51 protein-coding genes and 1 riboswitch (2 of these 52 only partly in view) are annotated in these 56446 nt (G+C 63.0%); of the genes, 36 read left to right on the top strand and 15 right to left on the bottom strand.

Annotated features, from left to right (window positions below; genetic code table 11):
- Positions 1–1025, bottom strand: the 5' portion of a protein-coding gene (gene thrC, locus KOM00_RS13375; RefSeq protein WP_216499439.1) for a threonine synthase. Its footprint begins 358 nt before the window's first position; only the first 1025 of its 1383 coding nucleotides appear in the window; the start codon lies at positions 1023–1025; its stop codon lies beyond the left edge, outside the window.
- A gap of 417 nt (positions 1026–1442) precedes the next feature.
- Between thrC and rimP the strand changes: the two genes are divergently transcribed.
- The 20 genes from rimP to KOM00_RS13275 all read left to right on the top strand — a co-directional run bounded on the left by rimP (position 1443) and on the right by KOM00_RS13275 (position 22786).
- A complete protein-coding gene (gene rimP / locus KOM00_RS13370; RefSeq protein WP_216499438.1) occupies positions 1443–1922 on the top strand; it encodes a ribosome maturation factor RimP in 480 nt (159 codons plus the stop codon).
- 42 nt (positions 1923–1964) lie between these two features.
- The gene (gene nusA / locus KOM00_RS13365; RefSeq protein ID WP_216499437.1) at positions 1965–3119 is read left to right on the top strand and encodes a transcription termination factor NusA; all 1155 of its coding nucleotides are present in this window, start codon (positions 1965–1967) and stop codon (positions 3117–3119) included.
- Position 3120: 1 nt separating this feature from the next.
- The gene (locus tag KOM00_RS13360) at positions 3121–3714 is read left to right on the top strand and encodes a DUF448 domain-containing protein (protein ID WP_216499436.1); all 594 of its coding nucleotides are present in this window, start codon (positions 3121–3123) and stop codon (positions 3712–3714) included.
- Positions 3715–6600: a translation initiation factor IF-2 gene (gene infB, locus KOM00_RS13355; protein ID WP_216499435.1), complete on the top strand. Its 2886-nt coding sequence runs from the start codon at positions 3715–3717 to the stop codon at positions 6598–6600.
- A gap of 201 nt (positions 6601–6801) precedes the next feature.
- The gene (locus KOM00_RS13350; protein WP_216499434.1) at positions 6802–7161 is read left to right on the top strand and encodes a ribosome-binding factor A; all 360 of its coding nucleotides are present in this window, start codon (positions 6802–6804) and stop codon (positions 7159–7161) included.
- Positions 7142–8110, top strand: coding sequence for a DHH family phosphoesterase (locus tag KOM00_RS13345; protein WP_216499433.1), 969 nt, complete (start codon positions 7142–7144; stop codon positions 8108–8110). The genes KOM00_RS13350 and KOM00_RS13345 overlap by 20 nt, the downstream gene beginning before the upstream one ends.
- A 2-nt stretch (positions 8111–8112) precedes the next feature.
- Positions 8113–8997: a tRNA pseudouridine(55) synthase TruB gene (gene truB / locus KOM00_RS13340; protein ID WP_236026959.1), complete on the top strand. Its 885-nt coding sequence runs from the start codon at positions 8113–8115 to the stop codon at positions 8995–8997.
- Between the two features lie 128 nt (positions 8998–9125).
- A complete protein-coding gene (gene rpsO / locus KOM00_RS13335; RefSeq protein WP_129127510.1) occupies positions 9126–9392 on the top strand; it encodes a 30S ribosomal protein S15 in 267 nt (88 codons plus the stop codon).
- Between the two features lie 185 nt (positions 9393–9577).
- Positions 9578–11668 (top strand): polyribonucleotide nucleotidyltransferase, encoded by a 2091-nt coding sequence (pnp, locus tag KOM00_RS13330; RefSeq protein WP_216499431.1) that lies wholly within the window; start codon positions 9578–9580, stop codon positions 11666–11668.
- 53 nt (positions 11669–11721) lie between these two features.
- Positions 11722–12978 (top strand): M16 family metallopeptidase, encoded by a 1257-nt coding sequence (locus KOM00_RS13325; protein ID WP_216499430.1) that lies wholly within the window; start codon positions 11722–11724, stop codon positions 12976–12978.
- On the top strand, positions 12978–13418 hold the full coding sequence (dut, locus tag KOM00_RS13320) for a dUTP diphosphatase (protein WP_216499429.1): 441 nt from the start codon (positions 12978–12980) through the stop codon (positions 13416–13418). The genes KOM00_RS13325 and dut overlap by 1 nt, the downstream gene beginning before the upstream one ends.
- A gap of 195 nt (positions 13419–13613) precedes the next feature.
- Positions 13614–14717: an aminopeptidase gene (locus KOM00_RS13315; RefSeq protein WP_216499428.1), complete on the top strand. Its 1104-nt coding sequence runs from the start codon at positions 13614–13616 to the stop codon at positions 14715–14717.
- Between the two features lie 2 nt (positions 14718–14719).
- Positions 14720–15328 carry an L-threonylcarbamoyladenylate synthase gene (locus KOM00_RS13310; protein ID WP_216499427.1) on the top strand — a complete coding sequence of 203 codons (609 nt, stop codon included), beginning with the start codon at positions 14720–14722 and terminating at the stop codon, positions 15326–15328.
- Positions 15329–15355: 27 nt separating this feature from the next.
- Positions 15356–15709: a hypothetical protein gene (locus tag KOM00_RS13305; protein ID WP_216499426.1), complete on the top strand. Its 354-nt coding sequence runs from the start codon at positions 15356–15358 to the stop codon at positions 15707–15709.
- A gap of 121 nt (positions 15710–15830) precedes the next feature.
- Complete coding sequence (gene queD, locus KOM00_RS13300) at positions 15831–16199, top strand: 6-carboxytetrahydropterin synthase QueD (protein ID WP_216499425.1); 369 nt, start codon at positions 15831–15833, stop codon at positions 16197–16199.
- Positions 16192–16944 (top strand): 7-carboxy-7-deazaguanine synthase QueE, encoded by a 753-nt coding sequence (locus KOM00_RS13295; protein WP_216499424.1) that lies wholly within the window; start codon positions 16192–16194, stop codon positions 16942–16944. Before queD ends, KOM00_RS13295 begins: the two co-directional genes overlap by 8 nt.
- Positions 16945–17237: 293 nt before the next feature.
- A complete protein-coding gene (locus KOM00_RS13290; RefSeq protein ID WP_216499552.1) occupies positions 17238–18155 on the top strand; it encodes an AAA family ATPase in 918 nt (305 codons plus the stop codon).
- Positions 18156–18205: 50 nt separating this feature from the next.
- The gene (locus KOM00_RS13285; RefSeq protein WP_328758558.1) at positions 18206–19018 is read left to right on the top strand and encodes a DUF58 domain-containing protein; all 813 of its coding nucleotides are present in this window, start codon (positions 18206–18208) and stop codon (positions 19016–19018) included.
- On the top strand, positions 19005–20891 hold the full coding sequence (locus KOM00_RS13280; protein WP_216499423.1) for a transglutaminase family protein: 1887 nt from the start codon (positions 19005–19007) through the stop codon (positions 20889–20891). Before KOM00_RS13285 ends, KOM00_RS13280 begins: the two co-directional genes overlap by 14 nt.
- Positions 20892–20953: 62 nt before the next feature.
- On the top strand, positions 20954–22786 hold the full coding sequence (locus KOM00_RS13275) for a tetratricopeptide repeat protein (RefSeq protein ID WP_216499422.1): 1833 nt from the start codon (positions 20954–20956) through the stop codon (positions 22784–22786).
- Between the two features lie 3 nt (positions 22787–22789).
- Here the strand turns inward: KOM00_RS13275 and KOM00_RS13270 are convergent, their stop codons facing one another.
- Positions 22790–23521 carry an energy transducer TonB gene (locus tag KOM00_RS13270; RefSeq protein ID WP_216499421.1) on the bottom strand — a complete coding sequence of 244 codons (732 nt, stop codon included), beginning with the start codon at positions 23519–23521 and terminating at the stop codon, positions 22790–22792.
- Positions 23522–23734: 213 nt separating this feature from the next.
- Complete coding sequence (locus KOM00_RS13265) at positions 23735–25984, bottom strand: NADP-dependent malic enzyme (protein WP_216499420.1); 2250 nt, start codon at positions 25982–25984, stop codon at positions 23735–23737.
- Between the two features lie 311 nt (positions 25985–26295).
- Here KOM00_RS13265 and KOM00_RS13260 point away from each other — a divergent pair, with 311 nt between their 5' ends.
- The 3 genes from KOM00_RS13260 (at position 26296) to KOM00_RS13250 (ending at position 28481) form a co-directional block, all read left to right on the top strand.
- Positions 26296–26778 (top strand): HIT family protein, encoded by a 483-nt coding sequence (locus KOM00_RS13260; RefSeq protein WP_216499419.1) that lies wholly within the window; start codon positions 26296–26298, stop codon positions 26776–26778.
- Positions 26775–27674 carry an ROK family protein gene (locus tag KOM00_RS13255; RefSeq protein ID WP_216499418.1) on the top strand — a complete coding sequence of 300 codons (900 nt, stop codon included), beginning with the start codon at positions 26775–26777 and terminating at the stop codon, positions 27672–27674. The genes KOM00_RS13260 and KOM00_RS13255 overlap by 4 nt, the downstream gene beginning before the upstream one ends.
- A 99-nt stretch (positions 27675–27773) precedes the next feature.
- Positions 27774–28481, top strand: a complete 708-nt coding sequence (locus tag KOM00_RS13250; RefSeq protein ID WP_216499417.1) for a DsbC family protein — start codon at positions 27774–27776, stop codon at positions 28479–28481.
- Here the strand turns inward: KOM00_RS13250 and KOM00_RS13245 are convergent.
- Positions 28474–29721 (bottom strand): endonuclease Q family protein, encoded by a 1248-nt coding sequence (locus tag KOM00_RS13245; RefSeq protein WP_216499416.1) that lies wholly within the window; start codon positions 29719–29721, stop codon positions 28474–28476. The genes KOM00_RS13250 and KOM00_RS13245 overlap by 8 nt on opposite strands.
- Before the next feature lie 71 nt (positions 29722–29792).
- Complete coding sequence (locus KOM00_RS13240) at positions 29793–30206, bottom strand: MerR family transcriptional regulator (protein WP_216499415.1); 414 nt, start codon at positions 30204–30206, stop codon at positions 29793–29795.
- A gap of 523 nt (positions 30207–30729) precedes the next feature.
- On the opposite strand from KOM00_RS13240, the gene KOM00_RS13235 reads away from it, so the two are divergent.
- The 6 genes from KOM00_RS13235 to KOM00_RS13210 all read left to right on the top strand — a co-directional run bounded on the left by KOM00_RS13235 (position 30730) and on the right by KOM00_RS13210 (position 35428).
- Positions 30730–31611 carry a pseudouridine synthase gene (locus KOM00_RS13235; RefSeq protein WP_216499414.1) on the top strand — a complete coding sequence of 294 codons (882 nt, stop codon included), beginning with the start codon at positions 30730–30732 and terminating at the stop codon, positions 31609–31611.
- A 58-nt stretch (positions 31612–31669) separates the two neighbouring features.
- Positions 31670–31945 carry a hypothetical protein gene (locus KOM00_RS13230; protein ID WP_216499413.1) on the top strand — a complete coding sequence of 92 codons (276 nt, stop codon included), beginning with the start codon at positions 31670–31672 and terminating at the stop codon, positions 31943–31945.
- 366 nt (positions 31946–32311) lie between these two features.
- Entirely contained in the window at positions 32312–33232 is a 921-nt protein-coding gene (locus KOM00_RS13225) for a diguanylate cyclase (RefSeq protein WP_216499412.1), read from the top strand.
- Between the two features lie 118 nt (positions 33233–33350).
- Positions 33351–33539, top strand: coding sequence for a hypothetical protein (locus KOM00_RS13220; RefSeq protein ID WP_216499411.1), 189 nt, complete (start codon positions 33351–33353; stop codon positions 33537–33539).
- A gap of 190 nt (positions 33540–33729) precedes the next feature.
- A complete protein-coding gene (locus tag KOM00_RS13215; RefSeq protein WP_216499410.1) occupies positions 33730–34506 on the top strand; it encodes an electron transfer flavoprotein subunit beta/FixA family protein in 777 nt (258 codons plus the stop codon).
- A gap of 10 nt (positions 34507–34516) precedes the next feature.
- Positions 34517–35428: an electron transfer flavoprotein subunit alpha/FixB family protein gene (locus KOM00_RS13210; protein WP_216499409.1), complete on the top strand. Its 912-nt coding sequence runs from the start codon at positions 34517–34519 to the stop codon at positions 35426–35428.
- Between the two features lie 105 nt (positions 35429–35533).
- On the opposite strand, the gene ligA is transcribed toward KOM00_RS13210, so the two are convergent.
- Positions 35534–37540, bottom strand: a complete 2007-nt coding sequence (gene ligA / locus KOM00_RS13205) for an NAD-dependent DNA ligase LigA (RefSeq protein ID WP_216499408.1) — start codon at positions 37538–37540, stop codon at positions 35534–35536.
- Between the two features lie 209 nt (positions 37541–37749).
- Here ligA and KOM00_RS13200 point away from each other — a divergent pair, with 209 nt between their 5' ends.
- Positions 37750–39786, top strand: a complete 2037-nt coding sequence (locus KOM00_RS13200; protein ID WP_216499407.1) for an ATP-dependent helicase — start codon at positions 37750–37752, stop codon at positions 39784–39786.
- 30 nt (positions 39787–39816) lie between these two features.
- Here the strand turns inward: KOM00_RS13200 and KOM00_RS13195 are convergent, their stop codons facing one another.
- The gene (locus KOM00_RS13195; RefSeq protein ID WP_216499406.1) at positions 39817–40452 is read right to left on the bottom strand and encodes a peroxiredoxin; all 636 of its coding nucleotides are present in this window, start codon (positions 40450–40452) and stop codon (positions 39817–39819) included.
- A gap of 195 nt (positions 40453–40647) precedes the next feature.
- Here KOM00_RS13195 and KOM00_RS13190 point away from each other — a divergent pair, with 195 nt between their 5' ends.
- Positions 40648–41163 (top strand): peptidylprolyl isomerase, encoded by a 516-nt coding sequence (locus KOM00_RS13190; RefSeq protein WP_216499405.1) that lies wholly within the window; start codon positions 40648–40650, stop codon positions 41161–41163.
- A gap of 68 nt (positions 41164–41231) precedes the next feature.
- Here KOM00_RS13190 and KOM00_RS13185 read toward each other — a convergent pair whose 3' ends face one another.
- Positions 41232–41747 (bottom strand): hypothetical protein, encoded by a 516-nt coding sequence (locus tag KOM00_RS13185; RefSeq protein WP_216499404.1) that lies wholly within the window; start codon positions 41745–41747, stop codon positions 41232–41234.
- Between the two features lie 265 nt (positions 41748–42012).
- Here KOM00_RS13185 and metK point away from each other — a divergent pair, with 265 nt between their 5' ends.
- Entirely contained in the window at positions 42013–43182 is a 1170-nt protein-coding gene (gene metK, locus KOM00_RS13180; protein ID WP_216499403.1) for a methionine adenosyltransferase, read from the top strand.
- Between the two features lie 144 nt (positions 43183–43326).
- Here metK and KOM00_RS13175 read toward each other — a convergent pair whose 3' ends face one another.
- A complete protein-coding gene (locus KOM00_RS13175; protein ID WP_216499402.1) occupies positions 43327–44031 on the bottom strand; it encodes a response regulator transcription factor in 705 nt (234 codons plus the stop codon).
- A 2-nt stretch (positions 44032–44033) separates the two neighbouring features.
- Positions 44034–44993 (bottom strand): sensor histidine kinase, encoded by a 960-nt coding sequence (locus KOM00_RS13170; protein ID WP_216499401.1) that lies wholly within the window; start codon positions 44991–44993, stop codon positions 44034–44036.
- Between the two features lie 144 nt (positions 44994–45137).
- Between KOM00_RS13170 and KOM00_RS13165 the strand changes: the two genes are divergently transcribed.
- The 3 genes from KOM00_RS13165 (at position 45138) to ahcY (ending at position 49091) form a co-directional block, all read left to right on the top strand.
- Positions 45138–46229 carry an NAD(P)H-dependent flavin oxidoreductase gene (locus KOM00_RS13165; RefSeq protein ID WP_216499400.1) on the top strand — a complete coding sequence of 364 codons (1092 nt, stop codon included), beginning with the start codon at positions 45138–45140 and terminating at the stop codon, positions 46227–46229.
- 385 nt (positions 46230–46614) lie between these two features.
- Positions 46615–47532 (top strand): ArsR/SmtB family transcription factor, encoded by a 918-nt coding sequence (locus tag KOM00_RS13160; RefSeq protein WP_216499399.1) that lies wholly within the window; start codon positions 46615–46617, stop codon positions 47530–47532.
- Between the two features lie 164 nt (positions 47533–47696).
- The gene (gene ahcY, locus KOM00_RS13155) at positions 47697–49091 is read left to right on the top strand and encodes an adenosylhomocysteinase (protein ID WP_216499398.1); all 1395 of its coding nucleotides are present in this window, start codon (positions 47697–47699) and stop codon (positions 49089–49091) included.
- A 506-nt stretch (positions 49092–49597) separates the two neighbouring features.
- Here the strand turns inward: ahcY and KOM00_RS13150 are convergent.
- From KOM00_RS13150 to KOM00_RS13130, 5 genes are all read right to left on the bottom strand, one after another.
- Positions 49598–50839, bottom strand: coding sequence for a molybdopterin molybdotransferase MoeA (locus KOM00_RS13150; RefSeq protein ID WP_216499397.1), 1242 nt, complete (start codon positions 50837–50839; stop codon positions 49598–49600).
- Positions 50840–51003: 164 nt separating this feature from the next.
- Positions 51004–51855, bottom strand: coding sequence for a HesA/MoeB/ThiF family protein (locus KOM00_RS13145; protein WP_216499396.1), 852 nt, complete (start codon positions 51853–51855; stop codon positions 51004–51006).
- A 1-nt stretch (position 51856) separates the two neighbouring features.
- Positions 51857–52081, bottom strand: coding sequence for a MoaD/ThiS family protein (locus tag KOM00_RS13140; protein WP_216499395.1), 225 nt, complete (start codon positions 52079–52081; stop codon positions 51857–51859).
- Positions 52082–52151: 70 nt separating this feature from the next.
- A complete protein-coding gene (locus tag KOM00_RS13135) occupies positions 52152–53882 on the bottom strand; it encodes an aldehyde ferredoxin oxidoreductase family protein (protein ID WP_216499394.1) in 1731 nt (576 codons plus the stop codon).
- Between the two features lie 40 nt (positions 53883–53922).
- Positions 53923–54044, bottom strand: a riboswitch (molybdenum cofactor riboswitch).
- 255 nt (positions 54045–54299) lie between these two features.
- Complete coding sequence (locus KOM00_RS13130) at positions 54300–55463, bottom strand: iron-containing alcohol dehydrogenase (RefSeq protein ID WP_216499393.1); 1164 nt, start codon at positions 55461–55463, stop codon at positions 54300–54302.
- Between the two features lie 489 nt (positions 55464–55952).
- On the opposite strand from KOM00_RS13130, the gene moaA reads away from it, so the two are divergent.
- Positions 55953–56446 carry the 5' portion of a GTP 3',8-cyclase MoaA gene (gene moaA, locus KOM00_RS13125; RefSeq protein ID WP_216499392.1) on the top strand. It continues 487 nt past the right edge of the window, so the window shows 494 of its 981 coding nt (coding positions 1–494); the start codon lies at positions 55953–55955; the stop codon falls past the right edge of the window.

Below are 56446 nucleotides of genomic sequence, written 5' to 3'. Positions count from 1 at the left end.
ACGATCTTCCCGGTCTGCTGCAGTTCGGCGAAGGCGCTTCTCACCCGCTCCGGGCTCTCGTTGAAGAGGTAGTACAGGTAGCGCTCCAGGTTGGAGGCAAGCTGGATGTCCATGGACGGGGAGACCGTCTGCACCACCTGGCCCAGCGAGTAGTCGCCGTTTTGCACGAAGCGGGAGAGGATGTTGTTCTCGTTGGTTGCGAGCAGCAGTTTCTCGATCGGGAGCCCCATCCTCTTCGCGAGGTATCCCGCGAAGATGTCGCCGAAGTTGCCGGTCGGTACGGAGAAGACCACCTTGCCCTGCTCGGGGAGCCTCCCCCAGGCGTAGAAGTAGTAGACCACCTGCGCCAGCACGCGCGCCCAGTTGATCGAGTTCACGGCGCCCAGCGCGTACTCCTTCTTGAACTCCAGGTCGTTGAACAGGGTCTTGACGATGTTCTGGCAGTCGTCGAAGGTCCCCTCGATGGCGACGTTGTGCACGTTGGCGTCGAGCACGCTGGTCATCTGCAGCGCCTGGATGGGCGAGGTCTTCAGGTGCGGGTGCAGGATGAAGATGTTGATGTTCTCCTTGCCGCGCACGCCGGCGATGGCGGCGCTGCCGGTGTCGCCGGAGGTGGCGCCCAGGATGTTCATCTTCTCGCCGCGCTCCTTCAGGAGGTACTCGAAGAGGTTGCCCAGAAGCTGCAGCGCCACGTCCTTGAAGGCGAGGGTGGGGCCGTGGAACAGCTCCAGGATATAGACGCCGTCCTTTTTCACCAGCGGCGTGGTCTCCTGGTGCTCGAAGCTGCCGTAGGAGCGGTCGATGAGCGCCTTGAGGTCGGCCGACGGGATGTCGGTGGCGAAGAGGGAAATGATATTGAAGGCGAGCTCGCGGTAGGGGAGCCTGGCCCAGGCGGCAAGGGTTTCAGGGGCGATCTGCGGGATGCTCTCCGGGAGGATCAGGCCGCCGTCGGTGGCAAGTCCCATCATCACTGCTTCCTTGAACCCGATCGGCGCGATGTTTCCCCTGGTGCTTACGTATTTCATGTCAGTTCTCTTTCCTGGTGCTGTTTTCGATGTCATTGCTGCAACGCCAATATATAGCAGCTAATGCTGCAAAAGTGAAGAGAATGCTGGGACTCTGCTTGAACCAGGAGCATTTGCCTGCACCGTCCGCCGCTCCATTGGCAGGATAAAATTTGCCCCTGGCAGGAAAATAAACGCGGTGCTGTTAAATTGCCCCAATGCGGCAGCGGAGCGGAGTCGTTTTGTTGTCGTAGTGAGAGAAGAAAATCAGCCTCTGAAGCAGGGGGGTAACCGGCGTGAATGCTTGAAAAACGGCTTACTTTCGCAAAAAAAGCGCTTGCATAAACAACTCTTCCATGCTACATAATGGGTCACATGTTAACGTTCACTCAAAAGTGAGCTCCTCCGGCTCGCTTTTTTTTATGGGAAAACCTAGAGATGGCCAAGGTTGATGTAGTAGAGAGAGTCACGGAAATTGTCGCCGAGATCGGGGGACCGCTCGGTATCGGCCTGGTGGATCTGGAATACAAGCGCGAGGGGCGCGACATGGTGCTGCGGGTCTTCCTGGAGAAGGAAGGGGGCATCACCCTGGATGACTGCGCCGACGTGAGCCGGCAGCTCTCCGACATCCTGGACGTGGAAGACTTCATGCCGGATCACTACAACCTGGAGGTCTCCTCGCCGGGGATCTGCCGCCCGCTCAAGAAGCTCGCCGATTACGAGCGCTTCCAGGGGCATCTGGTGAAGGTGAAGACCTTCGACACGCTCACCGACGACGCGGGGAACAAGCGCAAGACCTTCACCGGGAAACTGGTCGGGGTCAAGGACGGGGTGATCGGCATCGACCTCACCGAGGGACAGCACGCCTCGATCCCGCTGGACAAGGTGGCCAAGGCCAACCTCGAATTCGAATTCTAAATTTTACTTTGCAATTATCAGCAAGCAGAAGGAGACAGTCACGTGGAAACGAGCTTTAACCTCAAGCACACGATCGACCAGATCGTAAAAGAGAAGGGCATCGATAAAAGTATTGTGGTAGAGGCGCTGGAACAGGCCGTTCTCACCGCTGCCAACAAGAAATTTCGCAATACCCGTGATCTGGAGGCGCACTACAACCCCGAGATCGGCGAGGTTGAGCTGTTCGAGTTCGTTACTGTCGTAGACGAGGTGGAGGATTCCTACCGCGAGATCGAGCTGGAGGAGGCGCGCGAGGAAGACCCCGAGGTCGAGATCGGCGACTCCATCGGCATGAAGATGGACGCCTCCGGCTTCTCCAGGATCGCCGCCCAGACCGCAAAGCAGGTGATCATCCAGCGTGTGCGCGAGGCCGAGCGCGAGACCATCTTCAACGAGTTCCAGGAGCGCCAGGGCGAGATCGTGAACGGCGTGGTGCGCCGTTTCGAGAAGGGTGACCTGATCGTGGACCTGGGACGTGCCGAGGCGCTCTTGCCGCACAAGGAGCAGGCCCCGCGCGAGGTCTACCGCCAGGGCGACCGCGTCAAGGCCCTGATCACCGAGATCCGCATGACCACCAAGGGGCCGCAGATCATGCTTTCCCGCACCCATCCCACCATGCTGGCCAAGCTGTTCGAGGCCGAGGTGCCGGAGATCGCGGAAGGTATCGTCGAGATCAAGAGCGTCGTGCGCGAGCCGGGCGGACGCGCCAAGATCGCCGTCTACTCGCACGACGGCGACGTCGACCCGGTCGGCGCCTGCGTCGGCATGCGCGGTTCCCGCGTCCAGAACGTGGTGTCCGAGCTGCGCGGCGAGAAGATCGACATCATCCCCTGGAGCGAGGACATCGCCCGCTTCGCCTGCAATGCCCTCGCCCCGGCCGTGGTGACCAAGGTGTACGTGGACGAGGAGGACTATGCCATGGAAGTCATCGTGGCGGACGACCAGCTTTCGCTCGCCATCGGCAAGCGCGGCCAGAACGTGCGTCTCGCCGCCAAGCTGACCGGCTGGAAGATCGACATCAAGAGCGAGACCCGCATGGCCGAGGCCGAGCTGCAGCAGTTCGCCTCCTACGACGGCACCGAGGTCGAAGAGGAGGCCGCCGAGCCCGTCGAGGCCGCCGAGCCGGCAGCAGTAGTAGAGGCGACCGAAGAGGATTAAGATGCCCAAGGCCACACCACAGAGAAGCTGCCTTGCCTGCCGCGAGACCAAGGACAAGGGGGAACTGCTTCGCTTCGTGCTGGCCCCGGACCGGACCCTGGTCCCCGACCTGCAAAGCAAGCTCCCCGGACGCGGGGCGTACACCTGCCTGAAAGCCTCCTGCCTGAGGCAGGCGGCCCAGAAAAAGCAGTTCTCCCGCGGCTTCAAGGGGGAGGTGCTGGGCGCCGACCCCGAGGGGGTGGTGCAGCAGGTGGTCCGCAAGCTCGAGGAGCGCATCGCCTCCTACATCAGCCTGGCCAACAAGGCGGGCAAGGTGGTGTCGGGCTCCGACCAGGTTCAGGAAAAGTTGAAAAAGGGGGGTGCCGGCCTGTTGTTCGTCGCCACCGACATCTCGCCCGATATCGGCGACAAGTTCAGGGGGCTGGCGCAGCTCAAGGAGGTCCCCTGCATCTCCCTGTTCACCAAGGGGCGTCTTGGGGAATTGCTGGGAAAGGAACTCAGAAGCGTCCTGATTGTTATGGAAAGCGGCTTCGTGGGATCGATTGGATTGGAAATGGAAAAGTACAGGAACTTCTTTGAGGAGGAGCGTGAGTAGATGAGCAAAACCCGCGTATATGAGCTGGCGCAGCAGATGGGGATCGACAATAAGGAGCTTATGGCAAGATTGGCCGAGGCAGGCGTGCAGGTCAAGAACCATATGGCTGTCCTTGAGGATTCGGATATCAAGGCGGTATCCGCCCCTGCGCAGACCCCCCACAAAGAAGTGTCCCAGGAAGAAGTGAGGGTGAAACCGACCCTGATCCGCCGTCGCGCCAAGGCGGTCGAGCCGGAAGCCCCGGCAGCGGCAGCCGAGCCGGCCGAGCCGGAGAAGGCAGAGGCCGCGCAGCCCGTGGCGGTCGAGAAGGCGCCTCCGGTGGAAGAGGTTCCCAAGCGACCGGAACCGGTCCGCGCCAGGATCATCGAGGCGGCTCCGGCTCCCAAGCCGGAGGCAAAGCCCGAGGTACAGGCCACCCCAGCCCCGGCCGTGAAGGAAGAGAAGCCCGCGGCAGCCGAGAAGCCCGCCCCGGAGGCCCCGGCCGTGCTCGAGAAACCCGCCCCGGAAGCGCCGAAAGCAGAGGCCGCTCCCGCAGCGCCGGAGACCGCCAAACCCGCGGCAGCAGAGAAGCCTGTCGAGGCCGCACCGGCCAAGGCGCCCGAGGCCGCTGCAGCCAAGCCTGAGCCCGAACCGGACAAGCCGACCGCGACCCGCGCCAGGATCCTCGGCCGTGTCGAGATCCCGATCCCGACCCAGCGCCCGGCCGAGCGTCGCGAGTACCAGCGTCCCGCGCAGGGTGAGCGCCCCGCGCCGCGCCCGGGGATGCCCCGCGGCGTCGAGCGCCCCGGCACCGAGCGTCCGGCACCCCGCCCGGGTGCAGGCCGTCCCGGCGAGCGCCCCACCGGGCCGCGCCCCGACCGTCCGGCACCGCTGACCCCGATCGAGCCGCCGCCGCTGTTGGACGATCGCGGCCGCAAGGGGAGAAAGGCTGCCCCCGCAGGCGGCACCGACTTCGGCAAGAACGGCAAGAAGGGCGCCGCAGTTGCCGGCAAGGGGAAAAAGGACAGCTTCAAGGACATGCTCGACAAGCGCGAGCGGGTCTTTGAGCCCGGTCCCCGCTCCAAGGGGAAGAAGGGCAAGTACGTCGAGAAGGTCCAGGTCGGCAGGAAGACCGAGATCACGGTCCCGAAGGCCATCAAGAGGATCATCAAGATCAGCGAGTCCATCACCGTTGGCGAACTGGCCAAGCGCATGGGCATCAAGGCCACCGACCTGATCCGCGCCCTCATGAAGCTCGGGGTGATGGCGACCATCAACCATCCGCTGGACTTCGACACCGCGACCCTCCTCGCAACCGATTTCGGCTACGAGATCGAGAACGTGGCGCTGGACGTGGACGAACTGCTCGAGGCGGAGCCTGATGCGCCGGAGGCAATGCAGAAGCGTCCGCCGGTCGTCACCATCATGGGTCACGTCGACCACGGCAAGACCTCGCTCCTGGACGCCATCCGCCAGGCCAACGTCATCGCCGGCGAGGCCGGCGGCATCACCCAGCACATCGGCGCTTACGACGTGGAACTCAAGGGTCAGAAGATCACCTTCCTCGACACCCCGGGCCACGAGGCGTTCACCGCGATGCGCGCCAGGGGTGCCAAGGTCACCGACATCGTCATCCTGGTGGTCGCGGCCGACGACGGCGTCATGCCGCAGACCCGCGAGGCGGTAAACCACTCGAAGGCTGCGGGCGTCCCGATCATCGTGGCGATCAACAAGATCGATAAGCCGGAGGCCAACCCGAGCAAGGTGAAGCAGGAACTGATGGAGTTCGGCCTGGTTTCCGAGGAATGGGGCGGCGAGACCATCTTCGTCGAGGTTTCCGCCAAGAAGCGGATCAACCTCGAGTCGCTGCTCGAGATGGTTCTCCTGCAGGCCGACGTCCTCGAGCTCAAGGCCAACCCGGACAAGACCGCACGCGGCACCGTGGTCGAGGCCAAACTGGACAAGGGGCGCGGCCCGGTTGCGACCGTCCTGGTCCAGGAGGGTACCCTCAGGGCAGGCGACTACTTCGTGGCCGGCATCCACTTCGGCCGCGTACGCGCCATGCAGAACGACCGCGGCGAGAAGGTGAACGCCGCCGGACCGGCCATGCCGGTCGAGGTCATCGGCTTCAACGGAGTGCCCGACGCGGGCGACATCTTCGTGGCCATGACCGACGAGAAGCAGGCCAAGGAGATCGCGAACCACCGCCAGATGAAGCTGCGCGAATCCGAACTGGCCAAGCACAGCAAGCTCTCCCTGGAACAGCTCTACGAGAAGATCCAGAAGGGCGAGGTCAAGGACCTCAACACCATCGTCAAGGGCGATGTGCAGGGTTCCGTCGAGGCCGTGGCCGAGTCCCTCAGGAAGCTCACCACCGATGCCATCCGTCTCAACGTGCTGCACGCCTCCGTCGGCGCCATCACCGAGACCGACGTCAACCTGGCCAGCGCCTCCAACGCCATCATCCTCGGCTTCAACGTCCGCCCCGAGGTCAAGGCGGCGGCGCTCGCCGAGAAGGAAGGGGTCGACGTCAGGCTGTACAACATCATCTACGACGCGGTGGACGACATCAAGAAGGCGATGGAAGGCCTCCTCGAGCCGACCTTCAAGGAGAAATACCTCGGCCGTGCCGAGATCAGGGAAGTCTTCTCGGTGCCCAAGGCGGGCATGGTCGCCGGTTCCTACGTCACCGACGGCAAGATCATCAGGAACGCCCAGGTCCGCCTGCTGCGTGACAACGTGGTGGTCTTCGAAGGAAAACTGGGGAGCCTGCGCCGCTTCAAGGACGACGTGAAGGAAGTCGCCACCGGTTACGAGTGCGGCATGAGCCTCGAGAACTACAACGACATCAAGGTCGGCGACATCTTCGAGTGCTTCGAAATGGAGAAGGTGGCCGGCAAACTGTAACCGACGAACACACGGGGGGAGCGGCGTCCCGCGTCCGGCATCCCGGCCGTGGTAGGCCCTCTCCCCTTATCGTTTTATGATTCAGCCCGTTTTCCGCCCGGAGCAAGGTGGGCGGGCAAGGCAGGGCGAATGATTATTCGCCCCTACGGGTGAGTGGTCCATGACAATGGCACTTCCCCGACTGACAAGAGAGAAACAATCATGGTAAAGCGTTCCGACAAGGTTGCCGAAGAGATCCACAAGATCATCTCGGAACTCCTGATAAAGGGTCTCAAGGACCCCCGCATAGGCTTTCTCACCATCACCGGAGTCAAGGTCACCGCCGATCTTAGGCAGGCGACCGTCTACTTCACGGTGCACGGCGACGATGCCGCCAAGAAGAACAGTGAGGCGGGACTCAACTCCGCCAAGGGCTTCATCCGCAAAGAGATCGGCCAGGCCCTCAAGTTGCGTTTCACCCCCGAGGTGACCTTCAAGTACGACACCTCGTTGGACTACGGCCAGCATATCGAATCGATTCTGAAGGAGATTGGGGCTACGGATGACGGCGACAACAGCTGAGATTAAGCGGATAGTGGCGGAGATCGACCAGGCGCAGAGCTTCCTGGTAACCAGCCACGAGAGCCCCGACCCCGACGCGGTCGGTTCTTCCCTGGCTTTGGCCAACTACCTCACCGCGCGCGGCAAGGACGTCACCGTCTACCTGAGCGACCCCGTCCCGGACAACTGCTCCTTCCTCCCCATGGCGGATCAGGTCTACGGCGAGATGCCGGACCGCGACTTCGACGTCTGCTTCGTGCTCGACGTCGGCGAGTTCCGGCGCGCCGGCAAGGCGGTCACCGAAAACAGGCGGATCGGCCGCTTCATCAACATCGACCATCACCTGGGGTGTGAGAACTTCGGCGTCTGCAACCTGATCGACCCCAAGGCGAGCGCCACCGCCGCCCTCATCTACCGGATCATCAGGGCCGCCGGCGACGAGGTGGATTTTCCCACCGCGCTCTGCATCTACACCGCCATCCTTTCCGACACCGGGAGCTTCCACTATTCCAACTCCGACCCAGAGTCCTTCGCCATTGCCGGCGAGATGATCGGCAAGGGGGTGAACGCGTGGAGCGTCAACGAGAACCTCTACGAGAGCGAGCCTCTGCAGAGGATCGCGCTCCTCGCGCTGGCACTCTCGGACCTGACCGTCTCCCCCTCGGGCGAGTACGCCTCGGTGACGGTGACCCTGGACATGTACCAAAAGACCGGTGCCACCGCCCAGGACACCGACCGCTTCATCAACTACCCGCGTTCCATCAAGGGGGTGCAGGTGGCGCTCTTCTTCCGCCAGGTGGAGGAGGGGCTCTTCAAGGTCGGCTTCCGGTCCAAGGGTAAGGTGGACGTCTCGGCCGTCTCCGCCTCCTTCGGCGGCGGCGGGCACCACAACGCCGCCGGCTGCATGGTGCGCGGGACCCTCGCCGAGGTGAAGGCGCAGGTCTTCGACCGGCTGGAGCAGATGCGCTGATGCTGAACGGCTTTTTCGTTATCGACAAGCCGGCCGGTGTCACCTCGCATGACATCGTGTCGAAGGTCCGTCGCGCCATCAATCAGAAGAAGGTCGGGCACACCGGGACCCTCGATCCCTTCGCCACCGGCGTCTTGCCGGTCGCGGTGGGGGAGGGGACCAAGGCGATCCAGTTCCTGGACGAAGCGGAGAAGGAATACCGGGCCGTCCTGCGGCTGGGGGTCGCCACAGATACCCAGGATCTCACCGGAGAGGTGATCGCAGAGCGGGAGTGGTCGCACCTCGCCCCTGCCGACCTGGAGCGGCTGGTGCCGCAGTTCCTGGGGCTCCAGAAACAGCTTCCTCCCATGTTCTCCGCCATCAAACAGGGGGGCGTGGCGCTCTACAAGCTGGCCCGGAAGGGAATCGAGGTCGAGCGCGAGGCGCGCGAGGTGGAGATCCACTCGCTCGTCTTCGAATGGATCCGTCTCCCCGAAGCCTGCTTCACCGTGCGCTGCTCGCGCGGCACCTACGTGAGGACGCTCGCCTGCGACATCGGCGAGGCGCTCGGCTGCGGCGCGCATCTCCTGGAGCTGCGGCGCGCCAGGAGCGGGCTCTTCAGGGAGGCCGACGCCATCAGCATCGAGACGCTGGCCGGAGCCGCTGACCAGCAGGCGCTACTCATGCCCCTCGACCGTGCGCTCGAGCACCTCAAGGCGCTTTTTCTCACCGAGGCAGGTGGGAGGAAGGTGTTGAACGGCGTGGTACCGCAGCCCCATGATTTCATTGAAGCTCCGGGTGAACTGGCCCAAGGGGAACAGGTGCGGCTCTATCTGGGGGAGCGTTTCGCTGCAGTAGCGGAGTACGACAAGCTCAAAGGGCTGCGTCTGGCACGCGTATTCAATTAGTATTCCTTCTTTACACGTACTTGCTTTTGTGATAAGAGTTAAAGGTCTTGATCTATTCCGCGGCGACAAGCTTAGCGGGCAGGTATAAATAAGTAAAATAACTAGGAAGCGGAAGGGGGTGTAACCACATGCTGCAAACGGAAAAGAAGCAGGAAATCATCACAGCTCATAAGCTGCACGATTCCGACACGGGTTCGCCGGAAGTGCAGATTGCAATTCTTTCGGAGCGTATCACCTATCTGACTGAGCACTTCAAGACTCACAAGAAGGATCATCACAGCCGTCGCGGTCTGCTGAAGATCGTCGGTCAGAGAAGGGGTCTGCTTGACTACCTGAAGAAGAAAGACGTCGAAAGGTACAAAGCGATCATCGCTAAACTCGGCATCAGAAGGTAAGAAAAGGCAGTATACCTCACTGGGGTATATTGCCTTTCCTCTTTTTTATCATGTAAGGGCCTCGTGCCCTTTTCTTTGTTGGGGGCGTGGATAAAACTGCCCTGCGGCGCACCTTTACGCCCGCAAGGCGCTTTTCTCGGCGGCCCCAACACCAACCAGAACAAAGCCAAATGGAGGCCGTAACAATGGTACACACTGTACAAGCAGAGTGCTGTGGCAAAACTATCACTATCGAAACAGGCAAGATCGCCAAGCAGGCAAGCGGCGCGGTCATGATCAAAAGCGGCGACACCATGGTGCTCGTCACCGCCGTCGCCATGAAAACCGCCAAGGAAGGGCAGGGCTTCTTCCCGCTCACCGTCAACTACCAGGAGAAAGCGTACGCGGGCGGCCGCATCCCCGGCTCCTTCTTCAAGCGCGAAGGGCGTCCCTCCGACAGCGAAACCCTGACCTGCCGTCTCATCGACCGTCCCATCCGTCCGCTGTTCCCGGAAGGGTTCCTTAACGACACCCAGATCATGGCCACAGTCATGTCGGCCGACAAGGACCACGATCCCGGCATCCTCGCCATGATCGGCGCCTCCGCGGCGCTCATGGTATCCGACGCGCCCTTCGCGGGCCCGATCGCCGGCGTCAAGGTCGGCCGCGTGGACGGCAAGTTCATCGCCAACCCGAGCGCCGAGCAGGAAGAGCAGAGCGACATGGAGATCGTGATCGCGGCCTCCAAGGACGCGATCCTGATGGTGGAAGGGAGCGCCTCCGAGGTCTCCGAGGACGACCTCCTCGAAGCGATCTTCTTCGGCAAGGAAGCGGTGCAGGGTATCCTGGCAGCGCAGGAAGAACTGGCTGCCAAGGTCGGCGTCGTGAAGCGCGACGTCCCGGCGCCGGTAGTGAACGAGGCCCTGAAAGCCCGCGTCGACGCGCTCGCCAAGGAAGAGATGAAGGCTGCGGTTCGCATCAAGGCCAAAGGCGAGCGTCACGACGCCATCGACGCCATCACCGAGAAGACCGTGGCGGCACTGGCCGAGGAGTTCGAAGGCTCCGAGAAAGAGGTCAAGGCCTTCATCGAAGACCTCGAGTACAACCTGGTGCGCGAGCACATCATCAAGGACGGCTCCAGGATCGACGGCCGCGACACCAAGACCATCCGTAACATCGCCACCGAGGTCGGCTTCCTGCCGCGCGCCCACGGTTCCGCCCTGTTCACCCGCGGCGAGACCCAGTCCATCGTGGCCGCCACCCTGGGCACCTCGGTCGACGAGCAGCGCATCGACTCGCTCTACGGCGATTCCAGGAAGAAGTTCCTCCTGCACTACAACTTCCCGCCGTACTCCGTCGGTGAGACCAGCTTCCGCCTCGCCCCGGGCCGCCGCGAAATCGGCCACGGCATGCTCGCCGAGCGCGCGCTGCAGCAGGTGCTCCCGAAACACGACGACTTCCCCTACACCATCCGCATCGTCTCGGACATCACCGAGAGCAACGGCTCCTCCTCCATGGCCACCGTTTGCGGCGGCTCCATGTCCATGATGGACGCAGGCATCCCGATCAAGGCACCGGTCGCGGGTATCGCCATGGGCCTCATCAAGGAAGGCGACGAGTACGCCATCCTCTCCGACATCCTGGGTGACGAAGACCACCTGGGCGACATGGACTTCAAAGTGGCCGGTACCGCCGAAGGCGTCACCGCGCTGCAGATGGACATCAAGATAGGCGGCGTGACCCGCGAGATCATGGGTGCCGCGCTGGCACAGGCAAAGGCAGGCCGCGTCCACATCCTGGGTGAAATGGCCAAAACCCTCGCGACCCCGCGCGGCGACCTCTCCTCCTTCGCACCGCGCATCACCACCATCTGGGTCAAGGTCGACAAGATCCGCGACGTCATCGGTAGCGGCGGCAAGAACATCAGGAGCGTCACCGAGGCGACCGGCGTGGCCATCGACATCGAGGACACCGGCAAGATCAACATCGCCTCCAACAACAAGGAAGCATGCGACCTCGCCATCAAGATGATCCGCAACCTCACCGCCGAGGCCGAGGAAGGGAAGCTCTACATGGGCACCGTCAAGAAGATCATGGAGTTCGGCGCGTTCGTCGAGATCTTCCCGGGAACCGACGGTCTGGTGCACGTCTCCGAGCTCGACACCGAGCGCGTGAAGAACGTGAGCGACATCCTCAAGGAAGGGGACAAGGTGCTGGTGAAGTGCATCGGCATCGACAAGCAGGGCAAGATCAAGCTCTCCCGCAAAGAGGCTCTGGGCCAGACCTTCACCGAATAACATCTCTCATGTGAGAGCTGGCAATTTTCGGCTTTCCCGGTATAGTTCTAGCCATGATTAAAAAGACCACGCTAAATAACGGTATCCGCGTCATCACCGAGCGGATACCGTATGCCAGCTCAGTTTCCATCGGCATATGGGTCGCCAACGGCTCCCGCCACGAACGGCGGGAGTCGAACGGCGTCGCCCACTTCATCGAACATCTCCTCTTTAAAGGGACGCAACGCCGCTCTTCATTGGATATCGCCCGCGAGATCGACTCCGTGGGCGGCGTCCTGAACGCCTTCACCAGCCGCGAATACGTCTGCTACTACGCCAAGGTCCTGGACAAGTTCCTCCCCCGGGCGGTCGACCTTCTGACCGACATCTTCCTCCATTCCACCTTCGACAGCGAAGAGATCGAAAAGGAGCGCCGCGTGGTGCTCCAGGAGATCAACATGATGGAGGACACCCCGGACGACCTGATCCACGACCTGTTCCATCAGCACTTCTGGAAAGGGCACCCGCTGGGGATGTCCATCCTGGGGGATGCCGAGAGCGTCACCGGGCTCTCCCGCGACGCGATCATCGCCTACAAGGAGCGGATGTACCGCGCCGACGACGTCATCGTCACCGCCGCCGGCAACGTCACCCACGAGAAACTGACCGCCCTTTTGGAGGAGTTCCTGCAGGGGGTGGAGCCGGGACACGGCAGGAGCGAATCGACTCCTCCGGTCTACGAGCGCAGGATCGAGCTGGTCGAGAAGGACCTGGAGCAGATCCACGTCTGCCTCGGCCTCAAGGGGGTGCAGCAGAGCCACCCTCAGCGCTACGACGCCTTCATCATGAACGCCATCCTCGGTGGCTCCATGAGCTCGCGCCTGTTCCAGGAGGTGCGCGAGAAGAGCGGGCTTGCCTACTCGGTCTACTCCTACATCGCCTCCCATGCCGACGCCGGTTCCCTGGTGGTCTACGCCGGCGCCAGCCCGGAAAACTCCAAGGAGCTCCTCGAGATCATGCTGCGCGAGATCGGGCGCTTCAAGAACGAGCCCGTCCCCGCCGACCAGCTCGAGGCTGCCCGGGAGCAACTGAAGGGGAACCTCCTCCTGTCGCTTGAGTCCAGCGACAACAGGATGTCCCGCCTGGCCAAGAACGAGATCTACTTCGGCACGCCGCTGCCGCTCTCCGAGATCATGGAAGGTTTCGACCGTGTCACCTCCGAAAGCATCCAGCAACTCGCCAACGAGATCCTGGACAACTCCGCGCTGACCCTGGTCATGCTGGGCCGGATCGGCACGCCCGCCTTCTCGAATTCCGACATAAACGTCTGATGAAAACGATCCCGATACGGATAAAGCGCCTGCGGTCAGCCCCTCTCCCCTGCTACATGACCGAGCAGGCGGCGGGCGTCGACCTGCACGCTGCGCTAGATGAGGATTTCGTGCTGCATCCTGGCGAGCGGGCCCTGGTGCCCACCGGGATCGCCGTCGAGATCCCTGCCGGGTTCGAGGCGCAAGTGCGCCCCAGAAGCGGGCTCGCGCTCAGGCACGGCATCGCCCTGGTCAACTCGCCCGGCACCATCGACGCCGACTACCGCGGCGAGATCGGCGTCATAGTTATCAACCACGGCAACGAACCCTTCGCCATCAAAAACGGGGAGCGCATCGCCCAGATGGTCTTCGCCCGCTGCGAGCGCGCCGAGTTCATCGAGGTGGACGAGCTGGGCGAAACCGGCCGCGGCGCAGGCGGGTTCGGGCACACCGGCAGATAAGATGTCCACTGTAGGGGCGAATAAATATTCGCCCTGACCGTCCCCCCTCTCCTGGGGGAAAGGGGCGGGTGAGGTGGCTCTTGCTGATTAGGGCGAATGATTATTCGCCCCTACAGAATCGGTCATCGCTTGCCGGCCACCTTAAGCCGGGCAGCCGCGTCACCCATCCTGAAACCACCTTACGGGGGCACGCATATGAAAGATCCTCGCGTCAGACAATTCGCCGAAGTCCTGGTCAACTACTCGGCCCGCGTGCAGCCGGGCGACGTGGTGCTGATCTCCTGCGCCGGGCTGGAAGGTGCGCCGCTGGTCAAGGAGCTCTACGCCCTGTGCCTTGAGAAGGGGGCCAAGTACGTCGAGTACGAGTTCAGCATCCCGGACATCGGACGCTACTTCTACAACCTCGCCAACCCCGACCAGCTCTCCTACTTCCCGCAGCACAAACTCGACTTCATGAAAGAGGTGGACGTCTACTTCGGCCTCTCCGCCGCGGACAACTCCATGGTGATGGCCAAGGCGAACCAGCAGAGCATGATCGCCTGGTCCAAGGTGGTGCGCCCCATCATCGACCAGCGCGTCAAGGGGACCCGCTGGGTGGTCACCCGCTACCCGACCCACGGCGCCGCGCAGGAAGCGCGCATGAGCCTGGACGAGTACGAGGATTACCTCTTCGCCGCCTGCTGCATGGACTGGGAGGAGGAGTCGAGGAAGCAGGACGCGCTGAAGGCGTGCGTCGACGCCGCCGACCGGGTGCGCATCAAGGCCTCGGACACGGACCTCTCCTTCAGCATCAAGGGGCTCCCCGGCATCAAGTGCGACGGGCGCCTGAACATCCCCGACGGCGAGGTCTTCACCGCGCCGGTGCGCGACTCGGTGGAAGGGTACATCACCTACAACTGTCCCACCGTGTACCAGGGAAAGGAATTCAACAACATCCGCCTGGAGTTCGAGAAGGGGCGCATCGTCAAGGCCACCTCGCCCGGCATGGACGCGGAGCTGAACCGCATCCTCGACACCGACGAGGGGGCGCGCTACGTGGGGGAGTTCGCCGTCGGCGTGAACCCCAAGATCCGGGTGCCGATGCGCAACATCCTCTTCGACGAGAAGATCTTCGGCTCCATCCACTTCACCCCCGGGCAGGCCTACGACGAGTGCGACAACGGCAACCGCTCCGCCGTGCACTGGGACATGGTGAAGATCCTGGCCGGAGACGGTGAACTGTGGTTCGACGACATCCTGATCCAGAAGGACGGCCGCTTCGTGCACGAGCCGCTTCTGGGACTAAACCCGGGTGATTAGACATGCTGCTTGAGATCAATCCCCATAACCCGCAACCACGGCTCGTCGCCAAGGTGGTGGAGATCCTGAAAAACGGCGGCGTCGTGGCCTATCCCACCGACACCACCTACGGCATCGGCTGCTCCATCTTCAGCAAGAAGGGGATCGAGCGGATCTACCAGATCAAGCAGCGCGACCGCAAGAAGCCCTTCTCCTTCATCTGCACCGACATGTCCGAGATCGCACGCTACGCGCGCGTCTCCAACTACGCCTTCAAACAGCTGCGCCGCCTGCTTCCCGGGCCGTACACCTTCGTCCTGGAGGCGGCCACGGTGGTCCCTGACCTGTTGCAGACCAAGCAGAAGACGGTCGGCATCCGTATCCCGGACAACGAGATCTGCCTCGCCATCGTGAGGGAACTCGGTGCTCCCATCGTGACCACCAGCGCCAACCTCTCCGGTGAGGATCCCATCGGCAACCCCTGGGCCGTCGAACACGAACTCGGGAAGCAGCTCGACCTGGTGGTTGATGGCGGCGATCTTTCCGCCGACGTGAGCTCCGTGGTCAGCCTGATCGGCGACCGTCCCGAAGTGCTCAGAAAGGGCGTTGGGGACGTGAGCTGGTGCGAATAGGACCGTCCCGACCCGAGGTTATGTCCCATGCGTAAAACCACGGTACGCCGCGGCATCAGAGCCATCTGCGCCGGCATCGTCGCCCTGATCGTCGCCACCTTCTTTCATAGCGAGCTCTCCGCCCTGTTGAGGCTCGGCATCGAGGGGGAGGCACGCCTCACCTTCCTCGGTTTCTTCCTGTCGGGGATGCTCGGGGGCTTCGGGGTGCTGGTTGCCGCCCTGGGGCTTTTGCAAAGCGGTGGGGCACAGCCGCGGGTGCGCCTTTTTCCGAGTCTCCTTCTCCTCTTCTCCCTGGTCGTCCTCTTCTTCGTCTTCACCTACACCTGGATCACCTCGCCACCCCCTCCGGCCCTTCCGCCGGGAGAGAGCATCAACATCTAGAAGCAGGTCGAGGTTCAGGTCGAGATCCGGTTTTTTCGGTTCCCCTAAACCTTAACCTTAACCTCGGCCTGGTTTTCATGATATATTGGCCGGAATGAAAATAATGAAAAGGGAGGGTGGCATGTTCCGTCTCACCATTCACACTGCGTTTGCCGCGGCCCACAATCTGATCAATTACCAGGGTGACTGCGAAAACCTGCACGGCCACAACTGGAAAGTCGAAGTCTCCATCACCACCAACGAGCTGGACAAGGCGGGCCTGGGCATCGACTTCAAGATCCTCAAGCGGGAGACCAACGATCTCCTGAAGACGCTGGACCACAAGTACCTCAACGAATTGGCCCCCTTCGCCGATGTTTCCCCTTCCTCCGAGAACATCGCCCGGTACCTCTACCATGAGCTGACCAAGATCTTCGGCTCGGAAAAGGTCAAGGTGGAGATGGTCACCGTCTGGGAATCGGACTTCGCGGCGGCGAGCTACTATGAGTAAACTGCAGGCGCCCCTGGTCGAATGTTTTTCCTCCATCCAGGGGGAAGGGGTGCTGGTCGGCCTGCGCCAGGTCTTCCTCCGCTTCTCCGGCTGCAACCTGAACTGCAGCTTCTGCGACACCCCCGGCATGAGCGCCGTTCCCGACGACTGCCTGCTGGAGCTGACCCCGGGACGGCGCGATTTCTTCAAGGTGCCCAACCCGGTCCCGCTGGAGCGCGTCGCCACGCTGATCGAAAGCTGGACCGCCGCCTGGCCGGGGATTCACCACTCCATCAGCATCACGGGGGGCGAGCCGCTTCTCTTCGGCACGCTGCTCGAGGAATGGTTGCCGGTCCTGAAAAGGCTCCTTCCGATCTACCTGGAGACCAACGGCACCCTCCCCGAGGCGCTGGCGCCGCTCATCCCGCACTTGGACAGCATCGGCATGGACATCAAGCTTCCCTCTTCGTCCGGCTGCCCCGAGCTGTGGGATCAGCACCACGCCTTTCTGGAGCTGGCGGCCATGAAGGAAGTCTTCGTCAAGATCGTGGTGGACCAGGGTACCGAGGACTGGGAGATCCAGCGCTCCTGCGCCATGATCGCCGCGGTGGATCCGTCCATCCCGCTCATCCTGCAGCCGATGACCCGCGCCGACGGGAGCATCGGCATCGATGCCCTGCGGACCCTGGAACTCCAGGAACTCTGCTCCTCGCTCAGCGAGGTGCGGGTCATCCCGCAGACCCACAAGTTTATGGGGCAGCTGTAGCCATCCCCGGCCGGTACTCCTCCGGCCTCCCTCCACCTTCGGGAGAGGGGCGGAGGCGCTGCTGCTCCGATTCCCGATTGTCGCAGCTCTTCCCGCGGTCACTTCCCTCACCCGGCCTGCGGCCACCCTCTCCCGGGGGGAGAGGGGAGCATGACGACAGGAACATAACGACAGAAGTTAAGGGCGCCCGTTCCGGGCGCCCTTTCCTTTTCACGGGGTGGCCGTTATAATGAGTGGCTGTGGCATCCCCCCAGGAGGTTTCCCACGTGCAGAGGCTAGCCAAGGTAGACGAGATGAACGCGGTGTTGGAAGAGCTCTCCAGCCAGCACCTGAAGGGAAAGGTGAGGGCCTTGCGCCTGAGCCTCATGGCCCTTTTGACCGGCGGCCATATCCTCCTGGAGGACATCCCGGGATTGGGCAAGACCACCATGGCCCTTGCCTTTGCCAGCGCCCTGGGGCTCTCCTTCGGCCGGGTCCAGTGCACCAGCGACCTGCTCCCCTCCGATATCACCGGCCTCTCCGTCTTCGACCGCACCGAAGGACGCTTCAACTTCATCCGGGGCCCCATCTTCAACAACATCGTCCTGATCGACGAGATCAACCGCGCCATGCCCAAGACCCAGAGCGCGCTCCTGGAGGCGATGGAGGAGCGCCGCGTCACGGTGGAGGGGGTCACCTACCAGCTCCCCGAGCCGTTCCTGGTGCTGGCGACCCAGAACCCGGTGGAGCAGGTCGGGACCTACCCGCTCCCCGAGTCGCAGATGGACCGCTTCCTGATCCGCACCGGCATCGGCTACCCCCCCGAGGAGATCGAGAAGGGGATCCTGAGGCAGGGGAGCATACGCGACGAGATCCTGCAGATTCCGGCTCTGGTACGGATCGACGACTTGGTGACCGCCATAAGGACCGTCAAGAGCGAGGTGTACGTCGGCGAGAAGGTGACCGACTACGTCTACGCCATCATCAAGGCGACCCGCAACCACCCGCTGATCCAGGCAGGTCTCTCCACCCGCGGCGGCATCGGCATGGTGGATGCCGCCAAGGCGGCCGCCTACCTGCACGGCCGCGACTTCGTGGCGCCCGAGGACGTCAGGGACGTGGTCCATGCCGTCTGCCCGCATCGCCTCATCTTCCGCCCTGAGCACGAAGGGGTGGACAAGGAGCACGTATTAAACGCGATCTTAAAGGAGATCCCTCTCCCGCTCACATAAGGCTCACCAAGGGGGGCGGGCTGTACGTCGCCTCGACGCTGCTCTTGGGGGTGTCCGCGGTCAACACCGGCAACAACCTCCTCTTTCTCATCGTCGCCGCCATGCTCGCTTTCATGGCGACCACGGGGGTCCTGGGGTGGCTCAACATCCGTGGGCTCGCACTCAGCGTGCATCTGCCCGACGAGGTATATGCCGGCGGCGAAACCTTCGTCTCCGTCACCCTGGCCAACGCCAAGAAGTTCCTCCCTTCCTTCCTGATCCGGGTCACCCTCTCGGGGAGTTCCACCACCTTCCTGCTGATCGAGAAAGATCGGCCGCAGTCGGGTTCGCTGCTGCTTTGCTTCCCGGTGCGTGGCCCCCTGCAGCCGCTTACGGCATCGGTGAGTTCCCCCTTTCCGGTGAACTTCTTCGTCCGTGCCGCCGCGCTCCCCGTTGCCGAGCGTTGCACCGTGTTCCCCGCGCCGCGTGCGCTGACGGTGCCGGCTCCCGGCGGGAAGCCGGACGCCGGGGAGGCCGCTTCCGTGGCTGTCGCCGGTTACGACGGGGAGCTGGCCAAGATCTCCGACTACCGTGGCGGAGAGCCCCTGAAGCTGATCCACTGGCGCCTCTCCGCCAAGCACGAGGTGCTCAAGGTGAAGGAACTGACGGCCACGGCCGCCGAGCCGCTGCTACTCGACCTGGACCTGGTCCCGGGGCGCGACCTGGAACAGCGCCTTTCCTTCTGCAGTTTCCTGGTGAACCGCCTCATCAAGGGTGGGCGCCCGGTTGGCCTGAAGCTTGGGGCGCGGGTGATCTCCCCGGCCAATACGAGGGCCCATCGGCTCAGACTGCTCACGGAGCTTGCCGGCTATGGTAAAGATTGACCTCCTGTTGAGCGGGCTCACCGCCTGCGTCGCGCTGATCGGATACCTGCCGCTGCAGGCCTACCTCGATCCCTTCGCGCGCTTTTTCTTCCCGGCGGCTCTCGCCCTGGCCGCCTTCCTCCAGGTGCGGGGGCGCGCCCTGCCGCCGCGGGTGCTGACGCCGGCGTCGATACTGCTCTTTGCGTACCTCGCCTCGGGGTTTTCCCTGAGCCGCCTGGTCCCGGTGACCGCAGACCTCTTGGTGGTCTTTCTCGGCGTGAGGCTCCTCGGCGAGCGGACCGGGCGCAACTACCTGCAGGCCTTCGCGCTGGCGCTGTTCTGCCTGTCCGCCTCCTCGCTCTACGAGATCTCCGCCCTGTTCCTGGCCTACCTCTTCTCCCTGCTGCTCCTGCTGGCGGTGGCCCTGGTGCTTCTGACCTTCCATGCCGACGACCCGGCCAGCGTCCTCTCCCGAAAAGAGGCGAAGAGGGTGCTGGGCGTCGCCGCGCTCATCCCGGTTGCCTCGCTGCCGCTGCTCCTCTTGTTCTTCTTCTTTCTCCCCAGGACCCAGTTCCCGATCTGGAACTTCATGAACCCCCCGGTCGGCAAGAAGACCGGCTTCTCCGACACGGTGCAGCCGGGGACCGCCCCCGCAGTCGCGGAGGTGAAAGGGGTCGTGCTGCGCGCGGTCACCCCGAGGGTGCCGGAGCAGAGGCTCTACTGGCGCGCGGTGGTGCTGAACGCTTTCAAGGGTGAGGCGTGGGTGCGGGAGCCCGTGCCGCAGGATGCCCCGGCGCGGGTCAGGGGGGAAGTGGTGCTCCAGGAGATCTACCCGGAGCGCTCCGACAACCCCTACCTCCCGGCTCTCAACGTGACGCGCTCCATCACCGGGCTTCGCAACGAGCCCGCCAGTGACGGCGTCTTCCAGGCGCGCCGCCCCTTGGACCAGAAGGTCAGGTACCTGGCCGACTCCGCTCTCGCCGACACCGTCACGGTGCCGCGCATCGACCGCGAGTTCTACCTGAGGCTTCCGGCACACATCTCCGAGCGCATCCGCTCGCAGGGGCGGGACGTGGCGCAGTCCGGGCGCAGCGCCGTCGACAAGATGAGGACCCTTGAGGCATTTTTCCGGGGGCAGCGCATCACCTACGCCAATACCGGCCTCCCGGTGGGGGGGGACCCGCTCGACTCCTTCCTCTTCGAGAAGAAGCGCGGCAACTGCGAGTACTTCGCCTCCTGCTACGCCATACTGCTGCGCCTGGCCGGGGTTCCCTCGCGCCTGGTCGGGGGGTACCGCGGCGGGACCTACAACGCCATGGGGGGGTACTACCTGGTCACCGAGGACATGGCGCACGTCTGGGTGGAGGCCTACCTGGACGGGGTGGGGTGGCGGACGGTGGACCCGAGCGCCTGGGCCCTGGGGACGGTGCGGAGCACGCAGGCGCGGGGCGTTGCCATGTACCTCGACATGGTCGGGTTCTACTGGGACAAGGCCGTGGTCACCTATGACCTTGACAAACAGATGGCCTTGGTGCGAAATGCCGGGAGCAAGGCCCGCAACCTGCGGTTGCCTCCCTGGTTAGGGAGGGGGATGCTCCTGGCCCTGGCGGCGCTGGCGCCGCTGCTGCTTTGGGTTTTCTGGCGCAGGCGGCGCCCCCCCACCGTCGAGGCGCGTCTTTTACGGCGCATGCTCCGCCTGCTGGCCAAGCGCTATCCCGGCGAGATAAGCGGGAACGAAGGGCTCTTCGAGCTCTCCGCCCGGCTGCACGACCGGCACCTGGCCCGGTTCGTCGCCGTGTACGGCTCCGCCGTCTACCGCGACCGTCCCCTGAGCCGCGCCGAGGCGGCAGAGCTCGAGGAAATCGTCCGGGAAGCATCCCAGGATCGTCCTTGACACGGGACCGGCTTTGATTTAGTTTTAGCTTTCCGTATTTTCAGGGGTTACGAGGCGATAACTTGGCTTCCAAAAAAGAAAAAATTCTGGAAAGTGCACAGCGGTTCGTGCTGAAGGGGCAGATCGACAAGGCAATCAAGGACTACCAGCAGGTGGTGGCCATGGAGCCCAACGACATCCGCTATCGCCAGCGCCTGGCCGAGCTCCTCGTGCGCGACAACCGCAAGGATGAGGCGATCCAGCAGTACGAGGACATCGGCAAGCACTACGCCGACAACGGCTATTTCCTCAAGGCGATCGCCATCTACAAGCAGATCCAGCGTCTCAACCCCGGCAATCTCGCCACCGCGCTCACCATCGCCCACCTCAATCACCAGCAGGGGCTGATCGGCAACGCGATGGCCGAATACAGTCAGGTGGCGGCGCAGTACGAGAAAGAAGGAGCCTTGAAAGAGGTTCTCAAAGTGGTGGAAAAGATGCTGGGCGTAGACGCCGAGCACGCCGCCACCAAGCTGAAGTATGCGGAACTGCTCTATGCGACCGGTGCACAGGAGCAGTCCAGGGAGGCCTTTGCCGCTCTGGCTGCCGGATTGCGCAGCCGCGGCCTTGCGGACCAGGCAGCCTCGGTCGCCGCGCGTGCCCACGAGCTCTTCCCGGAACAGGAAGAGGCCCAGCCGGCACCTCTGTCTGAAAATGAAGGGCTTTCCCTGACCGGCTTTGAGTCAGGTGAGGAGGTGCCCGGAGTACAGGCGCCGGCGGCCCACTGGGAGGCTCCCGTCGAGGAGCCGGTGCTCCCGGACTGGGACGCTCCCGCGGCTGAGCTCCCCGACCCCTTCGCGGCGCCCGCCGCGACGCCGCACCCCGAACCCGCACCCGTGGCGGCATCCCCGGCCTCCTACGAGGCCCCTGCCCCGTGGGACACCGAAGAGGAAGACGCCGAGACGGCGGGCTCCATAGCCTGGGAAGAGGAAATCGAACTCGACCTGGACGATGATCTCTTCGAAGCGGCACCGGCTCCCGAAGCGGCGGCCGTCGTCGAGGCTCCCCAGCCGTCGCCGGAGCCCGCAGCCCCGCCAGCGGCCGAGGTGGAGCTCCCGCTCGATTTCTCGCTGGAGCTGAACTTCGACGAGGTCGAGGAGGAACTGGAGGAGGCCGAGCCGGAAGAGGCCACCGCTTCGGTGGTCGAGCTCGACCTGGAGCAGGGAGGGGAGCTGGAGTTGACCCTGCCGGACCAGGAAACCCCCATCGGCGAATTCTCCTGGGAAGAAGAGGCGGAACTGCCGCAAGAGCCCGCCGAACCCGAGCAAGCCGCGGAACCGACCGAGATCGAGGAGGTCGAGCTGGAGCTGGAGCCGGTCGCTGAGATTGATCTGGAGGCGGAGACGTCTCCGGGGGCGGAAGCGTTAACCGCCCCGGAGCAGGTCCAGCCGCGCGGCTGGGAGGAGATCTTCCCGCAAGCGGAGGCCGGCGCCGCCGACCTCGACCTCGAGGAGCTGGAGTCGCATTACGATCTGGGGATCGGCTACAAGGAGATGGGGATGTACGCCGGTGCCATCAAGGAGTTCGAGATCGCCGCGGCGAACCCGCAGCGCCGTTTCGACTGCCTCACCCTGCAGGCGATCTGCTACCGCGACAAGGGGGAGCCGGCCAAGGCCGAGGAACTCTTGCGGCGCGGGCTGGACCTGGACGTGATCTCCAAGGACGAGCGGACCTGTCTCAACTACGAGCTGGCCGTGCTTGCGGAGGGAAGCGGCGCGGTGGAAAAGGCGATCGAGCTGTACCGGGAGGTGATGCGCGCCAATCCCGCCTACCAGGATGCTTCCAGCAGGCTCTCCGCCCTCTCGGGCGAGGAGGTCCCGGATATCATCGACCTGGAGCTGGAAGAGGGGGCCTGACCCCTACCAGGATAAGAGGTTGAGCGGTGGGACCAGGCGAACCGGCGCCTGGAAGAAGTCCCCGATGTAGTCGGGGGGGACCGGGGGAAGCGGACCGGCCGATTCCAGCGTCTTCTGCACGGCCCGGTCGTAGACGATGTTTCCCGAACTTTCCAAAATGGTGCTGCCGATGATCTCGCCGCTACGGGTGATGGTGATGTTCACCACGATCGGCGCCACCTTCTGATCCTTTTGTTCCAACCACCACTTCTCGTTGACCCCCTGCAGCAGCCTGATGTAGTACTCCTTGATCTCCGGGCGGAGCGTCTCGCCGTCGCTTAGCGTCCTGAAGTATCCCTTGGTGAGCCCCATCCCGAAGGTGGTGTGGGAGCGTTCCTCGGCGGCCGTCTGGGTTTTCGCGGGCTGCGGCGCGGGGGCGGCGGGCTGCGCGGCCTGCACCTGCTGTGGCGGAGGGGTTGGCGGCAGCGGCTCAGCCTCTTCCTCGGCCTGTTCCGGGTCGGGTTCTGGCTGAGGCTGGGGCTGGACCGCGGGGGCGGCCGGGACGGGTGCGGGGATGGTGTTGAGGTCGACGTAGGTCACGGCGGGGCGCGCCGGCTCACCCCCTCCCGGGATGCCCAGAAGGAGCGCGGCGCAGACCAGGTGCAAAACCAGCGAGACCGCGAGCCCGGTGAGCAACTGCCTGTTGAGGCTGGTGGGGTATTCCTCTTCCTCGAGCGGATCTAACGCGTCTTGCATGTCTGTTGCCCGTCCTTCTCCGGCCCCGAAAGCGGGGCGTGCCGCGTGGTTAGTGTCCGTCATGTATAGCAAATTAGCGACGGCCCTGGCAACCAAAGAAAGACGTTTACGGAAAAAGCAAAGGGACCCGGAAAGGTCCCTTTTGTGTTCGTTCGCAACACTCCCCCCCGTCAAGGAAGGGGGAGCTCTGGCCGGCAACCCGGTGCTGTCCCGCTACATGCTCTGGGCATCCACCACGGCGATGGCGGCCATGTTGACGATGGTGGCGACGTCGTCGCCTCTTTGCAGCACGTGCACCGGTTTCTTCATCCCCATTAACAGCGGCCCGATCGCCTCGGCGCCTCCCAAGCGGTGCAACAGCTTGTAGCAGATGTTCCCCGAGTTCAGGTCCGGGAAGATCAGGATGTTGGCGGGGCCGGTCAGGGTGGAGAAGGTGTAGTTGGCGAGAAGCTCCGGCGTCACCGCCGTGTCCGCCTGCATCTCCCCGTCTATCTCCAGCTCGGGCGCCCTTTCCTTCACGATCTCCACCGCACGCTTCACCTTCTGGGTCAGCGCGTGATTCACCGACCCGAAGTTGGCGAAGGAGAGCATGGCGATCCTCGGCACGATGTCCAGCAACTGCACCTTTTCCGCCGCCAGGAGTGCGGTCTCCGCCAGTTCCTCCGCGGTCGGCTCGATCTCCACCGTGGTGTCGGCCATGAAGTAGATCCCCTTCTTGAATACCATCATGTACATGCCGTGCACGCCGGACAGCTGCGGCTGCCTGCCGATCACCTCCAGCGCCGGCCTGATGGTGTCCGGGTAGTGGGTGTCGATACCTCCCAGGAGGGCGTCGGCGTCCCCCATGTGCACCATCATGGAGCCGAAGTGGTTGCGCGACTTGCGGCGCACGATGCGCTGCGCCTCGGAGAGCGTGATCCCCTTGCGCTGCCTCAGGCGGTACAGTTCCTGGGCGTAGGCTTCGGTGAGCTCGGAGTCCTCAGGATCGACGATGGTGACGTTCAGCTCCATTCCCAACTCGGACATCTTCTCCAGCACCTTGTTCCGGTTGCCGATCAGTATCGGCTTGGCGATCCCTTCCTCCACCAGGTGGTAGGCCGCCTTGAGGATCTTCTCGTTGTCCCCCTCGGGGAAGACGATTTTCTTCGGATCGCACTTGGCCTTGTTGATGATGGCGCGCATGGTCTCCTTGGCGCGCCCCTGCAGCGTCTCCAGCCACTCGACGTAGCGGTCCATGTCCTCGATGGGGGTGCGGGCCACGCCGCTTTTCATGGCCGCCCTGGCCACGGCCGGTGCCACCCGCAAAAGGGCACGCGGGTCGAACGGCTTGGGGATGATGTAGTTGCGCCCGAAGGAGAAACTCTCGTTGCCGTAGGCGCGGCAGACCGAGTCCGGGCACTCCTCCTGCGCCAGCTGCGCCAGGGCGAACACCGCCGCCTTCTTCATCTCCTCGTTGATGGTGCTGGCCCTGACGTCGAGGGCGCCCCTGAAGATGAAGGGGAAGCCGAGCACGTTGTTCACCTGGTTCGGGTAGTCGCTCCTGCCGGTGGCCATGATCACGTCGGAGCGGACCGAGAGCGCCTCTTCCGGGGTGATCTCCGGGTCCGGGTTGGCCATGGCCATGATGATGGGATCCTTGGCCATCTCCCGCACCATCTGCGGGGTCACCGCCCCCTTGGCCGAGACGCCGATGAAGACGTCGGCGCCGCGCATCGCCTCCTCCAGGGTGCGCAGATCCGTGTCCAGCGCGAGGCGCTCCTTGTAGGGGTTCATCCCCTCGCTCCTTCCCTTGTAGATCACCCCCTTGGTGTCGCACATGCAGAGGTTTTCCGGATTCGCCCTGAGCGATATGGCCAGGTTGGCGCAGGCGACGCCGGCGGCGCCGGCCCCGTTCACCACGATGCGCGCCTGCTCGATTCTCTTTCCCACCAGCTGCAGCGCGTTTATGAGCGCCGCCGAGCAGATGATGGCCGTGCCGTGCTGGTCGTCGTGGAACACCGGGATGTTCATGGTTTTTTTCAGCTCTTCCTCGATGTAGAAGCATTCCGGCGCCTTGATGTCCTCGAGGTTGATGCCGCCGAAGGTCGGCTCCAGAAGCTGCACCACCTTGATCACGTCGTCCGGGTCCTCCGACTTCACCTCGAGGTCGAAGACGTCGACGTCGGCGAAGCGCTTGAAGAGGACCCCTTTCCCCTCCATGACCGGCTTGCCGGCCAGGGCCCCGATGTTGCCCAGCCCCAGTACGGCCGTGCCGTTGGAAACGACCGCGACCAGGTTCCCCTTGGCCGTGTAGAGATATGCGTCCGAGGGCCTCTGCTCGATGGCGAGGCAGGGCTCGGCGACTCCCGGCGTGTAGGCGAGGGACAGGTCGAGGGAGGTCAGGCAGGGCTTGGAGGAGACCACTTCGATCTTTCCCTTGCGGCCGCTGGCGTGATATTCGAGCGCGTCTATCTTCTTCGTCATGATTTCCTCCTCGAAACAGGTGGTGACGGCGAGCTATCGGACTGGAAATACGGCTGGAGCGACATGTGCGTGCAAAAGATGGAAACAGTGCTGCCACATCGAGGTTCGTCAGAAAACGGAAGTTGTAGAAGGGGATGCGAAATTATAGCATGTCGCCTCGCCTGATCAATCTCCGGCCTTGCTGCCAGATCGATCTCATTTCCTGCCCAAGCCGCTGCTCCTTTCTTGCAATGTCAGGTCGTGGTTGTAAATTGAGACAATCTGGTTGATAATCTTCGCGGCTATAACAGGAAACGAGTGGGGAGGATGTCATGGACAGGCTTTGGGCGCCCTGGAGGATGGAGTACCTGACGCAGCCGCCGGCGCCGGGCTGCATCTTCTGCACCGAGGGGGACGACCGGGAGCTTCTGATCATCCACCGGACCCCGCTGGCCCGCGTCATGCTGAACCGCTACCCGTACTGCAACGGCCACCTGCTGGTTTCCCTGCACCGTCACACCGCGGAGCTGAACGAGCTTTCCGGCGAAGAGATGCAGGAGCTCTTCCGTACCGTGGCCCTGTGCAAGGAGGTGCTGACCCGCGCCAGCCGTCCCGACGGCTTCAATGTCGGGCTGAACCTGGGCAAGGCGGCCGGAGCAGGCGTCATCGACCACCTCCACCTGCACGTGGTGCCGCGCTGGAACGGCGACAGCAACTTCATGTCGGTGGTGGCGGATCTTCGGGTGCTTCCCGAGGCCCTGCTGGTGACCTACGACCGGCTGCTCCCCTTCTTCCCCAAAGCGGAGGGGGCGTGAGGCGCGAACTGTGTATCGGCGTGGATCTCGGCGGGAGCAACCTGAGGTTTGCCCTGGTGGACCGGCAGGGGAGGGTGCTGGCGCGCAGCGCGGAGCCGACCCTGCCGGCGGCCGGGCTCGACTCCCTGCTCCGTCGGCTTTTGTCGCGGGTCGAGCGGTTGCAGGAGGAGGCCGCCCGCATCGGGGCCCCCCTCGCCGCACTCGCCGTCGGGGTTCCCGGTCTGGTCTGCAGCGACGGTGTGGTCCGCGCCAGCGTCAACGTCCCGGCTCTCGAGGGGGTGCCCCTGGCCCGGGAGCTTTTCGTGGCGACCGGGATGCCGGTCGCGGTGCTCAACGATGCCAACGCCTGCGCCCTGGGAGAACAGGGCTACGGCGCGGGACGGGGCTACCGCTCCCTCATCGCCCTCACCATAGGGACGGGGGTCGGCTCTGGGCTGATCCTGGACGGTAAACTCTGGACCGGGGTCGACGGTGCGGCGGGGGAGTTCGGTCACATCCCGGTGGAACCGGAGGGGCGGCCCTGCGGCTGCGGCAGCCGGGGCTGCCTGGAACAGTACGCCTCCGCTGGGGCCATCGCCCGGGATGGGGAGGATGCCGCCGCGGTTGCCCGCCGGGCACGGCTGGGGGATGCCGCGGCGCTGGCGGCTTTTGCCGAAGCGGGGCGTTATCTCGGCATCGCCGCAGCGGGCGTGGTGAATTTGTTGAACCTGGAGGCGGTCATCCTGTGCGGCGGGGTGGCGCAGAGCTTCGACCTGCTGGCGCCCGCCCTGCGCCGGGAACTGGTTTCACGGACCTTTTCCTTTTCCGGCGGCCGGGTGCGTGTCGCGCCGGGGGAACTGGGGGACGACGCCGGAGTCCTTGGTGCGGCGGTGGCCGCCTTCGGCACCGTTTTTTAGAACAAACTCTCATTATTCAGGCGCCGTTTGCGGCGAACCTATGCTATAGTTACCGCTGTCCCGCAGGGCGGGGCTTCAAACTGATCTCTGGAGGCGCCCATGTCGTTTAGAAGGATTTACACAGCTCTTTTCACCGCGTGCGTTCTGCTCGCCCTGGCGGTCACCTCGTTCGCCGCACCCCCGGTCAAACCGGAGGAGTCTTTCCGCAACGCATTCCCCCAGGTTCCCTTCGACAGCATGACGCCGACGGAGATCCCCGGGCTGTACGAAGTCGTCACCGGGCAGCGCATCTTTTACTACTACCCGGACAAGGAGCTGGTGCTGACCGGCGAGATCGTGGGCAAGGACTTGAAGAGCCGCACCGCCGAGCGCAAAGGGGCCATGATGGCCAAAGTGGCCAAGGACCTGCCGCTGGACAAGGCGCTCAAGATAGGCGACGGCAAGAAGGTGGTCATCGAGTTCACCGACCCGGACTGCCCCTTCTGCCGCAGGGGCGCCGAGTATTTCACCAAGAGGACCGACGTGACCCAGTACATCTTCTTCGCGCCGCTGGCCCATCCGGGGGCGATCACCAAGATCGAGTACATCCTCTCGGCCGAGAACAAGGTCCAGGCCTACGACGCCATGATGCTGGGGCAGGAGATCCCGGCCAACGCCAAGCCCGCCTCCCCTGAGATCAAGCGGCTGGCCCAGGAGCACATGGAGCTGGCCAAGAAGGCCGGCGTCACCGGAACCCCCACCTTTTTCATCAACGGCCAGATGGTGGTGGGCGCCGACGTGAACCGCCTGGACGAGCTGCTCAAGTAGTATCCTCTTCCGAAGCGGAGACCGAGACGGTGCCGAACTTGCCGTCATAACCCGGTTCGATCTCCACCTCACCCGCACGCATCCTGCCGATACCCGCCGCCAGAGTCGCCGTCGACCTGGCGGCTATTTCGTTCAAGGAGGCATCGAGCAGGATGTGGAACTCGTTCCCCAACCGCTCGAGGAGCTCGAAGTAGAGCGTCTCTGCCTTCTTGCTGGAACTCCCCACCCGTAGCGCCCCCCCGATCAGATCGATGAGCGGTATCACCGACCAGAAGGGGGGGGCCTGCTCAGGCCTCGCCCCTGCCGCGCGGTCCGCCAGCAGTTCCACCCGGTGCAGCACCCCCACCGTGAGCTTTCCGCCGCAGGTAGGACAGCGGTACCCGTGCGCGATGGTCTGCTCAGGCGAGAGCCTCACCCCGCAGCATCTGTGGCCGTCGGCGTGATACTTCCCCTGTTCCGGGAAAAATTCGATGGTGCCCGCCACTCCCTTCCCGCCGACTATGGCCTGGTAGATCCCCTGGTAGCAAAGCCCCGCGTCGAAAAGGGTCGCCTCGCGTCCGAGCTTACTGGCCGAGTGCGCGTCCGAGTTGGAGATGAGCGTGATGCCGTCCAGGACCGACAGCCGCCAGTTCATGGCCGGATCGGAGGAGAGGCCGGTCTCGATGGCGTGGACCTCGGGGGCGAGCTCCTCGAAGCACTCCTGCAGGGACTCGAAACCGGAACAGGCGCCGAAGATGGAGAAGTGGGGGGTCCAGGCGTGGGCGGGAACGAGGAGCGCGCGGGGGGAGGCCTGGAGCACCATGGCCAGGAGGTCCTTGGCGTCGAGCTTCAGGATCGGCCTGCCGTCGGAGGCAAGGGTGCCGACGCGGGAGAGTGCCAGGTTCAGCCGGTGCGCCGCTTCGAAGTCGGGGAGCAGTACCAGGCAGTGTACCTTCCTGGTGCGTCCACCCTTGCGGTAGATGCAGCTGATTTCGCCGCTGAGCAGGAAGGAAACCGGGGCGCGGCAGCTATCCGGCACCTGGCCGTCGGGAGGCTCACGGCGCAGGCGCAGTAACCCGTTCTCGGCGGGGACCAGCTCCTGCTCCAGTTCGGCGAGCCAGCCGGGGTGGGTGCAGTCGCCGGTGCCGACCACCCGGATCCCCTTCAACTGCGCCCAGCGCCAGAGTTGGTCGAGATTCAGGTCGCGGCTGGTCGCCCTGGAGAAACGGGAGTGGATGTGCAGGTCTGCTGTGAATCTCATGTGGGGTGTGCGCTCAAGGGTGCGCCTTGCGCCGTCGGTGAGGGGCGCAAAGGGTCGAAGGGGCGGCGCCGTCAGGCGCCGCTGGCTTGGGAGGCGCCGAACTTGTTGACCATGTGCTGCCGGTAGCTGACGATTTCGCTGCGCAGCGAGGCGAGCTTGGCCATCTTTTCGTCGATCTTCTCGATGTGCTCGTCCAGGATTTCCACCAGCCGCGGCACCATGCGTTCGGTCTGCTTGGCCTCGCCGTACGCGGCGTAGAGGTCCTGCATCTCCTTGATGGTGAGCCCCAGTTCCTTGAGCTTGATGATGAACTTGATGCGGCGCACGTAGTACGGGGTGAAGCCGCGCGTAGCGCCGTCGCTTCTCGGGACGCTTTCGATGATGCCGACTTCCTCCCAATAGCGGATGGTCCTGGTGGTGAGGCCAAGCGCAGCGGCGACGTCCCCGATCGAGGTTATCTCTTCGCCGTCCTTGATCATGTCCATGAAAACCTCTCGGTGGTAGATAAATTCCCAGCTAATCTAGAACATGGCGTTCTGAGTGTCAATCGCTTTCCGGCAGGGGACCCCCGCGAGAGTGAAAAGCCTGTCATACAAAATGCTCGTTTACAAAACACTGTTTTTGGTGTATCAAATGAGGCAGCAACAGAGAAGATGTGTCGGACAACGGACGACTGCCGGGGGGTCGACGGTCCCTCGCAGCATCCAAAGCGTGAGCTTGTGTTCGTTAGGTGCGTTGAGAATAAAACATGTGCTCACAGCAGCAACAGGCGCTTGAGCGCCTGCACCGGTTTGTGATCGGCCCTTTCTGCCGGCCGTCCAACACTAGGGGCAATCGACGGGTTGCCCCTCTTTTTTTGTCCCCGCCGCCGCATCCCCTACGTCCGCGGCGGGTGGGCGGCGCGATTGCCTGCACGGCCGGTCCGTGCTATCCTGCCGTCGGTGCCGGTTTCTCGGCCACAGCCCGTTGCCTCTCGCAACGCCTGCCACCCCTTTCGAAAGGCCCGCCATGTCGATCTCGCTGTACCCGGCCAAGGTGACCATGCCCAGGCTCGAAGAGCCTTATCCCACCGTGCTGGCGTTTCTGGTGGACCGTTTCCCGAGGATTCCCCGGGAGGTGTGGGAGGCGCGCGTCGCCCAGGGAAAGGTGCTTGGCGAGGACGGGGCGCCAGTCGACAGCAGCACGCCATACGCTCCCCAGAAGCGGGTCTTCTACTTCAGGGAGATGGACGAGGAGAGGGTGATTCCTTTCCCGGAACGGATCCTGTTTCAAAACGACGAACTGCTGGTCGCGTGCAAGCCTCATTTCCTGCCGGTTACCCCCGGTGGTGCCTACCTGAACCAAAGCCTCTTGCACCGACTCCGGGAGCGGACCGGCATCCACCATCTGGTGCCGCTGCACCGGATCGACCGGGAAACGGCCGGACTCGTGCTCTTCTCGGTGAACCCGAAGACGCGCGGCCGCTACTGCGGGCTGTTCAGGGACGGCCGCATCGAGAAGGAGTACCGGGCGGTCGGCATGGGGCGGGTGCCCGACGGCAGGGAGAGTTGGCTCGTGGAGAGCAGGCTGGTGCCGGGGGATCCCTGGTTCGTGATGGGCACCGAACCGGGTGTTCCCAACGCGCGCTCGCAGATCCGGCTGCTCGAGGAGCGGGAGGGCCGCTCCCTGTTCTGGCTTAGCCCGCTCACCGGGAAGACCCACCAACTGCGGGTGCACCTGAGCTCGCTGGGCGTGCCGATCCTTAACGACAGGCTCTACCCTCAACTGCAGCCGCGGCAGCCGGATGACTTCGAAAGGCCGTTGCAACTTCTGGCACATCGGCTGCGCTTCAGGGATCCCGTCAGCGGGGAATTGCTGGAGTTCCAGTCTGATAGGGAGCTTTTGTGGTAATCTAGAACGGTTCGCGGACTCTCTGGCAAAGCCGCTGGCTCATAAAGGGGGGTGTGACATGGCCAAGAATGTGCTCCTGCTGGTCGATTACGGCGTCAACAACAGCATTCACATCGGGTTGTTCAAGATCCGGCTCAAGGAGGCGGGGTGGCGCCCGGGGCTCGTGGAAGGGGCGTTCGAGAAGAACCTCGATCTTCCCGACTCCGTGATCGAGGCGACCGTGCAGGAGGAGGTGGATAGCGCAGCCAACCAGGCCGCCTTCCAGAAGACCTGCTGCGAACTCTTCGTAACCGAGGACGAACTCAAATTCTGCTGGGACTGGAACACGCCCTGACCAGCAGTCACGGCAGAACCCGCTTGTGCAACTGCCGATCTGAAATGACTGGACAAGCACCTGAAACTTTAGTAACTATCCCGCTATGAAAAAGACCGCAGCAGTATTGCTTTTTATATTTACCATCGCAGTGATAAGTTTCGGCACCTGGCAGCTTTTCAAAGGGAACCTTGAGGCGGCTTTTTCTTCCGTTCCGTTCCTGCTGATCATCTACTTTTTCATCAAGCCATTCCGCAATTCATGACGCGGAAAGCCGCACGGTTGCTGCCACCTCATCACCCCTGCCGGCGGCGCCGGCGCCGGGGCGACCGATGCGCGTGGTTGGCACTGCCGGCAGCCGTTTGAGTTATACCGATGGGAGACCTCATGTCCAGTTGCGCACTCGTGATCGATGACTCGGCCGCTATTCGTGAGCAGGTGATACGGACCCTGCAGGATGTCGGGCTTTTCGAAGAGTACCGGGAAGCGAAGGACGGGATGGAAGGTTTCAAGACCCTCATCGACTCCAAGGCCGACCTGGTGATCTGCGACGTCGAGATGCCGCGCATGGACGGGTACAAGTTCCTGCAACTGGTAGCCTCGCGCCCCGACCTGCAGGGTCTTCCCATCATCATGCTGACCGGCAAGCAGGACTTCAACTCCAAGATCAAGGGTCTCGAACAGGGCGCCAGCGACTACCTCACCAAGCCCTTCGACGCCGGCGAACTGGTGGCGCGCGTCAAGGTGCAGCTCAAGATCAAGTCCCTGCAGGACGAGCTCAAAAAGGCCAATGAGCAGCTCAAGCGTCTCACCAACGTCGACCACCTCACCGGGCTCTTCAACCGGCGCTACCTGGCCGAGGTGCTGGAGGCGGAGTTCTTCAGGGCCAGACGCAACCGCGAAAACCTTTCCCTGGTCATCGTAGACATCGACTTCTTCAAGCAGGTCAACGACACCTATGGCCACCAAAACGGCGACATAGTCCTTGCTTCCGTGGCCAACGTGGTGCAGCAGCAGATGCGCGCCTACGATAGCGCCGCGCGCTACGGCGGCGAAGAGTTCGTCGTCGTCTACCCCGGCACCTCGCTCGAGGGTGGGGTGGTTGCCGCCGACCGCCTGCGGCAGGCCGTGCTCGATTTCACCTTCCCGCCACCCCTGCAAGACCTCACGGTCACCATCAGCGCCGGGGTATCCACCTACCCGTCCCCTCACGTCGACAACATCGACTCTCTGTTCCGCCAAGCCGACGAGGCGCTCTACCGCGCCAAGCAGAACGGCCGCAACAGGGTGGAGACCATGCCGCTCTGACACCCTCTTTACGGATGTTAATTTTTTTTAAGAAAATAACTTGAAAAAAATTTAATTTAAGGGTAAAGGTAACCTCCTGTTTTTTTGCGCCCGAGGCGCCAATACGGGAGGAACTGGTATGGACACCTTTGACGAGGCTTATGCCAACTACCTGAAGCTGCTGGCAAGGCTTGACAAGACCGAAGATATCGCCGAGAAGAACCTGCTCTTTCGCCAGCTCACCCAGTTGTTGTGCGAGTTGGAGCTGGGGCTCAAGAACAAAGGGATGCCGGGGGGCGGCCGTGAGGAGTTGGCCTACTGGCTCTAGCTCCCTTGCCGCCCACCCGTAACTCCCGAAAAAACTCAGCGAAAGCGTTTGCCCCTGCCATCGCGGCCTCGCCTTTTCATGAAAAAATTTGACACCTCTGCTTCCTCCTATATTCTCTAAGTAAGCGATATCATTCCCGGCGACGCGTGTCGAAGCACGCAGCAGCCCTTAACGCCGGAGGAGGTTCATTATGAAGATCCTGGTATGCGTCAAGCAGGTGCCTGACATGGAATCGCGTTTCCGGCCGGATGCGGACGGCGTCTGGTATGCGGAGACCGACCTCGCCTTTCGCGTCAACGAGTACGATGAGTACGCCATAGAGCAGGCGGTGCTGCTCAAGGAGCAGTTGGGGGGTGAACCGGAGATAACCCTGCTCTGCGTGGGCCCGGACCGCGTGGTGGAAGCGATCAAGAAGGGGCTTGCCATGGGGGCGGACCGCGCCGTGCACGTGCGGGACCAGGCCTCCCATCTGAAGGATCCCTTCCAGATCGCCTCGATCATCGCTGCATATGCCAAGGGAGAGGGGTTCGATCTCATCTTCACCGGCATGCAGTCCCTGGATCGCGGCTCGAGCCAGGTGGGGGTGGGCATCGCCGAGATGCTGGGCTACCCCTGCGCCACGACCGTGGTCGGTTTCGAGTACGCCGACGGTACCGTGACCGTGAAGCGTGAACTCGAGGGAGGGGTGAAAGGGACGGTACGGCTCAAGACCCCGGCCCTGGTGACCTGCCAGCTTGGCCTAAACCAGCCGCGCTACCCGACGCTTCCCAACATCATGAAGGCGAAGAAGAAAGAGGTGAGCGTCATCCCCGTGGAGCAGTTGCTGCAGCAGGATGCCAGACTGGTGATGGCCCAGTTCCGGGCTCCGGCCAAGAAGGGGGGCGGGGTGGTCCTGGAAGGAGACGTTGCGGACCAGGTCGACCGGCTGATCGGGATACTCAAGGACAAGACGGCCGTGTTGCGTTAAGGGGGGCACCATGAAAACGTTACTCGTCGGCGAATGCCGGGATGGAAGACTGCTGGAGCACAGCTATGAACTGTTCGGTTTCGCCTCGCAATTGGGAGCCGAGACCGCCATGGTGCTGGTCGGCAACGAAGGGGCGCTGCCAAGCTACGGGGGGACCGTCTACCTGGCCGACGCAGCCAAGTACGGGGAGTACAACCCCGACCTGCACAAGCTGCTGGTGCAGGCGGCGGTGGAGCGGGAAAAGCCGGACTACGTGGTCTTCATGCACACCTCCTACGGCTGGGACCTCGCACCGCGGGTCGCGGCCCTGCTCAAGGCACCGCAGGTGTCCGAGGTGGTTGCCCTGGCGGAGGGAGGTTTCGAGCGTCCCTGCTGCAGTCAAAAGATGAGGCAGGTCGTGAAGCCGGTGGGCGCTCCCGTGGTTGTCACCCTGCAGGGAGGGGCCTTCCCGGCGCTGGTGCCGGGGGGGATGCCGCAGAAGCAGCCGCTGGAGGCGGAAGGTGAGGCAAGGAGTGAGTTCCTGGGGTACGAGGCGGCGGTCCGCAAGGGAGTCGACCTGACCAGGGCGGAGATCATTGTCAGTGCCGGGCGTGGTGTCGGGAAGAAGGAGAACCTGCCGGTGATCGCCGAACTCGCCAGGGTGTTGGGCGGCGAGGTTGGGGCGAGCCGCCCGGTCGTGGACAGCGGCTGGATGGAGGCGGGGGCGCAGGTTGGGGTGACCGGGCAGACCGTGAGTCCGAAGCTCTACGTCGCCTGTGGCATCAGCGGTGCCATTCAGCATCTGGCCGGAATGAAGAAGTCGGGTTTCATCGTGGCCATCAACAAGGACAAGGACGCCCCCATCGGCGAGGTAGCCGACGTCTTGGTGGTGGCCGACGTGATGCAGTTCGTGCCCGCGCTGACCGCCAAGCTGGCGAAGTAAGGACCGGAGTACCACCGCTGACCCAAAAAAGGCGCGGCAACCGTGCGGTTGCCGCGCCCCTTGCCGTATAGGCTCATCTGTTGCCGGTTTTTCTGCCGGCAGCTTCTACTGCATCAACTCCAAAAACTCCTCTTCGGTCAAGACCCGCACGCCCAACTGGCGCGCCTTCTCCAGCTTGCTGCCGGCGTCGGCGCCGGCTACCACGTAGTCGGTCTTCTTCGAGACGCTCCCGGCGGCGTGGGCCCCTTCCTGCTCAACCATCTTCTTGGCCTCGTCGCGGGTGAACTTCTCCAGCGCTCCGGTGAAGACGAAGGTCTTGCCGGTGAACCTGCCGCCAACCCGCTTCTCCTCGACCTTGGGACTGACCCCGGCTTCCTTCAGCCGATCCAGCACCTTCAGGTTCTCTTCGTTTCTGAAGAAGTCGGCTATGCTGGTCGCAACCTGCGGACCGACTTCACGGATGCTGGTCAGTTCCTCCTCGCTCGCCTGCGCCAGGTTCTCGATGCTGCCGAAGGCGCCGGCCAGAAGCTTCGCGGTGTGCTCGCCGACGTGCCTGATACCGAGCGCGAAGATGAGCCGCGACAGGTCGCGCTCCTTGCTCGCCTGGATCGCGTTCAGCAGGTTCTCCGCGAGCTTTTTCCCCATGCGCTCGAACCGCATGAAGTCTTCTTCCTTGAGCGAGTAGATGTCGGCCACGTCATGGATCAGCTTCAGGCTCAAAAGCTGCTCGATGAACTTGTCGCCCAGCCCCTCGATGTCCATGGCGCGCCGGGAGGCGAAGTGCTTCACCCGCTCCAAAAGCTGCGCCGGGCAGGCAAGACCCACGCAGCGCACCGCCACCTCGTCCGGCAGGCGCACGACTTCGCCGCCGCAGACCGGGCAGCACTCCGGCACCTGCGGCTTGACCGCACCCTCCGGACGCTGGTCGAGGAGGGCCTGCACCACGGCCGGGATGACGTCGCCGGCACGCTCGACCACGACGGTGTCCCCCTCGCGGATGTCCTTTCTCTCCAGCTCTTCCCAGTTGTGCAGCGTGGCGCGTGATACCATGACGCCGGACACGTTCACCGGCTTCAGGAAGGCGACCGGCGTGATCACCCCGGTGCGCCCGACCGAGTGGAAGATCTTCTCCACGATGGTGGTCGCCTGGCGCGGAGGGAACTTCCAGGCGATGGCCCAGCGCGGAGAGCGGCTTTTCTCCCCCAACTCCCTTTGCATCTGGAAGGAATCCACCTTCACCACCACCCCGTCGATCTCGTAGGGAAGATCGTCACGCTTTTCCATCATCTCCTGGTAGTAGGCGAGCATCTCCGCTATGCCGTTCACCACGCGGGTCAGCGGGTTCACCGGCAGGCGCCACTCGGGGATCGTCCTGAGGAAATGGCTCTGTGACGAGAATTCCACCCCGCCCAACTCGCCGGGCGCGTAGCAGAAGATGCTCAAGGGACGCTTGGCGGTGATCCGTGAGTCGAGCTGACGCAGGGAGCCTGCCGCCGCGTTGCGGGGATTGGCAAAGGGTGCCTCGCCCGCCTCCTCCCGCTCCTGGTTGAACTTGCGAAAGGGAGCGAGGGGGAGATAGACCTCGCCGCGCACGGTGAGGAGCTCCGGCGGCTCCATCGTTTCCAGCCGCAGCGGCACGTCCTTGATGGTCTTCAGGTTCTGGGTCACGTCCTCGCCCACGACGCCGTCGCCCCGGGTGGAGCCGATGGCCAGAAGCCCCTCGCGGTAGACGAGCTCCACGGCGACGCCGTCCATCTTGGGCTCGCAGACGTAGGGAATCGAGGTGTCGGCGGCAAGCCCCAGAAAGCGCTTCACCCGGTCGTCGAAGTCGACCATGTCCTCTTCGGTGAAGGCGTTCTCCAGGGAGAGCATCGGCATGCTGTGGCGCACCTGGGTGAATTTCGCGAGCGGCCGGCCGCCGACCCTTCCGGTGGGAGAATCGGGGAGGGCGAGTTCCGGGAATTCTTTTTCCAGCCCCTGGAGTTCGCGGAACAGCGCGTCGTATTCGGCGTCCGTGACCTCCGGCATGTCCTGCTCGTAGTAAAGGCGGTTGTGGCGCTCGATCTCCTTCGAGAGCCAGGCGATGCGCTGGGCGGCGGCTTGTGCTTCCATGGTGAACCTCGTGGCGGTTTGTCTTGAACGGTGCTTTATATCACACCGCGCGGCAGTTTGGAACTGGCATGGATATAGCGCCTTGCATTGCCCTTTTGCTTCTGGTAACAATATCCGGCCGCACCTTTCCGGTGGCGGCTCTTTTTTGGCCCGCAGCGGAAAAACACGCGCCGCCGCTCTGGCGTAAGTATCCGCTTCATGAGGATTTCATGCTCGACCTGTCCCGTCTCAATCCCGAACAACTCGCCGCCGTGAAGCATACGGAAGGGGCCCTGCTGGTGCTTGCCGGCGCCGGGTCCGGCAAGACCGGGGTGATCACCTACCGCATCGCGCACCTGGTCCTGAACAAGCTGGTGCCGCCGGACCGCATCCTCGCCGTGACCTTCACCAACAAGGCGGCGAAGGAGATGAAGGAGCGGGTGGAGCACCTGGTGGGGCGCAAGGAATCCAAGGGGATCGTGCTTTCCACCTTCCACTCCCTGGGCGTCCGGGTCTTGAAGAGGGACATCGAGCGGCTCGGGTACAAGAAGAACTTCTCCATCTACTCCACGGCCGACCAGGTGGGGCTGGTGCGCCAGATCGTGCGCGAGGTGAACACCGACAGCAAGAAATACGACGCGGAGAGCATCATTTGGCGCATCTCCGGCGCCAAGAACAAGCTGATCCCTCCCGACCGCTATGCACCGAACCCGCTCGACGACGTGGACATGATGGCCGCGCTGGTCTACCCGCGCTACCAGTCCGCGCTGAAGGCGTTCAACGCCATCGACTTCGACGACATCATCATGCTGACGGCGGAACTTTTGCAGCACCACCCGCCGGTTCTCAAACACTGGCAGGAGCGCTTCAGCTACATCATGGTGGACGAGTACCAGGACACCAACTCCTCCCAGTACCTCCTGGTGAACCTCCTGGCCGCCGGCTGCAACAACCTCTGCGTGGTGGGGGACGACGACCAGTCCATCTACGGCTGGCGCGGCGCAGACGTCGGCAACATCCTCGACTTCGAGAAGGATTTCAAGGGGTGCCGCACCATAAAGCTGGAGCAGAACTACCGCTCCACCGGGAACATCCTCGAAGCCGCCAACAGCGTGATCGGCAACAACAAGGTGAGAAAGGCCAAGCGCCTCTGGACCGCCTCGGGGCAGGGGGCGCTCATCGACCTCTGCATCGTGCAGGACGACGAGGAGGAGGCGACCAGCGTGGTGGAGCGGATCCAGCTGGAGCGCTTCAAGAAGGACATCCCCTACAGCGACTTCGCCATCCTGTACCGCACCAACGCCCAGAGCCGCGCCTTCGAGGAGCAGCTCCGCTTCGAGGACATCCCCTACGTGCTGGTGGGGGGGACCCAGTTCTTCGAAAGGAAGGAGGTCAAGGACTCCCTCTCCTACCTGAAGGTGCTCGCCAACCCGTTGGACGAGGTGGCGCTCCTGCGCATCGTCAACTTCCCCAGGCGCGGCATCGGCGACAGCACCGTGATCCGCATCAACCAGTGGTCGCTGGAAAAGGAGATCCCGCTTTTTGAGGCGTTCAGCCGGGTGGGGGAGATCGAGGGGATCTCGGATGCGATCAGGGACAAGGTGCTCGGCTTTCACCAGACGCTGCTCGAAGCCGCCGACTCCTTCCGGGCGGAAGGGGGGCTGGCCGAGAAGGGGAAGACCCTCTTCGAGACACTGAAGATAGAAGAGGAGATCTACCGCACCATCGACGACCAAAAGGCCGCGCGCCGCAAGGTGGAGAACGTGGAGCAGATCATCAACTCCATGGCGGCCTACGAGGAGCGGGTGCCGCAGGCGACCCTGGGCGGTTTCATCGAGAAGGTGTCGCTCATGGACGAAGACCGCTTCTCGGGCAAGGACAAGAAGGACCACGGCAAGGACGCGGTGACGCTCATGTCGCTGCACTCCAGCAAGGGGCTCGAGTTCCCCTTCGTGTTCCTGGTGGGGATGGAGGACGAGATCCTGCCCCACAGAAGGGCGATCTACGAGGATGACAGCATCGACGAGGAGCGCCGCCTGTGCTACGTCGGCATCACGCGCGCGCGGCAGCAGCTGGTGATGACGCGCACGCTTTTCCGGAAGAAGTACGGCAAGCTCGAGGAGCGGGTCCCCTCGCGCTTTCTGGAGGAGATCCCGGCCACGGTGCTGAACGTGCAGCAAAGCGGGGTGGCCAAGGAAGTGGCGCCGGAGGAGGCGGAGAAGAGCGCAGAGGGTTTCTTCGCCAAGATGAGGGCCATGATGGGGTAGGGGGCGGGAGCCCGCCCCCGTCGGAGAGGGCTAGGGGTGGGGCTTGCCAAGGGTCTTCTGGCCCGGCTTCCACCCCAGGGGGCAGAGCGAGCCGGTCTGCAGCGCCTCGAGGACGCGCAGGGTCTCCTCCACGCTCCTGCCCACGTCGAGGTTGTGCACCACCTGGTACTGGAGCACGCCGTCCGGGTCGATGATGAACAGGGCGCGCAGGGCGACGCCTTCCTTATCGTCCAGGCAGCCGTACTTCTGCGCGACCTCCTTCTTGATATCGGAAAGCAGGGGGTACTGCAGGTTGCCCAGGTCGCCGCGCTGCACCCAGGCCAGGTGGGAGTACTTGCTGTCGGTCGAGGCGCCGAGGACCACGGTGTTCAGTTTCTCGAACTCGGGGAGCGCCTGGTTGAACCCCTTGATCTCGGTGGGGCAGACGAAGGTGAAGTCCATGGGGTAGAAGAAGAGGAGCACCCACTTGCCGCGGTAGTCGTCGAGGGAGATCTGCTTGAACTCCTTGCCGGCGGTGGTGCCGACCCACGCGTCCAGCCTGAAGTTGGGAGCCGGGTCGCCGACCTTGGCGACCTGCTGCAGGTCATCTACGGCCGCTGCGGGCAGCGCGCTGGTGAAAAGTGAGAGTGTCAGTGCCGCCAAGAGTGTGATGGTTGAGAGTTTCATTCGGACCGCTCCTGTGAATATTTTAATGCCGTAAGCTGCATTGCAAGACTGGTTCTGGTACAATCACTGACTGTACATGATACCGTAGCTACAGCGCTCCAACCAGTAAAAACTTCCCAGGCAGCCCGTTGTATGGTATTCAAGACCGCTGCAACCCGTAATAGATGTATCAAACCACTATAAAGGAGCAACATAATGACTGAAGAAAAAAATCCCGTAGTCGTCATGGAGACCTCGATGGGCACCGTTAAGATCGAGCTCTTCAAGGACAAGGCTCCCATCTCCGTGCGCAACTTCCTTTCCTACGTGAAAGACGCCTACTACGACGGCACCATCTTCCACCGCGTGATCAAGAGCTTCATGGTCCAGGGAGGCGGGCTGGACGAGAACATGCAGCCTAAGAAGACCAAGTTCGCCATCAAGAACGAGGCCACCAACGGCCTGAAGAACGTGCGTGGCACCCTGGCCATGGCCCGTACCTCCGTAGTCGACAGCGCCACCTCCCAGTTCTTCATCAACGTCGTGGACAACGCGTTCCTCGACCACGCCGGCAAGACCCCGGATCGTTTCGGCTATGCAGTTTTCGGGCAGGTGATCGAGGGGATGGATGTGGTCGACGCCATTCGCGAAGTGAAAACCGGCAACAAGGCAGGCCACCAGGACGTGCCGGTGGAGCCGGTCTTCATCAACTCCCTCAAGCTGGCCGAGTAGGGAAGGAACGGGCTCCCCCACGGGGGGAAGACGAAGAGGTGAGCGGCTGGCGGAAATCCGTCAGCCGCTCATTGCGTCTGCAGGGTCAATCTCGCGGTGATTCCGGGGATGACGACGCCGTTGCCGTCGCGTGCGGAAAAGCTCTCCAGCGTGAAGGCGTCGGCCGTGGGGGGCGCGCCCGCGGCGACCTGGCAGGTGAGGGTCGCCAGGGGGCCGACGGTGAGCCCGCCGGGATGGGCCACGTTCACCAGCAGCAGCGGGCCCGATCCCGCTCCGGCGGGCTGCAGGAAGCTGGCACCGGCGTAACTGCCGCTGACGGCAGGGGCCAGCATCCCGTCAGGGAGCAGACTGCTGCCGTCAGCGGTCGGGAGCGAGACTCCAGCGGGGAGGTGCAGGGTGAATTGCGCGGCATAAAAGACCGAATCAGCGGCAGGTCCCAGCGTGCCGACGGTGAGGCGCGCCGTACCGGCCGCGGGCTCCGGTGTCAGCACGCTGCCGTCGTCCCCGGAGGCGCCGTTCGAGCCGGAGCCACCGCCGCAAGCCCCAAGGAGCAGACACAGCATCGCCAGCCAAAGCACTCTCATCTGATCCTCCTCCGGAAGCATCGATTCTGCCAAAGGTGACGTATGAATAGGGCAATCAGCGCCAGCCAGGCTCAACGGAAAAGATTGTATCGGGAGTTTTGTTGGAATCAACTAATTATAAGCGACGTTGTCTGGTATCGGGGTGCGGGGCGGTGGAACTGATTGATATTGGTCGCATTCAATTATTGACAAAGGTAATCGCCAACTATACAATCTGCAAGCTTTACAGCTACCTGCTATACACTTCGTTAGGGGGTTTTACCTTATGGAAATGAAGGACTTTATCTTTACGTCCGAGTCTGTTTCGGAAGGGCATCCGGACAAGGTTGCCGACCAGGTATCCGACGCGATCCTCGATGCGATCCTGGCCCAGGATCCCAAGTCTCGCGTGGCCTGTGAAACGCTGGTGACCACCGGTATGGCGGTCATCGCCGGTGAAATCACCACCAACGCTATAATCGACTACCCAAAGATCGTCCGCGAGACCATCCGCGAGATAGGCTACAACGATTCCGCCATGGGCTTCGACTGGGAGACCTGCGCGGTGCTCACCTCCATCGACAAGCAGTCCCCCGACATCGCCCAGGGCGTCACCGAAGGCGAGGGGATGTTCAAGGAGCAGGGCGCCGGCGACCAGGGGCTCATGTTCGGCTTCGCCTGCAACGAGACCCCTGAGCTGATGCCTATGTCGATCCTCATGGCGCACAAGCTGGTTTCCAGGCTTGCTGACGTCAGGAAGACCGGCGTGCTCGACTTCCTCCGTCCGGACTCCAAGTCCCAGGTTTCCATCCAGTACATCGATGACAAGCCGGTTCACGTCGACACCGTGGTCATCTCCTCGCAGCACTCCCCCGAGGTCTCTTACGAGATGATCAAGGAAGGGATCATCGAGGAGGTCGTCAAGAAGATCATCCCGGCCAACCTGATGGACGCCAACACCAAGTTCCTGATCAACCCGACCGGCCGTTTCGTCATCGGCGGTCCGATGGGCGACTGCGGTCTCACCGGCCGCAAGATCATCGTGGACAGCTACGGCGGGCACGGCGCCCACGGCGGCGGCGCGTTCTCGGGCAAAGACCCCTCCAAGGTGGACCGTTCCGCAGCCTACATGGGGCGCTACGTCGCCAAGAACCTGGTGGCTTCCGGCGTCTGCGAGCGTTGCGAAGTGCAGGTGGCCTACGCCATCGGCGTCGCCGAGCCGGTTTCCGTCATGGTTGACTGCAACGGCACCGGGAAGATCCCGAGCAAGCGCATCTCCGAGATCGTGCGCGAGGTGTTCGACCTCCGTCCGCGTGCCATCATCGAGCAGCTCGACCTGCTGCGTCCGATCTACAAGAAGACCGCAGCCTACGGCCACTTCGGCCGCGAGCTCCCCGAGTTCACCTGGGAGCGCACCGACAAGGCCGCCCTCATCAGGGAGAAGGCGGGACTCTAAAACCGGTTCAATAAAACAGGTTCTAAGTTCTACGTTCTACGTTTAAAAAGCAAAAGGCCTTCCGGATTCCGGAGGGCCTTTTGCTTTAGAGACGACTGTTTGTTGTTCAACTTAGAACGTGGAACATAGAACGTAGAACGGTTTCTAGCTCTTCCTGCTGAACCGATACCCCACGCCGCGCACGGTCTGGAAGAACACGGGACGCGAGGGCTCGGGCTCGAAATACTTCCTGAGCCGCACGATGAAGTTGTCCAGGGTCCTGGTCTCGGCGTCGGTGGCATATCCCCAGACGTTTTCCAGGATCTCGCCGCGCGGTATGGCTTCCCCTTCACGATGGAAGAACAGCGACAGCATGCGCACTTCGAGGTCGGTGAGATCGATCTCCCCCTGCCTGGTCCTGGCCCGGTAGGAAAGCAGGAACACCTCGTTGTCCCCGAAGCGGTACCCTTCCTCCACCGGCTCCGGCCGATACCAGGCGCTGCGCCGCAGCATCCCGGAAACCCTTAGCAGGAACTCCTTCAGGTTGAATGGTTTGACCAGGTAATCGTCGGCGCCGGCGGCGAGTCCCGAGATCCGGTCGCTCTCGGCGGAGCGCGCGGTGAGCATCAGCACCGGCACCCTCGAATCGAGCCCCCGGATCTGCTGGCAAACATCGAAACCGCCGATGCCGGGGAGCATAACGTCCAGGATGATCAGGTCAAACTTCTCCATGGTGACCTTCTCGAGCGCCTCCTCGCCGCTCTCCACGTGGCTCACAAGGTAACCTTCCTGTTCCAGGTTGAAGGTGATGCCGCGCGCGAGGTGCATCTCGTCCTCGACAAGCAGTATGTGCGGTTTTTCGCCGGACATGCCTAACCTCTTTGCTGCCTGCCATGAAGTGGCAGGGTGATGTGGAAGGTGCAGCCTTTGCCGAGCCCCGGGCTCTCGACCGAGATCTTGCCGCCGTGGGCGTTCACCACGGACCTCACGATATAGAGCCCCAGGCCGGTCCCCCTGATGTTCTCACCGGGGGTGCGCACCCGGTAGAACATGTCGAAGATCTTCTCCAGTTCGTTCTTCTTGAGCCCCTTGCCGTTGTCCTGGAACTCGATCAGGCACTGCCTGCCGCTTACGCTGCGCTTGAGCGAAACCCTGATCTCCGGGGAAACCGGCGAGTAGAGCAGCGCATTCTCGAAGAGGTTCCTGAGTGCCATCTCCATTCCTTCGACGTCGATGGTGGCGTTGATGTTGGGTTCCACTTCCAGGGTGAGCTTTCCTCCCTCGGGGAGGTCGCTGCTCTTGCCCTGCAGGTAGTTGGTGACGAACTCGGAGAAGTCGATCTTCTTCGCCTTGTCGCTCAGTTGGCGGAATTCGATCCTGGTCGCCATGAGCAGGTTGCTGGTCAGCACGTTGAGTCGTTCGGTATCGGCGAGCATGGTGTCGATGAAACCGTCCAGCTTTTCCTTGGGGAGGTCCCTCATCTTCACCGTCTCCAGGTGCAACTGGATGGAGGCGAGCGGCGACTTGAGTTCGTGGGTCAACTGGGAGATGTAGCTGCGCTGCTGGAGGTAGAGCTTGGCCTGGCGGCGCCAGTAGAGAAAGATGATATAGACACCGGCCAGGATGGCGATCGCCATCAGGAGCCCCTCGACCAGGACGATCCACTCCATCCCCTGGGTCAGCAGTTCCGGTTTGTAGCGCAAGGCCAGGTTGCGGAACTCTTTGCTCCTGCCGATGAACCAGTAGATCCAGGAGATGACCATCACCACCCAGATCAGCTGGATCCCTATCAGTGCAATCAACGGGTTGGACAGTTTCCGGTTCATTTTCATGCCCCACTGGTAGCATCGCTGCCGGCTTTTTGCAAGGGGTATCTGTGGGGGGAGAGGCTCCTTTGTTTTACAGTACTATTACAAAAGAATTTGAGGTTCTCTGTTAATGTGTTTACGGTGCAGTCAGACAGTCAGGAGGAGCATATGTTCAAACCGTTGCGCATTGGCAAACACGAGGCACGTTACCCGCTGATCCAGGGCGGCATGGGGGTCAGGATCTCCGCAGGATCTCTGGCAGGGCACGTCGCCAAGTGCGGCGGGGTCGGGCTGGTGGCATCCCCCGGCATAACCTTGAATAGCGAGTTTTTCAACGGCAAGAACTACCTGAAAAGCAACTGTCTGGCCTTGAAAGAAGAGATCCGCAAAGCCTACGAGATAGCCCCGGACGGCATCATCGGTGTCAACGTCATGGTCGCACTTTCCGACTTCGAGGAACTGGTGGCGGCTTCCGTCGAGGCGGGAGCCAAGGTCTTGGTCTGCGGCGCCGGGCTGCCCATGACCCTTCCCGGGCTGACCGCACACGCGCCTGATGTGGCGCTGGTTCCCATCGTCTCTTCCGTACGTGCCGCCCAGTTGATCGCCAAGAAGTGGGACAAGGCCTACAACCGTCTCCCTGATGCCGTCGTCGTCGAGGACCCGGACACCGCCGGCGGACACCTGGGCGAGAAGATGGAGAACATCGGCACCGGTGAATACGACCAGTACGAGACCGTGCGCGGCGTTAAGGCGTTCTTCCTCAGCGAGTACGGCCTGGACATCCCGATCATCGCGGCCGGCGGCATCTGGGACCGCGCCGACCTGCTCCACGCCTTGGCCGAAGGGGCCGATGGGGTGCAGATGGCCAGCCGTTTCGTCACCACCGTCGAGTGCGATGCCGAGGATGCCTTCAAGCAGGCCTACCTCGACTGCAAGAAAGAGGACATCGGCCTGATCATGAGCCCCGCCGGCTTGCCCGGCCGCGCCATCCTCACCAACCAGGAAGGGATCATGGCCTACGACCGCGACCACGCCTCGGCCTGCTCGTATGGCTGTCTCAAGAAGTGCTCCTTCAAGGAGAGCGGCGAACGTTTCTGCATCGTCAAGTCGCTGGACCGCGCCCAGCGCGGCGAGGTCGACTCGGGCCTCATCTTCTGCGGTACCAACGCCTGGAAAGCAACCCGCATGGAGACGGTCCAGGAGATCTTCGACGAGCTCTTCGCCGAGGTAGCCGCCGTCGCCGAGGACCAGGCCGCCTGACGGAACCTACACCGAAATGTCGACAATCCCCCTGTAGCTTCGCGCTGCAGGGGGATTTTTCGTTTAACGCCAACCAAACCATGGCCATCGAGGGGGAGCCCTGAGGAAAAACGAATCTGAAACGCCGACAGGTCGGAGCGTCCCCTCTCCCCCTGGGAGAGGGTGCCCGAAGGGCGGGTGAGGGCGATGGCGCCTCCTGCGCCCTTGCCTTGCGGCGCCCCTCACCCCCGACCCCTCTCCCGGCGGGCGAGGGGGGCAAACCCCATCGGCGGAGTCGTCCGGCCAATGAGCGGTAAATAATATGGTTTTCGCCTTGCCAGCAGCAGTGCGTCGTGGTATATCAAGAAAACTTGATTTAAGATAATCGCCAAGGTTGATATACCCTATGCTGGAACTTTTCAAAGCGCTGGCCGATCCGTGCCGGCTACGCCTGGTGGCCCTGCTGCTCAAGTCGGAACTCACCGTCCAGGAACTGACCCAGATCATGGGGATGGGGCAGTCGCGCATCTCCCGGCACCTGAAGATTTTGGCGGAGGCGGGTGTGCTATCGGTGAAGCGCCAGGGGACTTGGAGCTACTACCGCGCAGGGGAACAGAACCCATTTTTCAGCGCCATAAGACCCGAGTTTGAACGCGCGCTGGAACAGCTTCCCGAACGCCGCAACGATCTTGCCGCCGTGGCGCAGGCGCTGGAGGCACGCCGCAAGCGGAGCCTCGAATTCTTCGACCGGCACGCCGCCCAGTGGGACGAACTGTCGCGTACCCTGCTGCCGGTGCCGGAGTACCAGGAGGGGCTGCTCGCGCTGGTTCCCGAGGTCCCCGTGCTGCTGGAGATCGGCGTTGGCACCGGGACCCTGATGGCTGAACTGGCCCGCAAGGCAAAGCAGGTGATCGGTGTCGATCATTCCCCTGCCATGCTGGTGGAGGCGCGGCGGCGCCTGGTCCAGGACGGTGTCCCGGGAGCCGAACTCCGGCTCGGAGAGATGACCCATCTTCCCATCGCAAATGGGGGCGTGGGGTGCGTGATAGCCAACATGGTGCTGCATCATGCCCCCGACCCGCAGGCGGTGCTGGCGGAGATGGCGCGGGTGCTCCAGCCGCAGGGAATCGTGGTGTTGGCCGATCTGGCGCGCCATGAGCGCGAGTGGGCCCGGGAGCAGTTGGCCGACCAGTGGCTGGGCTTCGAGGAGGAGGAGCTCAAGGCATGGCTGGCAGGGGCCGGGCTTTCCGAGATCGCCGTGCAGCGTGTCGCCGCCGCAAACGGTGCCGAGGACGTGCTGCTGGTGAGGGCGGTGAAACAGTAACCCCTCTCCCTTGGGGAGGGTTCCCGATAGGGCGGGTGAGGGCATTCTTGCAACGGATGGTGCAGATTGCAGCTCCCTCACCCCTGCCCTTCTCCCGGAGGGCGAGGGGAGTCTCTAAGTACAAAACGAAGCGCAGAAGCTAATCCATCGAAAGGAGAAGTAACGTGACCAAGGACTACATCGTAAAGGATATGTCGCTGGCCGATTGGGGCCGCAAGGAGATGATCATCGCAGAAACCGAGATGCCGGGGCTCATGGCGATCCGCGAGGAGTACGCCGCCGCCCAGCCGCTCAAGGGGGCGCGCATCGCCGGCTCGCTGCACATGACCATCCAGACCGCCATGCTCATCGAGACGCTGACCGCGCTGGGCGCCGAGGTGCGCTGGGCCTCCTGCAACATTTTCTCCACCCAGGACCACGCCGCCGCGGCCATCGCCGCCGCAGGCATCCCGGTCTTCGCGCACAAGGGTGAGACGCTGGCCGAATACTGGGACTACACCCACAAGATCTTCGAATGGCACGACGGCGGATCCCCGAACATGATCCTCGACGACGGCGGCGACGCCACCCTGCTGCTGCACCTGGGGAGCGACGCTGAGAAGGATCCTTCCGTGATCGCCAACCCGACCTGCGAGGAGGAGCAGTTCCTGTTCGCGGCCATCAAGAAGCGCCTTGCCGAGCAGCCTGGCTGGTACTCCAAGACCGCGGCCTGCATCAAGGGTGTCACCGAGGAGACCACCACCGGTGTGCACCGCCTGTACCAGATGTACGAGAAGGGCACCCTGAAGTTCCCGGCCATCAACGTGAACGACTCGGTCACCAAGTCCAAGTTCGACAACATCTACGGCTGCCGCGAGTCCCTCATGGACGGCATCAAGCGCGCCACCGACGTCATGGTGGCCGGCAAGGTGGCGGTCATCTGCGGTTACGGCGACGTGGGCAAGGGTTGCGCCCAGGCGATGCGCGGGCTGCAGGCCCAGGTCTGGGTCACCGAGGTCGACCCGATCTGCGCGCTGCAGGCGGCCATGGAAGGGTACAAGGTGGTCACCATGGAGTGGGCGGCCGACAAGGCCGACATCTTTGTCACCACCACCGGCAACATCGACGTCATCACCCACGACCACATGAAGGCGATGAAGCACAACGCCATCGTCTGCAACATCGGGCATTTCGACAACGAGATCGAGGTGGCCAAGCTCAAGCAGTACAAGTGGGAAAACATCAAGCCGCAGGTCGACCACGTCATCTTCCCGGACGGCAAGCGCATCATCCTCCTCGCCGAAGGGCGCCTGGTGAACCTGGGCTGCGCCACCGGCCACCCCTCCTACGTCATGTCCTCCTCCTTCGCCAACCAGACCCTGGCGCAGATGGAGATCTTCTGCAACCCGGGCAAATATCCCGTCGGCGTCTACATCCTTCCGAAGGAGCTGGACGAGAAGGTGGCGCGCCTGCAGCTGAAGACCCTCGGCGCCATGCTCACCGAGCTGACCGACGCCCAGGCCGCCTACATCGGCGTCAAGAAGGAAGGACCGTACAAGTCGGAGCATTACAGGTATTAAAAGGCAACGGACGTTCAACGTTCTACGTGGCGGCATTGCCGGCATCAACCGCAGCGGGGGCGAATGAGGTGACGGCCTTGTAGGGGCAAATAATTATTTGCCCAGCCGTCGGTGCCCCGACCTCTGCCGATGGTGAAAGAGGCGCAGGTGCGGTAAGGGGGGCGAATGATTATTCGCCCCTACGGTTGGTGCGAGGGGAAATATCATCACAACAAAAAGAAAGGGCGCCTGCTTTTAGCGGCGCCCTTTCTTATCCTTCCTGCTCTTTCTCTTCTTCCTTCTTCTTACCCCGGTCCCCGGAGCATGCGGGAGACATTCAAGTCTCGATCCCCATGCGGGGCAGGATGAAGCGCTGCAACACGATCCACCCCACAACGATCCCACCTAAAATCAACATCTCTTGCATATTTCACCTCCCGAATCCTACCATCCGCTTTATCGCATATTCGGGAAGGAAAATATACCAAATTAATTATTATTATCACCCGTTCAGCTTTGGTTCTGCTTCAGGCACAGCACCTTATGCCGACTTCAGCCTCGCTCAAAAGGTCCACCTCCCTCAACAGCGCCAAGTCCACTTCACTCCCGGCCGGGATGAAGGTGGCGTCACAGGGGAGGGCGGCCAGGGCATCGCACCTGGTCATGGTGCTCAGGATGGCGGTGTGTTGCTCGCCGGCGCAATAGGCGACGTGCCTGCCATGCCGTTTCTTGACCGTCACCCTGATGAAGTGCAGCTTGCCGGGTTTTTTGTGGGCGTCCTCGGCGAGTATCCCCTTCACGAAGGGGGGAAGCACCCTTTTGTGTCCCATCATCTTCAGAAGGGCGGGCTTCACCAACAGCTCGAAGGTCACCATGGTCGATACCGGGTTGCCGGGGAGCGAGAAGATCGGCTTTCCCTGCCATACCGAGAAGGCGGTGGGGCCGCCCGGCTTCATCCCTATCTTCCAGAACTGCTCCTCGGCGCCGAGGCTTGCGGCAACCTCCCGGACCAGGTCGCGGTCACCGGCGGAGACGCCTGCCGAGGTGATCAGGGCGTCGCAGCAAAGTCCCTCCTGCATCTTGTCGCTGTGGCTTTCCAGGTTGTCACGCGCGATTCCGAGCAGCACCGGTTCCGCCCCCGCCTCGCGCACAGCGGCGGCGAGCGACAGGGCGTTGGAGTTGATCACCTTGCCGGACCTCGGGCTCTCGCCCAGCTCGATGAGCTCGTCTCCGGTGGAGAGGATGGCTACCCGTGCCTTGCGGTACACCGGCACCAGCGCCTGCCCCATGGCCGCCAGCATGCCGATCTCGGCGGGACGGACCTGGCTGCCGGCCAGGAGTACCTGGGTGCCGGAGGCGACGTCGCTTCCCTTGATCCGGACGTGCTGTTTGGGGAGCACCTTCTGGTTGATGACAACCTGGTCCCCAGCCTGTTCTGTTTCCTCGATCGGGACCACGGCGTTGCAACCGGGGGGGATGGGGGCGCCGGTCATGATCCGCACCGCGCAACCGACGGTCACGGCGGGGCATTCCTCGCCGCCGGCCGGGAGGAAGCCGGTAATCATGAGTCGGGTGGGGACCGAGGTGCAGTCGGCGGCGTGTACGGCATAGCCGTCCATGGCCGAATTGTCGTACTGCGGCAGGTCCCACGGGGCGATGATGTCCCTGCTCACCACGCGCCCCAGGGCGTCGGACAGCGGTACGTTTTCTTCTCCCAGCGGGGCGACGTGGGCCAGTATGATGCCTCGCGCTTCTTCAAAGCTTGGCATGATGCACCTCAGTGCTCTATGCGGCGTCGTCGACGGCGTCGCTTGTTTTTTTAGCGGCAGCGTTGCCGCTTTGAAGCGTATCCCTTACCCCAGTCCCCATTCCGCCTGAGGACGTGAGTCCGCGGCGGACGAAGGCCCTGACGGCGAGGAGGGAAGCGGGACTGTCAGGCGGCGTCCACCAGGGTGACCGGGGCCGGAGCGTAGGAGATTTCCTGCATCTCCATTTCCAGCAGGTCGATGGAGAGCTTGCGGTTTCGGAGCGGTTCACCCTTGCCGAGGAGAATCTTGCAGACCTCAGCTACCTCGAGGCTTGCCACGACGGCCGGGGTGAATGCGGGGTTGCCGAGTTGCTGTTCGATTCCCTTGCCGGCGACCCAGTGGCGGTAGATCTGCTGCACGGTGGTCTCGCCGGGGAACTGGGAGGCGACGTGGCCGTACCAGCCGCCGATGGCGCCGTGCACCATGGGGATGCCGGCCAGGTTGCAGAATTCGGCCAGCTGCAGCCGATACGAGATGCTGTCCAGGGCATCAACCGCCACGTGCGTTCCCGCCAGCAGTTCGAAACCGTTGGCCAGGCAGAAGGCGTCCTGGATGGCGGTGACTGTGACGGCGGGATTGACCTGTGCCAGCCGCTCGGCCGCTGCCGCCACCTTGGGCTGTCCCAGGTTGGCAGGGGAGGAGAGGATCTGCCGGTTCAGGTTGTGTTCCTCGAAGATGTCCGGGTCGATGGCTACGATCTGTCCCACCCCCAGGCGCGCCAGCTCTTCCAGGATGTAGCCGCCCAGGCCGCCGCAGCCGATCACCGCAACGCGGCTTTGGAACAGGCGCAGCTGCTCCTCGATCTGGATCATGTTCTTGTTGCGCTGGTAGCGGGCCGGGAAGATCCCGTTTTGCAGGGCGAGCAGTTCGACCGCGGCGTGGCTCAGGCTGAAGCGCTTTGCGGTTGCGTCCTGGGCACTCCAGGGGAGCAGGCCGTCCTTGGTCTGCTCTTTCAGGAAAGTGATGACCTTGCGCATATCAGCCTCCTCCGACCAAGGGAAAGAGCGAGAGGGTATCGCCGTGGCTCAACGTGCTGTCGAGTTCACCGTGCCGGCCGTTCAGCATCACGATGCCGATCTCTTCCTCGGTGAGTCCCAGCCCCAGCACTACTTGGCGCACGTCGGTCCCCTCGGGTAATTCCTGCTCGGCGACCTTGAACCTGCCGTTTCTGAACGTGGCGAAAAGCTTGAGTGTTATCTTCATGCGGCACCTGCTTGTTGGCTCAAACGGAAAAACCCGGCGTGACTTCCGTCACGCCGGGTAATGGTGGTTCCTAGAAGTTCCAGAACTCGTCGATTTCCGCATCGGTGAAGTCCCACACCGCGTTGTGCGGTGCGACCGGCTCGGTCTTGAAGAAGTCCGGCAGGCGGTCGTGGACGCTGGTGAGGCCGGCTTTCTGGTTGAAGTCACGCTCCAGTTTCAGGATGTGCTTGCCCAGGTTGGTGACGTCGTCGCCGGTGAGGGCGATGCCGAAGCGGGCGTTGATCATGTCGATCAGGGCCGGCAGGCACTCCGGGATGTCCAGCGCCGGGAAGGCGACGAAGATGCACATACCGGTCGAGTCGACCGCTGCGGTAGCGATCTGCAGGTTACGGGAGAGCTCGACCTGGCCGTCCTTCTTGAGCGGATCGACGTAGCCGCCGACGTTCAGGATGTTGGTGGCGATGGTGTAGCCGGAGGTGTGGTCGGCGCCCATGGTGGAGGTGGCGTAGGTGATGCCGATCCCCTTGACGGAGCGCGGATCGTAGGCCGGGATGCCCTGGTTCTTGACCACCGGTACGCGGGTTACGCCGTAGGTGCGGCCGACAGAACCGGCGCCGCCGCCCAGGACGCGGCCCAGCGCGGTCCCCTTGGCGATTTCCTCGGTCAGCAGGCGGAGCATCTCCTTGGAGTCGCCCCAGTTAAGGATGCCGGCCTCCATGGCCACGCCGAACATGACCGCGGTCTCGATGGAGTCGATCCCGATGTCGTCCATCAGGTTGTCGGCGCGGGCGATGTCGTCCAGGTTGTCGATGCAGCAGTCGGCGCCCAGGCCCCAGATGGTCTCGTACTCGAAACCGGAGGTGACGTACTTGCCGTCCTTGTCGTTGTAGACCTGCGAGCACTGGATGATGCAGCCGGCGTGGCAGCCGTGCTTGACCTTCCCGCCGCGCGCCGCGATGGTGTCGTGCATGGTCTCGCCGGAGATCTTGTCGTGGCCTTCGAACTGGCCGACGGTGAAGTTCTTGGTCGGCAGGCCGCCGGCCTCGTTGAGGATGTTGACCAGGACGTTGGTGCCGTAGGTCGGCAGGCCCTCGCCGGAAACCGGGTGGTCGAGGAGCGCCTTGGCGAACACCTTGGCTGCGCCCTTGAATTTCTCGGGATCGGCGATCTTCACGCCCGGGGCGCCTTCGCCGTCGATGGAGATGAACTTGATCTGCTTGGAGCCCATGACTGCGCCCAGGCCGCCACGGCCGTGGCTGCGGATCTTGCTGTCCGGGTCCTTGACGGAGATGTTGGCGGCGGTCATCTTCAGTTCGCCGGCCGGGCCGATGGTGAGAACGCCGGTTTTCTTGCCCAGGCGCGCCTCGACCGCGTCGATGACGGCGAAGTTACCAAGACCGAGCAGTTCCTTCTCCTCGCTGATGGTGACGCCGTTTACGCCCACGGCCAGGTTGTACCATGCGCCGGTTTTCGGAGCGCCTTCGATGATCAGGGCCTTGATGCCGAGTTTGGCCAGCATCTGGGCCGCGGTGCCGCCTGCGTTGCTCTCCTTGATGCCGCCGGTGAGCGGGCTCTTGGCGCCTGCGGAGAGGCGGCCGGAGTTGGCAGCCGGGGTGCCGGTCAGAAGACCCGGTGCGAAGACCAGCTTGTTATCGGCGGAAAGCGCGTGGCAGGTCGGCGGCACTTCGGCGGCCACGATGGTGGAGGTGAGACCACGGCCACCCAGGCCTGCCCATGCTGCCGGGACTTCTTCGATCTTGGTGGTGAGGTCGGTCATGTTGACGCGAAAAATCTTATCCATGCTTTTCAAGCTCCCTGTTTTTATTTAGTTCTACCGGCGGTACCCGACGGCCGGGACTCCTTTCCAAGAGGGAGGCTCCGCCGTTTCCAGCGAAACCCGTTGGCCTGGAGCCATGAGGGACGTGCCCTTTTAGGCTGCGACGGCTCGGAGATTTTTTGATGCGTGACTGACCCGACACCGCTTACGCATCTCTTGCATGTGTTCGGGCCTGCGCGCCGGTTGGGCCCGCAGGCGGTTTGAAGCGGGGCGAATGAGTATTCGCCCCTACAGGTGTTCAGGTATCTGCCGCCGGACCGCCAGCAGGCGATCTTTTGGCTCCCCCTGGAGGGGTGGGTGCCATCAGTGATGCCGGTGGCGCCTTCCCCCTCACCCTGTCCCCCCCCCGCAAGGGGGGAGGGACGTTGGGGCAAGTGCCTACTACATTGCGTCCTTGAAGATCTGGATGACCTGCTCGAGGGTCGCTTTGCGCGGGTTGGTGAACTGGCAAGCGTCCTTCTTTGCGTTCTCTGCCATGATGGCCAGGTCCTCTTCCTTGACATTGAGGGCCTTGAGGCCGGTCGGGATGCCGATGGAAGCGGAGAGGGTGCGGATCCTGTCGATCGCTTTCTGGCCGGCTTCGGTCACGGAGAGGCCGTCGACGTTCTCGCCCAGAGCCTTGGCGATGTCAGCGAAACGCTTCGGGCAGGCGATCAGGTTGTACTGGCTGACGGCCGGCAGCAGGATGGCGTTGCAGACGCCGTGCGGCAGGTTGTAGAAGCCGCCCAGCTGGTGAGCCATGGAGTGAACGTAGCCAAGCGACGCGTTGTTGAACGCCATGCCGGCCAGGTACTCGGCGTAAGCCATCCTGTCGCGTGCCTCGAGGTCTTCGCCGTTGGCGACAGCCTTGGAGAGGTACTCGGCGATCAGCTCGATGGCTTTGATGGCACAGGCGTCGGTGATCGGGGTGGCGATGGTGGAGACGTATGCCTCAACCGCGTGGGTCAGGGCGTCCATGCCGGTGGCAGCGGTCAGAGCTGCCGGCTTGCCGACCATGAGCAGCGGGTCGTTGATGGCGATGTTCGGAGTGCAGCGCCAGTCGACGATGGCCATCTTTACGTGGGTGTCGGTGTTGGTGATGATGCAGAAGCGGGTCATTTCGGAAGCGGTACCGGCGGTGGTGTTGATAGCGACGAATGCCGGCATGGATTTGGTGGACTTGTTCACGCCTTCGAAGTCGCGGATGTGGCCGCCGTTGCCGATGACCAGGCCGATGCCCTTACCACAGTCGTGGGAGGAGCCGCCGCCCAGGGAGATGATCGCGTCGCAACCGTTTTCCTGGTATGCCTTCACGCCGTCGTGCACGTTGATGTCGGTCGGGTTCGGCTCGGCGCCGTCGAAGATGACAGCTTTAACGCCGGCAGCTTCCACCTGCTCCTTGATCTTGTCGGCAACGCCCATGGCCGAGAGGCCTTTGTCGGTGACGATCAGCGCCTTGGATGCGCCCAGTGCCTTGACCTGCTCGCCGGTTTCCTTAGCGGAACCAACGCCCATCAGCGATACCGTCGGAATGAAGAAACCGTAAGTCTGCTCTCCTAATGCCATTTTCATTTCCCCCTGTTGTTTTTCCGGGATGACCCGGTTCTTTTTGTTTTTAAGAAGGTGGTGCGGTGTTGCATACACTTTCCTAAAACGGTTTTCTACACTATCGCAAGGGGCGTACCAGAATTTGCCGTAAACACAATTTTTCGGGATACTGAATAATATTCACAAGATACCGTATACTTAACGATCGCTCTGTTTACCTCCCGGCTAGCCCCCTCCAAAGTTGCGTCCTCAAATCGAACAGTTGCGACGTTCCACAATGGAACATTTGCTCTTTTGTGGAACGGCCGTTTTGATCCGCCGACCAGGCTCGCACTCCCCGCCCGCGTGTTGAATTCAAAAAGACAAAAATCGGTTCGTTTCCCATGTATTCACCAGCTTAGTTCCTCCCTCATTAGTGCCGGATCCCGCTTTTTGCTCCGTATCGGGACAATTGGTATCGATATTGCCTTTGTATACGGCGAGGCGTGTTTCCGAAGGGAGTAAGGCATGGCACTGATCGATACCTACGGCAGGCGGATCAACTACTTAAGACTCTCGGTCACCGACCGCTGCAACATGCGCTGCTGTTACTGCATGCCGGCACAGGGGGTGGCGAAGCTCGAGCATAAAGAGATGCTGAGCTACGAAGAGCTCTATCGCGTCTCCGCTGCCTGCGTGGCACAGGGGATAGAGAAGATAAGGGTGACCGGCGGGGAACCGCTGGTGCGCAGGGGGCTGGTCGATTTCCTGGGGCGCCTGTCGGCGCTGCCGGGGTTGAAGGAACTGGTGCTGACCACCAACGGGCTGCTGCTCGAGGAGCTGGCCCGCCCGCTTAAAGAGGCCGGGGTGGCCAGGCTCAACATCAGCCTCGACTCCCTGCAGCCGGAAACCTTCGCCAGGATCACCCGGGGCGCCGACCTGAACCGGGTGCTGGCCGGGATCGAAGCGGCGGAGCAGGCGGGGTTCGGCCCGCTCAAGATCAACATGGTGGTGATGCGCGG

Source organism: Geomonas diazotrophica, assembly GCF_018919385.1.
GTDB classification, from domain to species: domain Bacteria; phylum Desulfobacterota; class Desulfuromonadia; order Geobacterales; family Geobacteraceae; genus Geomonas; species Geomonas diazotrophica.
Note: the sequence above shows the minus strand (reverse complement) of the source record. Positions and strands in the feature narration are given on the sequence as shown.

What these genes read in the sequence shown, in the direction of transcription:
- rimP (WP_216499438.1), top strand. Translation starts at nt 1,443, where the DNA reads ATGGCCAAGGTTGATGTAGTAGAGAGAGTCACGGAAATTGTCGCCGAG.
- KOM00_RS13360 (WP_216499436.1), top strand. Translation starts at nt 3,121, where the DNA reads ATGCCCAAGGCCACACCACAGAGAAGCTGCCTTGCCTGCCGCGAGACC.
- infB (WP_216499435.1), top strand. Translation starts at nt 3,715, where the DNA reads ATGAGCAAAACCCGCGTATATGAGCTGGCGCAGCAGATGGGGATCGAC.
- KOM00_RS13350 (WP_216499434.1), top strand. Translation starts at nt 6,802, where the DNA reads ATGGTAAAGCGTTCCGACAAGGTTGCCGAAGAGATCCACAAGATCATC.
- KOM00_RS13345 (WP_216499433.1), top strand. Translation starts at nt 7,142, where the DNA reads ATGACGGCGACAACAGCTGAGATTAAGCGGATAGTGGCGGAGATCGAC.
- rpsO (WP_129127510.1), top strand. Translation starts at nt 9,126, where the DNA reads ATGCTGCAAACGGAAAAGAAGCAGGAAATCATCACAGCTCATAAGCTG.
- pnp (WP_216499431.1), top strand. Translation starts at nt 9,578, where the DNA reads ATGGTACACACTGTACAAGCAGAGTGCTGTGGCAAAACTATCACTATC.
- KOM00_RS13325 (WP_216499430.1), top strand. Translation starts at nt 11,722, where the DNA reads ATGATTAAAAAGACCACGCTAAATAACGGTATCCGCGTCATCACCGAG.
- dut (WP_216499429.1), top strand. Translation starts at nt 12,978, where the DNA reads ATGAAAACGATCCCGATACGGATAAAGCGCCTGCGGTCAGCCCCTCTC.
- KOM00_RS13315 (WP_216499428.1), top strand. Translation starts at nt 13,614, where the DNA reads ATGAAAGATCCTCGCGTCAGACAATTCGCCGAAGTCCTGGTCAACTAC.
- KOM00_RS13310 (WP_216499427.1), top strand. Translation starts at nt 14,720, where the DNA reads ATGCTGCTTGAGATCAATCCCCATAACCCGCAACCACGGCTCGTCGCC.
- KOM00_RS13305 (WP_216499426.1), top strand. Translation starts at nt 15,356, where the DNA reads ATGCGTAAAACCACGGTACGCCGCGGCATCAGAGCCATCTGCGCCGGC.
- queD (WP_216499425.1), top strand. Translation starts at nt 15,831, where the DNA reads ATGTTCCGTCTCACCATTCACACTGCGTTTGCCGCGGCCCACAATCTG.
- KOM00_RS13295 (WP_216499424.1), top strand. Translation starts at nt 16,192, where the DNA reads ATGAGTAAACTGCAGGCGCCCCTGGTCGAATGTTTTTCCTCCATCCAG.
- KOM00_RS13290 (WP_216499552.1), top strand. Translation starts at nt 17,238, where the DNA reads ATGAACGCGGTGTTGGAAGAGCTCTCCAGCCAGCACCTGAAGGGAAAG.
- KOM00_RS13280 (WP_216499423.1), top strand. Translation starts at nt 19,005, where the DNA reads ATGGTAAAGATTGACCTCCTGTTGAGCGGGCTCACCGCCTGCGTCGCG.
- KOM00_RS13270 (WP_216499421.1), bottom strand. Translation starts at nt 23,521, where the DNA reads ATGCAAGACGCGTTAGATCCGCTCGAGGAAGAGGAATACCCCACCAGC.
- KOM00_RS13265 (WP_216499420.1), bottom strand. Translation starts at nt 25,984, where the DNA reads ATGACGAAGAAGATAGACGCGCTCGAATATCACGCCAGCGGCCGCAAG.
- KOM00_RS13260 (WP_216499419.1), top strand. Translation starts at nt 26,296, where the DNA reads ATGGACAGGCTTTGGGCGCCCTGGAGGATGGAGTACCTGACGCAGCCG.
- KOM00_RS13250 (WP_216499417.1), top strand. Translation starts at nt 27,774, where the DNA reads ATGTCGTTTAGAAGGATTTACACAGCTCTTTTCACCGCGTGCGTTCTG.
- KOM00_RS13245 (WP_216499416.1), bottom strand. Translation starts at nt 29,721, where the DNA reads ATGAGATTCACAGCAGACCTGCACATCCACTCCCGTTTCTCCAGGGCG.
- KOM00_RS13240 (WP_216499415.1), bottom strand. Translation starts at nt 30,206, where the DNA reads ATGGACATGATCAAGGACGGCGAAGAGATAACCTCGATCGGGGACGTC.
- KOM00_RS13235 (WP_216499414.1), top strand. Translation starts at nt 30,730, where the DNA reads ATGTCGATCTCGCTGTACCCGGCCAAGGTGACCATGCCCAGGCTCGAA.
- KOM00_RS13230 (WP_216499413.1), top strand. Translation starts at nt 31,670, where the DNA reads ATGGCCAAGAATGTGCTCCTGCTGGTCGATTACGGCGTCAACAACAGC.
- KOM00_RS13225 (WP_216499412.1), top strand. Translation starts at nt 32,312, where the DNA reads ATGTCCAGTTGCGCACTCGTGATCGATGACTCGGCCGCTATTCGTGAG.
- KOM00_RS13220 (WP_216499411.1), top strand. Translation starts at nt 33,351, where the DNA reads ATGGACACCTTTGACGAGGCTTATGCCAACTACCTGAAGCTGCTGGCA.
- KOM00_RS13215 (WP_216499410.1), top strand. Translation starts at nt 33,730, where the DNA reads ATGAAGATCCTGGTATGCGTCAAGCAGGTGCCTGACATGGAATCGCGT.
- KOM00_RS13210 (WP_216499409.1), top strand. Translation starts at nt 34,517, where the DNA reads ATGAAAACGTTACTCGTCGGCGAATGCCGGGATGGAAGACTGCTGGAG.
- ligA (WP_216499408.1), bottom strand. Translation starts at nt 37,540, where the DNA reads ATGGAAGCACAAGCCGCCGCCCAGCGCATCGCCTGGCTCTCGAAGGAG.
- KOM00_RS13200 (WP_216499407.1), top strand. Translation starts at nt 37,750, where the DNA reads ATGCTCGACCTGTCCCGTCTCAATCCCGAACAACTCGCCGCCGTGAAG.
- KOM00_RS13195 (WP_216499406.1), bottom strand. Translation starts at nt 40,452, where the DNA reads ATGAAACTCTCAACCATCACACTCTTGGCGGCACTGACACTCTCACTT.
- KOM00_RS13190 (WP_216499405.1), top strand. Translation starts at nt 40,648, where the DNA reads ATGACTGAAGAAAAAAATCCCGTAGTCGTCATGGAGACCTCGATGGGC.
- KOM00_RS13185 (WP_216499404.1), bottom strand. Translation starts at nt 41,747, where the DNA reads ATGAGAGTGCTTTGGCTGGCGATGCTGTGTCTGCTCCTTGGGGCTTGC.
- metK (WP_216499403.1), top strand. Translation starts at nt 42,013, where the DNA reads ATGGAAATGAAGGACTTTATCTTTACGTCCGAGTCTGTTTCGGAAGGG.
- KOM00_RS13175 (WP_216499402.1), bottom strand. Translation starts at nt 44,031, where the DNA reads ATGTCCGGCGAAAAACCGCACATACTGCTTGTCGAGGACGAGATGCAC.
- KOM00_RS13170 (WP_216499401.1), bottom strand. Translation starts at nt 44,993, where the DNA reads ATGAAAATGAACCGGAAACTGTCCAACCCGTTGATTGCACTGATAGGG.
- KOM00_RS13165 (WP_216499400.1), top strand. Translation starts at nt 45,138, where the DNA reads ATGTTCAAACCGTTGCGCATTGGCAAACACGAGGCACGTTACCCGCTG.
- KOM00_RS13160 (WP_216499399.1), top strand. Translation starts at nt 46,615, where the DNA reads ATGCTGGAACTTTTCAAAGCGCTGGCCGATCCGTGCCGGCTACGCCTG.
- KOM00_RS13150 (WP_216499397.1), bottom strand. Translation starts at nt 50,839, where the DNA reads ATGCCAAGCTTTGAAGAAGCGCGAGGCATCATACTGGCCCACGTCGCC.
- KOM00_RS13145 (WP_216499396.1), bottom strand. Translation starts at nt 51,855, where the DNA reads ATGCGCAAGGTCATCACTTTCCTGAAAGAGCAGACCAAGGACGGCCTG.
- KOM00_RS13140 (WP_216499395.1), bottom strand. Translation starts at nt 52,081, where the DNA reads ATGAAGATAACACTCAAGCTTTTCGCCACGTTCAGAAACGGCAGGTTC.
- KOM00_RS13135 (WP_216499394.1), bottom strand. Translation starts at nt 53,882, where the DNA reads ATGGATAAGATTTTTCGCGTCAACATGACCGACCTCACCACCAAGATC.
- KOM00_RS13130 (WP_216499393.1), bottom strand. Translation starts at nt 55,463, where the DNA reads ATGGCATTAGGAGAGCAGACTTACGGTTTCTTCATTCCGACGGTATCG.